The organism is Shigella sp. SIG3 (assembly GCF_053555855.1).
The window spans coordinates 1-43,450 of the sequence record NZ_JBQZXE010000017.1 but is presented as its reverse complement, the minus strand read 5'-3'; the positions used below and the strand labels follow the sequence as shown (position 1 = coordinate 43,450).

The following is a 43,450-nucleotide window of genomic DNA, read 5'->3' as shown; positions in this document are numbered from 1 at the left end:
CGCATTATGTACATTGGTGCGCCGTTGGCGAAAGACAGAGAAACCCTTTTCTTCACTAGCGTACGGGCAGTCCCTTCAACAACGAAGCGGGAAGAGGGAAATACCCTGAAGATTGCCACACAAAGCGTCATCAAACTTTTCTGGCGACCAAAAGGTTTAGCGTATCCCTTAGGCGAGGCTCCGGCGAAACTGCGTTGCACTTCGTCAGCTGACATGGTTACGGTCAGTAACCCAACACCTTATTTCATTACCCTGACAGACCTGAAAATAGGTGGAAAAGTAGTTAAAAATCAAATGATTTCCCCCTTTGATAAATACCAATTCTCTCTGCCAAAGGGGGCCAAAAATAGCAGCGTAACGTATCGAACCATCAATGACTACGGGGCGGAAACGCCGCAACTCAACTGTAAATCGTAAGCCGTCTTCAGTTAAGAGAGCGAGATGTATAGAACTCATCGACAACACAGCCTGTTAAGCTCTGGTGGAGTGCCATCGTTTATTGGTGGGCTGGTGGTGTTTGTGTCGGCAGCGTTCAATGCACAAGCTGAAACCTGGTTCGATCCTGCTTTTTTCAAAGATGATCCCTCAATGGTGGCCGATTTGTCTCGTTTCGAAAAAGGACAAAAAATAACGCCAGGGGTTTATCGTGTCGATATTGTTCTGAATCAGACAATTGTAGATACGCGCAACGTCAATTTTGTTGAGATAACGCCAGAGAAGGGGATTGCCGCCTGTTTGACGACTGAAAGCCTGGATGCAATGGGTGTTAATACTGATGCGTTTCCGGCTTTTAAACAACTGGACAAACAAGCGTGTGTGCCATTGGCGGAGATTATTCCGGATGCCAGCGTAACGTTTAATGTGAATAAACTCCGTCTGGAAATTTCAGTACCGCAAATCGCCATCAAAAGTAATGCCCGTGGTTATGTCCCCCCTGAACGTTGGGATGAAGGGATCAACGCGCTATTACTGGGATATTCGTTTAGCGGGGCTAACAGTATTCATAGCAGCGCAGACAGTGATTCTGGCGACAGCTATTTTCTGAATTTAAACAGTGGCGTTAATTTAGGCCCATGGAGATTGCGCAACAATTCAACATGGAGTCGCAGTAGTGGCCAAACCGCAGAATGGAAGAATCTCAGCAGCTATTTGCAGCGGGCGGTTATTCCACTAAAAGGCGAACTGACCGTAGGTGATGATTATACTGCAGGCGATTTTTTCGATAGTGTCAGCTTTCGTGGTGTGCAGCTGGCGTCAGATGACAACATGCTGCCAGACAGCCTGAAAGGGTTTGCGCCTGTGGTGCGTGGTATCGCCAAAAGCAATGCCCAGATAACGATTAAGCAAAATGGTTACACCATTTACCAAACTTATGTATCGCCTGGTGCTTTTGAAATTAGTGATCTCTATTCCACGTCGTCGAGCGGTGATTTGTTAGTTGAAATCAAAGAAGCGGACGGCAGCGTCAATAGCTACAGCGTACCGTTTTCCAGCGTGCCATTACTCCAGCGTCAGGGGCGAATCAAATACGCGGTGACACTGGCGAAATACAGAACCAATAGTAATGAACAGCAGGAGAGCAAATTTGCCCAGGCCACGTTGCAGTGGGGCGGACCGTGGGGAACGACATGGTATGGTGGTGGACAATATGCTGAATATTACCGTGCCGCCATGTTTGGTCTGGGATTTAACCTTGGTGATTTCGGAGCAATTTCGTTCGATGCGACCCAGGCGAAGAGTACGCTGGCAGAGCAAAGCGAACATAAAGGTCAGTCATATCGTTTTCTGTATGCCAAAACGCTCAACCAATTGGGCACTAATTTTCAATTGATGGGCTATCGCTATTCGACGTCGGGTTTCTACACCCTTTCCGACACCATGTATAAACATATGGATGGCTACGAATTTAATGACGGTGATGATGAAGATACGCCGATGTGGTCGCGTTATTACAATTTGTTTTACACCAAACGTGGCAAACTGCAGGTCAATATCTCCCAGCAATTAGGCGAGTACGGTTCGTTTTATTTAAGTGGTAGCCAGCAAACTTACTGGCATACCGATCAACAGGATCGGCTATTACAGTTTGGCTACAACACGCAAATTAAAGATCTCTCGCTGGGGGTTTCCTGGAACTACAGTAAGTCCCGTGGTCAACCTGATGCTGATCAGGTGTTTGCACTAAATTTTTCCCTGCCGCTCAATCTGTTGCTCCCCAGAAGTAATGATAGCTATACCAGGAAAAAAATTACGCCTGGATGACCTCTAACACCAGTATCGATAACGAAGGGCACATTACACAAAACCTGGGTTTAACGGAGACACTACTCGATGACGGTAACCTGAGCTACAGCGTGCAACAGGGATATAACAGCGAGGGGAAAACGGCTAATGGTAGCGCCAGCATGGACTACAAAGGGGCGTTTGCAGATGCCCGAGTGGGCTACAACTACAGCGATAACGGCAGTCAACAACAACTGAACTACGCTCTTTCAGGCAGTTTAGTTGCCCATTCACAGGGCATTACCCTGGGGCAATCGCTGGGGGAAACTAACGTGCTGATTGTAGCACCAGGCGCAGAGAATACTCGTGTGGCGAACAGCACCGGGCTGAAAACTGACTGGCGCGGATATACCGTTGTCCCCTATGCCACTTCTTATCGGGAAAATCGAATCGCACTTGATGCGGCATCGTTAAAACGTAACGTGGATCTTGAAAATGCAGTAGTCAACGTGGTTCCCACCAAAGGGGCGTTGGTTCTGGCGGAGTTCAATGCCCATGCGGGAGCAAGGGTATTAATGAAAACATCAAAGCAGGGTATACCGCTGCGTTTTGGCGCGATAGCGACGCTGGACGGCATACAGACTAATAGCGGCATTATTGATGATGATGGCTCGCTCTATATGTCCGGTTTGCCCGCTCAGGGAGCGATAACTGTACGCTGGGGCGAAGCTCCCGATCAAATTTGTCATATCAGTTACCAGCTTACCGAACAACAAATTAACTCTGCGATTACGCGAATGGATGCCATATGCAGATAATCTTTGGAGAAAAATGCGTGTTATTACTACGACTATTTTTTGCCGCCGTCTTAATGCTATGGTGCGCTCAAACTGCTGCTTATATCGGGCAGTGTCATACCACTCAGGGGAATCCGTATATTGGCGTCAATTTTGGCGTTAAAACTCTGGATGAAGAAGAAAATACGGCTGGAGTAGTTAAAGACAAATTTTATCAGTGGAACGAATCGAGTGATTATTATGTTTCCTGTGATTGCGATAAAGACAATGTCAGAAGTGGCCGATGGGCATTCGCCGCGGATTCACCGTTAGTCTATTTAGGCGACAACTGGTACAAAATTAATGACTATCTTGCCGCCAAAGTTTTATTGCAGGTTAAAGGCAGTTCTCCTACTGCGGTTCCTTTCGAAAACGTGGGCACAGGGGCAGATACACGATGGCATATTTGCGATCCCGGCGGTCAACGTTTAGGTGGCCAGGGGGCTAGCGGTAATAGCGGTAGCTTTTCCCTGAAAATATTGCAGCCGTTCGTTGGTTCGGTCGTCATTCCTCCTATGGCGCTGGCGCGATTATTTGAATGCTACAACATACCCGCAGGTGATTCCTGCACGACTACTGGTACACCGGTTTTAGTGTATTACCTGTCTGGTACGATCAATTCACTTGGCTCATGTTCCGTCAATGCCGGAGAAACAATCGAGGTTGATCTGGGCGACGTATTTGCGGCTAACTTTCGTGTTGTAGGGCATAAGCCTCTTGGGGCCAGAACGGCAGAACTTGCAATTCCGGTCAGGTGTAACACGGGAAACGCAGGGTTAGTTAACGTCAATCTGAGTCTGACGGCAACCTCAGACCCCAGCTATCCCCAGGTGATTAAGACGTCACGTCCTGGCGTGGGCGTGGTGGTGACCGATAGCCAGAACAACATTATTTCCCCTGCTGGTGGGACACTACCGCTCTCTATTCCTGATGATGCAGACAGTATCGCGCGAATGAATGTCTATCCAGTCAGCACGACAGGCGTACCACCAGAAACCGGGCGATTTGAAGCCACGGCAACGGTGAGAATAAATTTTGATTAACGCGTGAACGTATGAAGAAAAAAACGATATATCAGTGCGTTATTTTGTTCTTTAGCCTTCTTAACATCCATGTCGGGATGGCTGGGCCTGAACAAGTCAGTATGCATATTTATGGGAATGTGGTCGATCAGGGCTGTGATGTCGCCACCAAAAGTGCATTACAAAATATTCATATTGGTGATTTTAATATCAGTGATTTTCAGGCCGCGAATACCGTAAGCACTGCTGCTGATTTGAATATTGATATCACCGGTTGTGCCGCTGGTATTACTGGCGCGGGCGTCCTTTTTAGCGGCGAGGCTGACACCCTTGCGCCGACACTGCTCAAACTAACTGACACAGGCGGAAGCGGTGGTATGGCAACGGGGATTGCCGTGCAAATTCTTGATGCGCAAAGTCAGCAAGAAATCCAGCTCAATCAGGTCCAGCCTCTTACGCCCTTAAAAGCCGGGGATAACACACTCAAATATCAACTTCGTTATAAGTCCACAAAGGCGGGAGCAACGGGCGGTAATGCGACGGCGGTTCTCTATTTTGATCTGGTTTACCAGTGAAGGAGTGATGTTGAAACGGATAATCTGGATTCTGTTCTTACTGGGATTAACGGGGGGCTGTGAGCTATTTGCCCATGATGGCACGGTCAACATTAGCGGATCGTTTCGCCGTAATACATGCGTGCTGGCACAGGATAGCAAGCAAATCAATGTGCAGTTAGGCGATGTCTCGCTGACACGTTTTTTTCATGGGAATTATGGCCCGGAGAAATCTTTCATCATTAATTTGCAGGATTGCGGAACAGATGTCAGCACGGTTGATGTCACCTTTTCAGGAACCCTCGACGGAGTGCAGAGCGAAATGCTGTCCATTGAAAGTGGTACGGATGCAGCCAGTGGGCTGGCAATTGCGATTCTGGATGATGCGAAGATATTGATTCCGCTTAACCAGGCGAGTAAAGACTACAGCCTACATAGCGGTAAGGTGCCATTAACTTTTTATGCGCAATTGCGACCTGTCAATAGCGATGTGCAGTCGGGTAAAGTGAATGCCAGCGCGACATTTGTACTTCATTATGACTAATACGTGGAACAGATTAGCGCTCTTGATTTTCGCCGTTTTATCGCTGCTGGTGGCGGGTGAATTGCAGGCAGGAGTGGTGGTCGGCGGAACGCGATTTATCTTTCCGGCAGACAGAGAATCGATATCTATTTTACTGACTAATACCAGTCAGGAATCTTGGCTTATTAACAGCAAAATCAATCGCCCAACGCGTTGGGCCGGGGGGGAAGCGTCGACAGTGCCAGCACTATTACTGGCCGCTCCGCCACTTATTCTCCTGAAGCCCGGTACTACAGGCACGTTGCGCTTGCTGAGAACGGAAAGCGACATCTTGCCTGTGGATCGCGAAACGCTATTTGAGTTAAGCATTGCCAGCGTGCCATCCGGCAAAGTTGAAAATCAGAGCGTAAAAGTGGCGATGCGCTCGGTATTTAAACTGTTCTGGCGACACGAAGGTTTGCCGGGCGACCCGCTGGAAGCTTATCAACAATTACGCTGGACACGGAATTCGCAGGGTGTACAACTCACTAACCCAACGCCTTACTACATTAACCTGATTCAGGTGAGCGTAAATGGTAAAGCGTTAAGTAATGCGGGAGTCGTGCCGCCTAAAAGCCAGCGTCAGACAAACTGGTGTCAGGTAATAGCACCGTGTCATGTCGCCTGGCGGACGATAAATGATTACGGCGGGTTGAGTGCAAAGAAGGAGCAAAATCTGCCCTGAAACAGGTTCTGAAAACGTTTGCGTTTTTTTTGCCGCAGGTCAATTCCCTTTTGGTCCGAACTCGCACATAATACGCCCCCGGTTTGCACACCGGGAATCCAGGAGAGTTCATGTACTACCCCTTCGTTCGTAAAGCCCTTTTCCAGCTCGATCCAGAGCGCGCTCATGAGTTTACTTTTCAGCAATTACGCCGCATTACCGGAACACCGTTTGAAGCACTGGTGCGGCAGAAAGTGCCTGCGAAACCTGTTAACTGCATGGGCCTGACGTTTAAAAATCCGCTTGGTCTGGCAGCCGGTCTTGATAAAGACGGGGAGTGCATTGATGCGTTAGGCGCGATGGGATTTGGATCGATCGAGATCGGTACCGTCACGCCACGTCCACAGCCTGGTAATGACAAGCCGCGTCTCTTTCGTCTGGTAGATGCCGAAGGTTTGATCAACCGTATGGGCTTTAATAATCTTGGCGTTGATAACCTCGTAGAGAACGTAAAAAAGGCCCATTATGACGGCGTCTTGGGTATTAATATCGGCAAAAATAAAGATACGCCAGTGGAGCAGGGCAAAGATGACTATCTGATTTGTATGGAAAAAATCTATGCCTATGCGGGATATATCGCCATCAATATTTCATCGCCGAATACCCCAGGATTACGCACGCTGCAATATGGTGAAGCGCTGGATGATCTCTTAACCGCGATTAAAAATAAGCAAAATGATTTGCAAGCGATGCACCATAAATATGTGCCGATCGCAGTGAAGATCGCGCCGGATCTTTCTGAAGACGAATTGATCCAGGTTGCCGATAGTTTAGTTCGCCATAATATTGATGGCGTTATTGCAACCAATACCACTCTCGATCGTTCTCTGGTTCAGGGAATGAAAAATTGCGATCAAACCGGTGGCTTAAGTGGTCGTCCGCTTCAGTTAAAAAGCACAGAAATTATTCGCCGCTTGTCACTAGAATTAAACGGTCGCTTACCGATCATCGGTGTTGGCGGCATCGACTCGGTTATCGCTGCGCGTGAAAAGATTGCTGCGGGTGCCTCACTGGTGCAAATTTATTCTGGTTTTATTTTTAAAGGTCCGCCGCTGATTAAAGAAATCGTTACCCATATCTAATTATTTCTTCGAATTCCTCTTTATAAGATAATCAGGGCTTTATTTTCAGCCCTGGTTGTTTTATATTCATCGCTGTTGCTTATTTAGACATTTTGTACTTTTATTGTTGAGGTTATTAAGCGAAGCAACAATGGATTGTGTTGCTGCGGTTTTATAGGGTAGGGGAGAGGCAGATGCGAATTAAACCAGACGATAACTGGCGTTGGTATTACGATGAAGAGCACGATCGAATGATGCTCGATTTAGCCAATGGTATGCTATTTCGCTCACGTTTTGCGCGCAAAATGTTGACTCCAGATGCCTTTTCTCCCGCAGGCTTTTGCGTTGATGATGCCGCGCTCTATTTCTCTTTTGAAGAAAAGTGCCGCGATTTTAATTTATCTAAAGACCAAAAAGCCGAACTGGTGCTGAATGCACTGGTAGCAATTCGTTATCTCAAACCGCAAATGCCGAAAAGCTGGCATTTTGTCTCCCATGGTGAAATGTGGGTGCCCATGCCGGGCGATGCGGCCTGCGTTTGGTTGAGCGATACTCACGAGCAGGTCAATTTGCTGGTCGTTGAATCTGGCGAAAATGCCGCGCTATGCCTGCTGGCACAACCCTGCGTTGTTATTGCGGGTCGCGCGATGCAGTTGGGCGACGCCATTAAAATCATGAACGACAGGCTGAAACCGCAGGTGAATGTTGACAGCTTCAGCCTCGAACAGGCAGTCTAACGCGTCAGCTTAAGGGCAGTCTTCGGTACACAGCTACAGCAAAGAATGGTGCCATCATCGCCCATTGCTGATTTTTTCAGCGGCGTGACTTCGCCTTCTAAAAGCTGAACACGGCAACTTCCACAAATGCCCGCGCGGCAAGAATAAGGGATACGAATTCCCTGATTTTCTAATTGCTCCAGCAACACTTGTTGGTTATTTCCACGAAATGCCTGTCCCTGCCAGTCAATATCTACATTTGCGTCCGGTTGTTGCGTGATGTTGGCGGTATCATCAGCGGCAGCTGCGCCGTAAATTTTTGCCGGAGCCGTTGCCAGAATTTCCACCTCATCGCCAACGCGAATCACGCCGCTATTACGGGCAATTAAATTCTGACCAAAATCGACATCGCCGTTATCCTGGGCAGTGCGGAAAGATTGCAATGTTTTTAATGGTTCGCCTGCCGGATGTTTTTGCCCTTTTTCTGGGCTGACGGTGGTGAAAATACAGCGGCTACAAGGTTTAACCACATCAAACACCACATCACCAATGCGAATCACTTTCCAGCTATCTTCTTCCCAGGCTGACGCGCCGGAAACCACCAGATTGGGGCGGAATTGCTCCATTTTTACACTGGCCGGACAACGTTGTTGGAGATCACGTAACGAGGCTTCGTTAGCAAGAAGGTAAGGATAGCCATCAGCAAATGACAGAGGTACAGTGTTGTGGCGTTTCACGCGCCGGGTCATTTGTGGCCCCACCCAGCGTAATTGCACTTCGCGGGAGAAAAATCCACTTAGCCATTTGTTGATCGCGTCTGGCGCAATTCGCGCGGTAAAATGTGTGCCCCAAACTTCGGTTGGTGCGTCTTGTGTGGCGAAATCAGCAAAACGAACATATGCGCTACTGCCATCTGGTGCGGTGAGATGCAAGCCATCATGCACAGGTGAAGGAGTAAACCGTACCATCTGGGGAAACTGGCGAGCGGTAATAAACGTACCGTCAGGTTCCGTGATCATAAAGATGCGATCGAAGGCCAGACCACTGACATCAGCCAGAGCATGTGTAAGACCAATGCCGCGCATCGATTTAACAGGATGAATAAAAAGCCGGGTTAATGTCGCCACGGTGCGGTCCTCAAATGAAAATAAGCCCTCAACTTTATGACATGACGCGCTTATTAGCTATAATGCGCAACAATTTTCTTAGCGCCTGTCCCGTTAGGCTATTTTATTTGTCAGTTTGGCCCTGGGTTGTGCTCGAAATCCTCACGTACTTGTGTACGCTCCGGTTTCTCCGCGCTCTCCATGTCCAGACTGACTGCAACAATTACGCCTACTGCGGTAGGCTCTTAGAGTAAAAGTGACGATATGAATTCTCTGTTTGCCAGTACGGCCCGTGGGCTGGAAGAGCTGTTAAAAACTGAACTGGAAAATCTGGGGGCCGTTGAATGCCAGGTGGTTCAGGGTGGGGTCCATTTCAAGGGCGACACACGGCTTGTTTACCAGAGCCTGATGTGGAGCCGCCTGGCCTCGCGTATTATGTTGCCGCTGGGCGAGTGTAAGGTTTACAGCGATTTAGACCTCTATCTCGGTGTTCAGGCGATCAACTGGACAGAGATGTTTAATCCTGGCGCGACCTTCGCTGTCCACTTCAGTGGTTTGAATGACACCATCCGCAACAGTCAGTACGGCGCGATGAAAGTGAAAGACGCGATCGTCGATGCTTTCACGCGGAAAAATCTGCCGCGTCCAAATGTTGATCGCGATGCGCCGGATATCCGCGTTAACGTCTGGCTGCATAAAGAAACCGCCAGTATCGCTCTTGATCTGAGTGGTGATGGTTTACATCTGCGTGGCTATCGCGATCGTGCTGGTATTGCGCCGATCAAAGAAACCCTGGCAGCCGCTATTGTGATGCGATCCGGCTGGCAGTCAGGAACACCGCTGCTCGATCCGATGTGTGGTTCCGGTACGTTGCTGATTGAAGCGGCGATGCTGGCGACCGATCGCGCACCAGGCTTGCACCGTGGGCGTTGGGGCTTTAGCGGCTGGGCGCAGCATGATGAAGCTATCTGGCAGGAAGTGAAAGCGGAAGCGCAAACTCGCGCCCGTAAAGGCCTGGCTGAGTATAGCTCTCATTTTTACGGTTCGGACAGCGACGCACGGGTGATTCAACGTGCGCGCACTAACGCCCGTCTTGCGGGGATTGGTGAACTGATCACCTTTGAGGTGAAAGATGTCGCGCAACTGACCAATCCGCTGCCGAAAGGGCCGTACGGTACAGTGTTGAGCAACCCGCCATACGGTGAACGTCTGGACAGCGAACCGGCGCTGATTGCGCTGCATAGTCTGCTGGGCCGAATCATGAAAAACCAGTTCGGTGGCTGGAATCTCTCTTTGTTTAGTGCCTCGCCGGATCTGCTAAGCTGCCTGCAGCTGCGTGCAGACAAACAGTACAAGGCGAAAAACGGCCCGCTGGACTGCGTACAGAAAAATTACCACGTTGCCGAAAGCACACCAGACAGTAAACCGGCAATGGTAGCGGAAGATTACGCCAACCGCCTGCGTAAGAACCTCAAAAAATTCGAGAAGTGGGCACGCCAGGAAGGGATTGAATGTTACCGCCTGTATGACGCCGATCTGCCGGAATATAACGTTGCCGTTGACCGTTATGCCGACTGGGTGGTGGTGCAGGAGTATGCGCCGCCAAAAACTATTGATGCGCACAAAGCGCGTCAGCGTCTGTTCGATATTATCGCTGCAACCATTTCGGTACTGGGGATTGCGCCAAACAAACTGGTGCTGAAAACCCGTGAACGCCAGAAGGGCAAAAACCAGTACCAGAAACTGGGCGAGAAGGGCGAGTTTCTTGAAGTTACCGAATATAACGCTCACTTGTGGGTGAACCTGACGGATTATCTCGATACTGGTCTGTTCCTCGATCACCGTATCGCCCGCCGTATGCTCGGTCAGATGAGCAAAGGCAAAGATTTCCTCAACCTGTTTTCTTATACCGGCAGCGCCACCGTGCATGCGGGATTAGGCGGTGCACGCAGCACCACCACCGTGGATATGTCGCGTACTTATCTGGAATGGGCAGAACGCAACCTGCGTCTGAATGGCCTGACTAGGCGTGCGCATCGCCTGATTCAGGCCGATTGCCTGGCGTGGCTGCGTGAGGCAAATGAACAGTTCGATCTGATCTTTATCGATCCGCCAACCTTCTCTAACTCAAAACGAATGGAAGATGCGTTTGATGTTCAGCGCGATCATCTGGCGCTGATGAAAGATTTGAAACGTCTGCTGCGTGCAGGTGGGACGATCATGTTCTCGAACAACAAACGTGGCTTCCGTATGGATCTCGACGGCCTGGCAAAACTGGGACTGAAAGCACAAGAAATTACGCAAAAAACGCTCTCCCAGGATTTCGCCCGTAACCGCCAGATCCACAACTGCTGGCTGATTACCGCAGCCTGAAAGGAATAGTAATGTCATTAATCAGTATGCATGGCGCATGGCTGTCGTTCAGCGACGCGCCGCTTCTCGATAACGCAGAACTGCATATCGAAGATAACGAACGTGTTTGTCTGGTGGGCCGCAACGGCGCAGGAAAATCGACGTTAATGAAAATCCTCAACCGTGAACAAGGGCTGGATGACGGTCGCATTATTTATGAGCAAGATTTGATTGTAGCTCGTCTGCAACAGGATCCGCCGCGTAACGTTGAGGGTAGCGTTTATGATTTCGTTGCCGAAGGCATTGAAGAACAAGCGGAATATCTGAAACGCTATCACGATATTTCGTGCCTGGTGATGAACGACCCGAGCGAGAAAAATCTCAACGAACTGGCGAAGGTTCAGGAACAGCTGGATCACCACAACCTGTGGCAGCTGGAAAACCGCATCAACGAAGTGCTGGCGCAACTGGGGTTAGATCCTAACGTTGCGCTGTCGTCGCTTTCCGGCGGCTGGTTGCGTAAAGCGGCATTAGGACGCGCGCTGGTGAGCAATCCGCGCGTATTGCTGCTGGACGAACCGACTAACCATCTGGATATCGAAACCATCGACTGGCTGGAGGGGTTCCTTAAAACCTTCAATGGGACGATTATTTTCATCTCCCACGACCGTTCGTTTATCCGCAATATGGCGACGCGCATTGTTGATCTCGATCGCGGCAAGCTGGTGACCTATCCAGGGAATTACGACCAGTACCTGCAGGAAAAAGAAGAAGCCCTGCGCGTGGAAGAACTACAAAATGCCGAGTTCGATCTCAAACTGGCGCAGGAAGAAGTGTGGATTCGCTAGGGGATCAAAGCACGCCGTACCCGTAATGAAGGCCGCGTACGCGCCCTGAAAGCGATGCGTCGCGAACGTGGTGAACGTCGCGAAGTGATGGGTACCGCAAAGATGCAGGTGGAAGAGGCCAGCCGCTCCGGTAAGATCGTTTTCGAAATGGAAGACGTTTGCTACCAGGTTAACGGTAAGCAACTGGTGAAAGATTTTTCTGCCCAGGTTCTACGTGGCGACAAAATTGCCCTGATTGGTCCGAATGGGTGCGGCAAAACCACGCTGCTGAAACTGATGCTCGGTCAGCTTCAAGCGGGCAGCGGGCGTATTCACGTTGGCACCAAACTGGAAGTGGCTTATTTCGATCAGCACCGCGCGGAACTGGATCCCGATAAAACGGTGATGGATAACCTTGCCGAAGGTAAGCAAGAGGTGATGGTTAATGGCAAGCCACGCCACGTATTGGGCTATTTGCAGGACTTTCTGTTCCATCCGAAACGGGCGATGACGCCAGTACGTGCGCTTTCTGGCGGTGAGCGGAACCGCTTGCTGCTGGCGCGTTTGTTCCTCAAACCAAGCAACTTATTGATTCTTGACGAACCGACCAACGATCTTGATGTCGAAACGCTGGAACTGCTGGAAGAACTGATCGACAGCTATCAGGGCACGGTATTGCTGGTTAGCCACGATCGTCAGTTTGTCGATAACACCGTTACAGAATGCTGGATCTTCGAAGGCGGCGGTAAAATTGGTCGTTATGTTGGCGGTTATCATGATGCCCGTGGTCAGCAAGAACAATATGTGGCACTCAAACAGCCTGCGGTGAAAAAAAGCGAAGAAGCCGCCGCGCCAAAAGCAGAAACTGTAAAACGCAGCAGTAGCAAACTAAGCTATAAATTGCAGCGCGAACTGGAGCAGCTACCGCAATTGCTCGAAGATCTGGAGGCGAAGCTGGAAGCCCTACAGACGCAAGTGGCGGATGCTTCCTTCTTCAGTCAGCCGCATGAGCAGACGCAAAAAGTGCTTGCTGATATGGCTGCTGCAGAGCAGGAGCTGGAGCAAGCCTTTGAACGCTGGGAGTATCTTGAAGCGTTAAAAAATGGTGGCTGATCGCAAAATAGTCGATTTAAACAGAGACAGCTGACAACGGTAAAATTGCCTGATGAACTGGGTTTATCAGGCATGAAAACCAACACTTTGTTAGTCATCTGTAAAATAGCGCATCATTAAGGAGTACCAATGTGCGAACATCATCATGCCGCGAAGCACATCCTGTGCTCGCAGTGTGACATGCTGGTGGCGTTACCGCGCCTTGAGCATGGTCAGAAAGCGGCATGTCCCCGGTGTGGCACAACGTTAACCGTGGCGTGGGATGCCCCTCGGCAGCGTCCCACCGCCTATGCGTTGGCTGCACTGTTCATGCTGTTGCTGTCCAACTTGTTTCCTTTTGTGAATATGAACGTTGCAGGAGTTACCAGTGAAATTACATTACTGGAAATTCCCGGCGTGCTTTTTTCTGAGGACTACGCCAGCCTCGGCACCTTTTTCCTGTTGTTTGTGCAACTGGTTCCCGCGTTTTGTCTGATAACCATTCTGTTACTGGTGAATCGCGCGGAATTACCGGTCCGTTTAAAAGAGCAACTGGCACGGGTGCTTTTTCAACTCAAAACCTGGGGAATGGCGGAGATTTTCCTCGCGGGTGTGCTGGTCAGTTTCGTTAAACTGATGGCTTACGGCAGCATTGGGGTAGGCAGCAGCTTTCTCCCCTGGTGTTTATTTTGTGTCCTGCAACTGCGCGCTTTTCAGTGCGTTGATCGTCGCTGGTTATGGGACGACATCGCCCCGATGCCAGAACTGCGCCAGCCGCTAAAACCAGGCGTCACGGGGATACGTCAGGGGCTGCGTTCGTGCTCCTGTTGTACGGCAATCCTTCCTGCTGATGAACCCGTGTGCCCGCGTTGTAGTACCAAAGGGTACGTTCGGCGTAGAAACAGCCTGCAGTGGACACTCGCGCTGCTTGTAACGTCCATCATGCTGTATCTTCCGGCTAATATTTTGCCCATCATGGTGACGGATTTATTAGGCTCGAAGATGCCGTCGACGATTCTCGCTGGGGTCATTCTGTTATGGAGCGAAGGCTCTTATCCCGTCGCTGTGGTGATCTTTCTGGCCAGTATTATGGTGCCAACGTTAAAGATGAGCGCCATCGCGTGGCTGTGTTGGGATGCCAAAGGGCATGGCAAGCGCGACAGTGAAAGAATGCATTTGATTTATGAAGTTGTTGAGTTTGTAGGCCGCTGGTCGATGATTGACGTTTTCGTTATCGCGGTGCTCTCGGCGCTGGTGCGTATGGGAGGTTTAATGAGTATTTATCCGGCAATGGGTGCATTAATGTTTGCTTTAGTCGTCATAATGACAATGTTTTCTGCTATGACGTTTGACCCGCGTTTGTCGTGGGATCGTCAACCTGAATCAGAGCATGAGGAGTCCTGACAGTATGGAATCTAATAATGGGGAAGCCAAAATCCAGAAAGTGAAGAACTGGTCTCCCGTGTGGATATTTCCTATCGTCACGGCGCTCATTGGGGCCTGGGTTCTTTTTTATCATTACAGCCATCAGGGACCGGAAGTGACCCTGATCACCGCGAATGCGGAAGGAATTGAAGGTGGCAAAACCACCATTAAAAGCCGTAGCGTTGACGTCGGCGTGGTTGAAAGCGCCACACTGGCTGATGATTTGACGCACGTTGAAATCAAAGCGCGGCTGAATTCCGGTATGGAAAAATTGCTGCATAAAGACACCGTCTTTTGGGTGGTGAAACCGCAGATTGGTCGCGAAGGGATTAGCGGCCTGGGAACGCTGCTGTCTGGAGTTTATATCGAACTGCAGCCAGGCGCGAAAGGCAGCAAAATGGATAAATACGATTTGCTGGACTCACCACCGTTGGCCCCGCCTGATGCGAAAGGTATCCGTGTGATTCTCGATAGCAAAAAAGCCGGGCAGCTCTCGCCAGGAGATCCGGTGCTGTTCCGTGGCTATCGGGTAGGTTCGGTTGAAACCAGCACCTTCGATACGCAAAAACGCAATATCAGTTATCAACTGTTCATCAATGCACCTTATGACCGACTGGTGACCAGCAATGTTCGCTTCTGGAAAGATAGTGGCATTGCGGTTGATCTGACGTCAGCGGGGATGCGTGTGGAGATGGGCTCATTGACAACGCTGCTTAGTGGCGGTGTTAGCTTTGATGTGCCGGAAGGTCTGGATTTAGGGCAGCCAGTGGCACCGAAAACAGCTTTCGTTTTGTATGATGATCAGAAGAGCATTCAGGATTCGTTGTACACCGATCACATTGATTATCTGATGTTCTTTAAAGATTCGGTACGCGGTCTGCAACCGGGAGCTCCGGTAGAATTCCGGGGTATTCGCCTGGGTACCGTAAGCAAAGTGCCATTCTTTGCGCCGAATATGCGTCAGACATTTAACGATGATTACCGTATTCCGGTACTGATTCGTATCGAGCCAGAGCGGCTGAAAATGCAGCTTGGCGAAAATGCGGATGTTGTTGAGCACCTTGGCGAATTGTTGAAACGTGGTTTACGCGGATCGCTGAAAACCGGAAACCTGGTCACTGGTGCACTGTATGTTGATCTCGATTTCTATCCAAATACGCCTGCAATAACCGGTATTCGTGAATTTAATGGTTATCAGATTATCCCGACTGTTAGCGGCGGCCTGGCGCAAATCCAGCAACGACTGATGGAAGCGTTGGATAAGATCAACAAACTGCCATTGAATCCGATGATTGAACAGGCAACCAGTACGCTTTCTGAAAGTCAGCGCACAATGAAAAACCTGCAAACGACGCTGGATAGCATGAACAAGATCCTCGCCAGCCAGTCGATGCAGCAGTTGCCGACGGATATGCAGTCAACGTTGCGTGAATTGAATCGCAGCATGCAGGGCTTCCAGCCTGGCTCCGCAGCCTACAACAAGATGGTGGCGGATATGCAGCGCCTTGATCAGGTGTTGCGAGAACTGCAACCGGTGCTGAAAACGCTCAATGAGAAGAGTAACGCGCTGGTATTTGAAGCGAAGGACAAAAAAGATCCAGAGCCGAAGAGGGCGAAACAATGAAAAAGTGGCTAGTGACGATTGCAGCACTGTGGCTGGCCGGATGCAGCTCCGGCGAAATTAATAAAAACTATTACCAGTTACCTGTGGTGCAGAGCGGTACACAAAGTACCGCCAGCCAGGGCAATCGTCTGTTATGGGTAGAGCAGGTCACTGTTCCTGACTATCTGGCGGGGAATGGTGTGGTTTATCAAACCAGTGATGTGAAGTATGTGATTGCCAACAACAACTTGTGGGCCAGCCCGTTGGATCAACAGTTGCGCAACACCCTGGTTGCCAACCTGAGTACGCAACTGCCCGGCTGGGTGGTTGCCTCCCAGCCTCTGGGAAGCGCCCAGGACACGCTCAATGTTACCGTAACGGAGTTTAACGGTCGCTATGATGGCAAGGTCATTGTCAGTGGTGAGTGGCTGTTGAACCACCAGGGACAACTGATCAAACGTCCGTTCCGTCTGGAAGGAGTGCAAACTCAGGATGGTTACGATGAGATGGTTAAAGTGCTGGCCGGTGTCTGGAGTCAGGAAGCCGCTTCTATTGCACAAGAGATAAAGCGTCTACCTTAATTATAAAGATTTGTAAATATAACCGTCTCCGGTATGCCGCCTGAGGCGGTTTTTTTGTTTCTAACGTGCGGAAAAATTTGTTCCTCTTCACATTTTTTGTACAACCGACATGCCCGTGTAGCTCACAAATATGACAGTGGCGTGAATTTTGCGCATTGACGGCAGTTATGATTCGCGGTATTGCTTAACTGTGATTGCACATTTAGTAATCACTGTTTTCTTTTCCACCAGAAACCAGTATGAGGGAAACGAGGCATGAAGAGACAAAAACGAGATCGCCTGGAACGGGCACATCAACGTGGTTATCAGGCCGGCATCGCCGGACGCTCAAAAGAAATGTGTCCCTATCAGACGCTGAATCAAAGGTCACAATGGCTGGGAGGCTGGCGAGAAGCCATGGCGGACAGGGTAGTAATGGCCTGATTCTGTCTCTTTAAAAAGAAACCTCCGCATTGCGGAGGTTTCGCCTTTTGATACTCTGTCTGATGATAATCAGAAGGCAGACGTATCCTGGAACAGACCGACTTTCAGGTCGCTGGCGGTATAGATCAGACGACAATCAACCAGCACTTCGCCATCTGCCAGACCCATAATCAGACGACGATTAACAATGCGTTTAAAGTGAATACGGTAGGTCACTTTTTTCGCTGTCGGCAGTACCTGACCAGTGAATTTCACTTCGCCAACGCCCAGCGCGCGGCCTTTACCTTCGCCGCCCAGCCAGCCGAGGTAGAACCCTACCAGCTGCCACATTGCGTCCAGGCCCAGGCATCCCGGCATAACCGGATCGCCAATGAAGTGGCATCCGAAGAACCACAGATCCGGATTGATATCCAGTTCTGCTTCAACATACCCTTTGTCGAAGTTACCACCCGTTTCGGTTATTTTGACCACACGGTCCATCATCAGCATGTTCGGTGCTGGCAATTGCGGGCCTTTAGCGCCAAACAGTTCACCGTGACCAGAGGCAAGAAGGTCTTCTTTTGTATAGGATTCGCGTTTATCTACCATGTTCTCTGTAAGCCTTATTTTATTGAAGCACGCAGGATAGCTAACACGTGTACGCTGAACAAGTCCGATCAGTTCGGAATAAACCAGTTCAGCCAACGTAATGGCCATGGAAAACGGTGACGTCCTTCCTGTTGCGATGCTTGCGCGATACGTTCCTGGATGGTTTGCATCAGCGTCGTTTGGCCTTCGCCATCCCACACCAGATTTAATAATAACGGCAGTGCGTCAGTCACATCGTCTACTGCCCAGATGGTGAATTTGCCTTCTTCTACCGCTTTCACCAGTTCACTGTGAAGACTTAAATGGCGAACGTTAGCAGTGGGGATAATGACACCTTGTTTCCCCGTTAACTCACGTTGCTGGCAAATAGCAAAGAAGCCTTCGATTTTCTCATTTAAACCACCGACCGGCTGGACGCGGCCGAACTGATCGACTGAACCTGTGATAGCGATACTCTGATTCACTGGCACATCAGCGAGGGCGCTTATCAGGGCGCAGAGTTCAGCCATCGAGGCACTATCGCCATCCACTTCACTGTATGACTGCTCAAATGTCAGCGATGCTGAGAAGGGGATCTGTTGCTCAAGCTGTAGTTCCGACATCAGGAACGCCTGCATGATCATCATCCCTTTCGCATGGATATTGCCGCCAAGCTCCGCTTTGCGTTCGATGTCGGTGAATTCACCATCGCCAATATGCACAACGCAGCTAATGCGAGAAGGTTCGCCAAAAGCGCGTGGATGACCCGGAAATTCAATGACCGAAAGGGCGTTAATTTGCCCGATGCGTTCGCCTTCGGTTTCAATCAGGATTTGCTCCTGAAGGATCTCATCCTGCATACGTTCAGCGAGGAAACCTTCGCGCCATTCACGCTGCTGCAGCATTAAATTTAGCTGCTCGCCGGAGAAGGTGTCGCCATCACACAGGGAGGCGACCTCTTTACACTGGCGGAGGATCCAATGCGGGCTAAGCGGAAGTGTTTCTTGTTCACCGGTGTAGCGTGCTGCTTCGCGGATAAGTACCGGCCAAGCATCCGCTCCCGGGGCAGGTAAGTGATTATGTCTGGCGGTAAATGTCACCCAGCGACACCACTGGCTTACTGACTCCGCATCGACAATCTGCAGAGTATCTTCAAATTCGCTATAAATAGCCTGCTCTGAAAGCTCTGGCTCCATCTCCTGGAAATCAGCCAATGATTCGCGTTCGCCTACCAGAATGACTTTCAGCTTCAATGGCATCGAAGGCACAGAGACGGGGAGAGGGCGCGACTCATCAAACGCAACCCAGTCAAAACGCTCGCGGTTAACGATATTTTTCAGCCGCATCCACAGCAGAGGTTGCGCCAGCAGTGTACGCAAAGAGATGATGAGAATACCGCCATTTGCCTGATGCACCAGACCAGGCTGCAGGGTAATGTCGCCATTAAACTGGCGCAGGCAGCCAAAGAGTTGCTCCGCTTCTACCCAGTCGGCAGCGACAACTTGCGTTAAAGTCGCAAAATTATCATCTGCACTCACTGCGTGACGTAAGCGGATGGAGTGGCCGGAAACCTCATAGTGATCGCCCACCAGTTGGCCTGCATCGCTTTGTAGCGTACGCGCGGCATCGGCAATAAGATTCAGATACTCAGACTCTTCCGGGGCCTTAGCCAGCATAAAAGAGGAGGATGCTCGCGTATGCAGCAACTGCTCCAGCGCAAATTGCAGTCGCGGTTGAGTATCACTGAATAAAGGATCGTTTTCGTCAATCAAATGTGGCTGAGCAAATATTTCCTGATAGCTATCGGTATCAGGAACCAGGTCACGCCATGCAAGTTTCGTAATGGTCAAAGTTGATGTTTTTTAGTCTGTTGTCAAAGCCGCGATTATACCGTAACCGGCACTACAGCACACGTAGAAAGCACCGACAATACTCCTGGCTGGGCGTTAAAGCTCACAGGATGGAGATTCTTTTCTTCACTGGCCTAAAAAGCTGATATTCTGTAAAGAGTTACACGGTAACATTGAGATCGCTATGAAATATCAACAACTTGAAAATCTTGAAAGCGGTTGGAAATGGAAGTATCTGGTAAAGAAGCATCGCGAAGGGGAGTTAATTACCCGTTACATAGAAGCCAGTGCCGCCCAGGAAGCCGTCGATGTGTTGCTCTCGCTCGAAAATGAACCCGTGCTGGTAAATGGCTGGATTGACAAGCATATGAATCCGGAACTGGTCAATCGCATGAAGCAGACCATTCGGGCCAGACGGAAGCGCCATTTTAATGCGGAACACCAGCATACGCGCAAAAAATCGATCGATCTGGAATTTATTGTCTGGCAACGTCTGGCTGGTCTTGCACAGCGTCGCGGTAAAACGCTTTCTGAAACGATTGTTCAGCTGATTGAAGATGCGGAAAACAAAGAGAAATACGCGAATAAAATGTCTTCTCTGAAGCAGGATCTGCAGGCATTGCTGGGTAAGGAATAACTGACGAAAGTCAGTTCAATTTACTAAAGGCAAAAAAAACCCCGCAGCAGCGGGGTTTTTCTACCAGACGATAACTTAAGCCTGCGGCTGAGTTACAACGTCTTTGATACCTTTAACTTCGATCTCTACGCGACGATCCGGAGCCAAGCAGTCGATCAGTGCAGCACGCTGTTTCACGTTGTCACAGGTGTTGCCAGTAACCGGGTTGGATTCGCCCATACCACGTGCGGAGATCTTGTCTGCCGGGATACCTTTGGAGATCAGGTAATCAACAACAGACTGAGCACGGCGCTCGGACAGACCCTGGTTGTAAGCGTCAGAACCGATGCGGTCAGTGTAACCCAGAACAACTACGGAACCGTCTTTCGGATCCAGGTTGCTCAGCTGGCTGTACAGCTGATCCAGAGCAGCCTGACCTTCCGGTTTCAGGGTTGCTTTGTTGAAGTTGAACAGAACGTCAGACTTCAGAGTGAAGTGCTTGGTCTGTACTTCCGGTGCCGGAGCTGGAGCAACTACCGGAGCTGCTTCGCCCTGACCGAAACGGTAGGAAACACCCAAGCTCAGCAGACCGTTGTCCGGACGAGTACCGATGGTGTTTGCGTCACCGATGTTGTTGGTCCACTGGTATTCCAGACGGGTAGCGATTTCAGGAGTGATCGCGTACTCAACACCACCTGCGAAAACCGGAGAAACGCCAGTGTCGTGGTCTTTAAAGGATGCGCCACCAGGTACGTTAGCCTTGGTGTCTGCACGCCATACCATACCACCCAGACGAGTGTAGATGTCCAGATCGTCAGTGATTGGGTAACCCAGTTTAGCGGTCAGCTGAACGCCCTGAGCTTTGTATGCGCCGTTGATGTTGTCGCCTTTGTACGGCATACGACCTAACCAGTCGTAACCCATTTCAAAACCAACATACGGGTTAACCTGGTAACCACCAAAAGCACCTGCACCCAGTTGGTTTTCGTGGGTCGGACCATTGTTAGGAATAAAACCAGTGTCATGGTACTGGGACCAGCCCAGTTTAGCACCAGTGTACCAGGTGTTATCTTTCGGAGCGGCCTGCGCTACGGTAGCGAAACCAGCCAGTGCCACTGCAATCGCGATAGCTGTCTTTTTCATTTTTTGCGCCTCGTTATCATCCAAAATACGCCATGAATATCTCCAACGAGATAACACGGTTAAATCCTTCACCGGGGGATCTGCTCAATATTAACTCTACCGATATCTTCGGCTTATGCCGAGCACCCCTGGCGATGTAAAGTCTACAACGTAGTTGAAAACTTACAAGTGTGAACTCCGTCAGGCATATGAAAAAAAAGTCTTGTATAAGGTATGTTTAATCTTTTTGTCAGCGACAATTTACAGAAAAAAAACGCGGAAACCGCTTCAGACAAGCCTTCGCAAGGAAAATTAGTCACGACTGAAAGCATTGGCTGGGCGACAAAAAAAGTTCCAGGATTAATCCTAAATTTACTTAATGATACAAATTAGAGTGAATTTTTAGCCCGGAAAGTTGTCTCGTTGTGTGAGAGGATGCGCTTACCGGACGCATAATAAACCCCATAGCGTTACCTTCATTTGCCGCATCAACAAGTTCAGCATGCTCTTCTTCAGTCAAATCATCTGTCAACCAACCGATCACCACACTGTAATTGCCCGTGCGTAAAGCGCGAACCATTGACTCCACTGTGTGGCAAGGGGAGAGCTGGCTAATCTGCATTACTTTCGTTAAGGGTAGCCCAGATGCCTGAACCCATTCCCGACTCAGTTTTTGTTGCGGTGTTAACCAGAGTTGCCAGCGCGATTGCTGACCGAGTTGCTGTAACAATGGCAACAGTAGAAGTTGCGTCATCATGGGCTGATCTTCGCGATAGACAACTTCACTGATAAGCCCGGCTGTAGTGTTTTCCGTAGAGACACGCGCAATTTTACTTGCTGCGGATGAGAACGACGAAGAACGATGTGCATAGCCTGAAGTGTACATAATCAATCCAGCCCCTGTGAGTTACTGTATGGATGTGCAGTACATCCAGTGACAACAAAGATCAACCCTATTTTCGGAAAGAGCCTCGCAAATTTTGTCGTTGGTGACGGGAAAACATAAATTAATCTTGCCCCTTAAGAATAAGTTGCCTATTTTCGTAGTTAACGGATCCGTTAATGTGAATCATTCTTTTATGTTATGATTTTAAAAGGAATTTTATGAAAAGCCTCTCCTATAAGCGGATCTATAAATCACAAGAATACCTGGCAACGTTGGGCACAATTGAATACCGATCATTGTTTGGCAGTTACAGCCTGACCGTTGACGACACGGTGTTTGCGATGGTTTCTGATGGTGAGTTGTATCTTCGGGCTTGTGAGCAAAGTGCACAGTACTGTGTAAAACATCCGCCTGTCTGGCTGACATATAAAAAGTGTGGCCGATCCGTTACCCTCAATTACTATCGGGTTGATGAAAGTCTATGGCGAAATCAACTGAAGCTGGTGCGTCTGTCGAAATATTCTCTCGATGCAGCGCTGAAAGAGAAAAGCACGCGCAATACCCGGGAAAGACTGAAAGATTTGCCCAATATGTCTTTTCATCTGGAAGCGATTCTCGGGGAGGTGGGGATTAAGGATGTACGGGCGTTACGTATACTTGGGGCAAAAATGTGTTGGTTGCGACTGCGGCAGCAAAACAGTCTGGTGACAGAAAAGATTCTGTTTATGCTTGAAGGTGCCATTATCGGCATTCATGAAGCTGCGCTCCCGGTGGCACGCCGCCAGGAGCTTGCAGAATGGGCTGACTCTCTTACGCCGAAACAGGAGTTTCCTGCGGAGCTTGAGTAATCTGGCGTTGCAGACGACCAATCTCTGGCAGTAATGCAATCAATAACCCAACTTGTTGTACGACCAGAGGTTCTTTGCTATCTGCCCGTGGTTCAAGTTGCTGCATCCGCTGTTTCAGGCCAGCTAATGCCTGATTGACGCGTTCTTCATCAGCAGGTTGATGATGTAACGCGTCATCAACATAGCAAACTGCGTCATCAAGAAACGCCAGAATTTCAGGATTAGTTAACTGCTCCCGGTGAGCACCGAGGGCTGAGATATAGCTGGTAAACGTATGGTTAAGGCACAGCAAGCGAAACGCGGCTTCGCGAATTTGCGGGGTAACGTTCGGTTCGCTGGACATATTTGATACCACAGACGCCAGTTCAGCATCACGGTTGTGTGCATCGCGGCGGGCAATACGATACGCCAGACGGTTATCACGCCCCTGATGGTATTGCTCCAGTATGGCATCGAGATAGCGACAGTTGGCCTCTGTGGCGCGTTCGAGCATTCGCGGCAGATTGCGAAACTTCCAGTCGGGCCAGATGTAGCTCACTGCCGCCCACGCAATGGCACAACCAATCAGCGTATCGATTACGCGAGGTAACGCTACTTCAAAACCTTCACCCAGTAAGTTAAAACACAGTAGCACCAAAAGTGTGATGAACATCGTTGCATGAGCGTATTGCACGTTACGGAAGGCAAAAAAGAGCACGCCGGTAATAACCAGCAGCACCAGCTGCCCTTCCAGTGATGGCACAAACCACAGCACAGGAATGCCAATCGCGATACCTACCAGCGTACCAATAATCCTTAACTTCAGGCGGTGGCGCGTGGCGTTATAGTTTGGCTGGCAGACAAACAAACTTGTCAGCAAGATCCAATACCCGTGATGCATTCCGGTTATTTGAATGATGGCGTAGCCGAAGCACAACACCAGCGACATTCTTACCGCATGACGGAAGAGGGCGGATTCCGGCGTGAAGTGACGGCTAAGACGCAGCCAGATATCACTCAATCCGTGCGGGCTGTCATCAGCGAGCTCATTTTCGTCATTATTACGGGGTAGTGCCTGGGCCTGTTCTGATTCAATTGTTGCCAGTTGGGCATCAATGGCGCGTAAATTGTTCAGCAAAAATCCCAGTGTTTTGAGTAAATCGGCGGGTGCGCCGTTATCGCGTATCCGCTCCAGCGCAGCATCAATATGCGTAAAAGCGCGCTCAAAATGCGGATCATGTTGATAAGACTGACGCAACAAAATACAGCGTGACAGTTGCTGGCACGCCTGGCCCTGCATCGACATCAGCCGCTGAAAACGGAACAGCACGTCGCTGTGGCGAAAATGTTCACGCAATGTTTGATACTGAATATGAGAAGAGCTGGCACGCTCGTGAATATCCTGTGCGACAAAGTAATAATGCAGCGTGCGACGCGTTCCCCGTTGACCACGATCGCCACGTAAGCGGGTCAGCAGCGAGAGTTTCGTCTGATTCAATGTCGCCATCAGCTGACCGTTGGCGAGAGCCAAATCGTACAGCGGTGCCTGGCTTTCATCTTCAATATCAGGATCAAACATGCGCGACTTGAGCTCAAGATAACGCGCCAGTTGTTCATAGCAACGCGCCAGGTTGTCCTGCAGCGGGCGGACCGGGAACAGCAGATGACCAATAAGTGTCAGGACGTTGTACCAGACGGCACCGGCCAGCAGATACATCGGCTGCTGATACCAGTGCTCATACAGTGATGTTCCCAACATAGTGTAAATGGCGATCAGCAATGCACCGAAGGCAATTGTTGCATAGCGTTGACCCAGACCGCCGAGCAAAATGAAGCCGCTGGTAGAGAGCGTTAAGCCAATCGCAAATAGCCAGGGCCAGGGAAACAGCAATTCTACTGAGGCCGAGGCGATAAAAAAGCAGAACAGCGTAATGATGAGGTTACGCAAACGTCCCGCCAGTCGGTCATCGAGATCGGTCAGCGCCGCTGCCACCATCCCCAGCGTTAGCGGAATCGTCAGTTTTACATCACCCAGCCACCACGGAAACGCTGTGGTTCCACAAAGCGCAATAAAAATACGCGCGTAATACAGCCAGGCGCTGTTCCAAGTATAGCGTTTGAGCAAAGGACTTAGCATAAAGGCCATATTAGTGGATTATTCAAAACGACGACGTGCATTGGCTTCACGCGCAGCTTGCGCTGTTTCTACCGATACCACGCGACGACCAACCGGCCATAGTGCAATAGCGGCAATTTTAAAGTTCGCAATGCCGACAGGAATGCCAATGATTGAAATACATTGTGCGATGCCCGTTGCAATGTGCATCAGGCATAACCACCAGCCAAAGAAAATCAGCCAGAAAATATTCAATACCGTACCGCCAGTATTCAGCAACACATTTTTGCCAGCCGGGTTCAGTTCATCGACATGAATAGCTTCATTGCCATAAGGCACCAGAGACAGTTTAGTGATCTCCCAGCAGGATCGTGTCAGCGGTAAGGTAAAAATCAGCACAATACTGACCAGAGTCGCCAACAGCCAGCCCAGAGTGGTGGCAAATCCGCCAAGCACAAAGTTCAGAATGTTCAAAACGGTACGCATAAAACCTCGCTTTACTGTGGTTTTCAGTAATGGGCGGCAATTGTAACGTTTTTTTGGGCTGGAGCACGTTTTCTCTGACGGTTACACTGATAAGAAATAATTTCGTGTGGATCTACAGAGTCATGGAACTGAAAGCGACAACGCTTGGAAAACGTCTGGCACAGCACCCTTACGATCGGGCGGTGATCCTCAATGCCGGGATTAAAGTCTCCGGCGATCGCCACGAATACCTTATTCCTTTCAATCAATTACTGGCGATTCACTGTAAGCGCGGTCTGGTATGGGGCGAGCTGGAATTTGTACTGCCGGACGAAAAAGTGGTGCGTCTGCACGGCACAGAATGGGGCGAGACGCAGCGTTTTTACCATCATCTTGATGCTCACTGGCGGCGGTGGAGTGGCGAGATGAGCGAAATTGCGTCTGGTGTTTTACGCCAGCAACTGGATTTGATTGCCACGCGCACTGGAGAAAATAAATGGCTGACGCGTGAGCAAACCTCTGACGTTCAGCAACAAATCCGCCAGGCTTTGTCGGCGTTGCCGTTGCCGGTTAACCGACTGGAAGAATTCGATAACTGCCGTGAGGCGTGGCGTAAATGTCAGGCTTGGTTGAAAGATATTGAAAGCGCTCGGTTGCAGCATAACCAGGCGTATACCGAAGCCATGCTTACCGAGTATGCGGATTTTTTCCGCCAGGTCGAGTCTTCACCGCTGAATCCGGCGCAGGCCCGGGCAGTCGTTAATGGCGAGCATTCTCTGTTAGTGCTGGCCGGTGCAGGAAGCGGAAAAACGTCGGTGCTGGTGGCCCGTGCAGGCTGGTTGCTGGCGCGTGGTGAAGCGTCCCCTGAGCAAATTTTATTGCTGGCGTTTGGTCGCAAAGCCGCTGAAGAGATGGACGAGCGGATTCGCGAACGGCTACATACCGAAGACATTACCGCACGCACGTTTCATGCGCTGGCGCTGCATATTATTCAGCAGGGCAGCAAAAAAGTTCCGATAGTCAGCAAACTGGAAAATGATACCGCTGCCCGTCATGAACTCTTTATTGCTGAGTGGCGCAAGCAATGCAGCGAAAAGAAAGCGCAGGCGAAGGGCTGGCGGCAATGGCTGACGGAAGAAATGCAGTGGTCAGTGCCAGAAGGTAACTTCTGGGATGATGAAAAATTACAGCGTCGCCTTGCCTCTCGCCTCGATCGCTGGGTAAGTCTGATGCGGATGCACGGTGGTGCACAGGCAGAAATGATTGCCAGTGCACCCGAAGAGATTCGCGATCTGTTCAGTAAACGTATCAAGTTGATGGCCCCGTTATTAAAAGCCTGGAAAGGTGCGCTGAAGGCAGAAAACGCTGTCGATTTTTCGGGCCTTATTCATCAGGCGATTGTGATTCTGGAGAAAGGCCGCTTTATCAGCCCGTGGAAGCATATTCTGGTTGATGAATTTCAGGATATCTCGCCGCAGCGCGCAGCGTTGTTAGCGGCATTACGCAAGCAAAACAGTCAGACGACGTTGTTCGCCGTTGGTGATGACTGGCAGGCGATTTACCGATTCAGCGGTGCGCAAATGTCGCTCACCACCGCTTTCCATGAAAACTTTGGTGAAGGCGATCGCTGTGATTTAGACACGACTTACCGTTTTAACAGTCGTATCGGTGAGGTGGCAAACCGGTTTATTCAGCAGAACCCAGGCCAGCTGAAAAAGCCGCTAAACAGCTTAACCAATGGAGACAAAAAAGCTGTCACGTTATTGGATGAGAGTCAACTTGACGCTTTGCTGGATAAGCTCTCTGGTTATGCCAAACCGGAAGAGCGCATTCTGATCCTGGCGCGTTACCATCACATGAGGCCTGCCAGCCTGGAAAAAGCGGCAACACGCTGGCCGAAGTTGCAAATCGACTTTATGACCATTCATGCCAGCAAAGGGCAACAGGCGGATTACGTCATCATCGTTGGCTTGCAGGAGGGGAGTGATGGTTTTCCGGCTGCGGCGCGGGAGTCGATTATGGAAGAGGCGCTACTGCCACCGGTTGAGGATTTCCCGGACGCTGAAGAACGGCGTTTAATGTACGTGGCGCTGACCCGGGCACGCCATCGGGTATGGGCACTGTTTAACAAAGAGAATCCCTCTCCCTTTGTGGAAATACTGAAAAATCTGGATGTGCCGGTGGCGAGAAAACCGTAAGAAACAGGTGGCGTTTGCCACCTGTGCAATATTACTTCAGACGGTCAGCGAGATAACGCTGATAATCGGGGATAAGAATATCGACCGCGTCGTTGAAATGCGGCGACTGGATAATGAAGTCTGCCGTTGCCACGTTGGTGGCGACCGGAATGTTCCATACCGTCGCCAGACGCAGCAAGGCTTTCACGTCAGGATCGTGCGGCACGGCATTTAGTGGATCCCAGAAGAAAATCAATACATCAATTTTCCCTTCTGAGATCAATGCGCCAACCTGCTGGTCACCCCCCATTGGGCCACTCAACATCGCGTTGACGTTCATGCCGGTCGCGCGGGAAATCAAGTTACCGGTAGTGCCTGTTGCATACAGTACGTGTTGTTCCAGTAACGGTTGATGCCGTTCCACCCAGCTCATCAGCATTTGTTTGCAGTGATCGTGTGCCACCAGCGCAATATGTTTCCGCGCAGGTAAAGTGCGAGTCGTCAGTTCCATAATGTACATCCGTAGTTAACTTTCCTACAGATTACTGTAAGCACTTATCGCTGCAAGATAAAGACCGAAAAAGCCTGCGCACAGGCACAAAAATCTCAGGAAGATGGTTGTTTTTCCGCCCATTGCAGGAAAGTATTTCGCGTTTGTGGGTCAGCCAGTTTAAACCAATACTTCAGCCGTTGTTCTGTGAGCACCTGAGACTGCGGTGGAATAGCATCCAGCTCGGAAACACCCGAAAGCAGCGTACTGTCATCTGCCATCATCGTGGCAAATTGCGGTAGTGAAGCGCGTTTCGCGGATTTGTTATAGCGTTCAACCTCGACCTCATAATCAATCGTTTTTGCCGTTGAGGTAATGGCGAGAATATCCAGCTTTACCGGAATCGGCGTCGCATCGCCATCCAACAATTCAAGGCGCGGCGCGGCATCAAAATGGTTAGCTTCCCGCTCATTCTCCAGGCGAGGCAGGCGAAAATTGACCTGGTTGATGAGCTGGGTATTAAAACTGACCACCAGCGGTGGGGAGATATACAGCCGTTCTTCACTATTGGAAAGATGAATCGTCTTCTCAACGCGAAACACTAACTGATGCGGTCCATTGTCCAGTTCAATGCTGTCCGCACCGCGCAGCAGAGAGCTGGAAACCTTTTTGCCGTCGAGTACCAGAAGATCGACATCGGTTGAAAGCCGCAGCGTGGTGGCAAAAACGGATACCGGCAAACATAATGCAATCAAGGTGGTCACGATGCCGGTTTTCATAGGTAGCTCCTGTCAAAAGACCGCCCGAATAATAATGTGTCAAAATTTTTCTTTAATCATACTTACTAACATATAGACATATTTCCCGCTTTTGCTCTCATTCATTCGTATTAGCTGCATGGTTGGCATGTCGGCTTTGTCGTACACTTTGTTAAACAGTCTGGAGGAAATAATGAAAGAAACCGATATTGCAGGCATTTTAACGTCCACTCACACCATTGCGCTGGTGGGGGCAAGCGACAAACCCGATCGCCCCAGCTATCGCGTGATGAAATATCTACTCGACCAGGGGTATCACGTCATTCCGGTTTCGCCAAAAGTTGCCGGCAAAACGCTGCTGGGCCAGCAGGGGTATGGCACGCTGGCAGACGTTCCGGAAAAGGTCGATATGGTCGATGTTTTCCGTAATTCAGAAGCGGCGTGGGGCGTGGCACAGGAAGCTATTGCCATTGGCGCGAAAACCCTCTGGATGCAACTGGGGGTGATTAATGAGCAAGCGGCAGTACTGGCACGGGATGCCGGGTTAAATGTGGTGATGGATCGCTGCCCGGCTATTGAGATCCCTCGCCTGGGTCTGGCCAAATAAAAAATCCCCGGAAGGCAAAAACCTTCCGGGGATTTGTTCAGGGATTAGTTACGCAGACGCGGGGCCTGGAGTTGTTTGCGGATGGTCTGCGCCAGCTCATCCATGGATGGCTGTTCAGGATGTTCATCCTGCAATTCGCTACTTAGCTGGGCTTCAGCCAGGTAGGTATGAACCGGTAGGCCGTTATCGTCCTCCATCACCACGTGATACCACGGAGCGGCGCGAAGCTCGTCATTCACCGCCAGCTCATCAGGCGACGGTTCAGAGAGCGAATAAACCGGGTCGATATCCACGACCACTCCGAGATAACCTAACAGGGAATGGCGGACCTGCTGGCCGATACCGAATTTGCTGGCAATCATAGTCACCTCCCGGGAAATCTTTACCTTTGATATAAGGGTAAAATTCCACATTTCAAGTTACATGACGCGACAGGCAAACCCTTTCAGATATAGCCCTTCCGGGTAGGTAGCGATCACCGGATGATCGGCTGCCTGACGGAACTGCTCTATAAATTGTACATCACGACCGGCATCAATTGCGGCATCCGCGATGATTTTCTGAAATAAATCGCTGGTCATCAGACCGGAACAGGAGAAAGTCAGGAGAATACCGCCTTCATTCAGCAACTGAATCGCCAGCATGTTGATGTCTTTATAACCACGACACGCGCCCATCAACTGGCTTTTATTCTCAACAAACTTCGGCGGGTCCATCACGATAACGTCAAATTTTTCACCGCGATCGCGATAAGTACGCAGCAATTTAAAGACATCATCACGGACAAACTCAGCCTTGCTCAGATCCAGTTTGTTCAGCTCAACGTTCTGCCGTGCAATATCCAGCGCTTCCTGGGAGGTATCAACGCTGACAACCTGGCTGCAACCGCCCATCAGTGCCGATACGGCGAAACCACCGGTATAGGAGAAACAGTTCAGCACACGTTTATTTTCAACGTAGCGGCGGGTAGCCAGGCGGCTGTCTCGCTGGTCCAGATAGTAGCCCGTTTTGTGTCCGTGCTGAATATCCACCAGCAGCTTCATGCCGTGTTCTTCAATCGGCAGCAGGGCAGGCGGCAACTCGCCGGTGACGAGGCCCTGGGTCAGCTCCATCCCTTCTTTTTTACGTACCGCAACATCGCTGCGATCGTAAATCGCACATTCCGGGTACAGCGTTTGCAGGGCACTAATTAATGCCGCGCGCTGATATTCTGCGCCAGCACTCAGCAGTTGCAGCACCAGAAAATTACCGAAACGATCGATAGTAATACCCGGCAGGCCATCAGATTCTCCGGCGATTAAACGATAGCTGTCGAGGCCATCTTTTTGCGCCAGCCAGTCACGCCATTTTTGTGCTTGTTGCAAACGGCGGGAAAAAAAAGCAATGTCGATAGACTCAGACGGGTCAAACGTCCAGACGCGCGCCCGGATTTGCGAAGCTGGCGAATAAGCGCCGCGTGCTAACCATTTTCCCTGATGATCAACAATATCGATGGTTTCACCGAGGCTGGCTTTACCTTCCATGCGGGCAACGGCCCCGGAAAAGACCCACGGATGGCGACGAAGTAATGATTTTTCGCGCCCTTTGGCTAACACTAAACGTACACTCATAATTTACTTTTCTGTCGATGCAAAGAAATGGGCGTCATTGTCCGGAGTTTTCCATGGATTTGCAACGCGTCCATTAAGGATAAGGAGAGCAGCAATGTCGAAAGTCTGCATAATTGCCTGGATTTACGGGCGAGTTCAGGGCGTAGGATTTCGCTACACCACACAGTACGAAGCGAAAAGACTGGGCTTAACCGGGTACGCCAAAAATCTTGACGATGGCAGCGTGGAAGTGGTTGCCTGCGGTGAAGAAGGGCAGGTAGAAAAATTAATGCAGTGGTTAAAGAGTGGCGGCCCGCGTTCTGCGCGTGTAGAACGGGTGCTCAGCGAGCCGCATCATCCCTCGGGGGAATTAACCGATTTTCGTATCCGTTAAATACATTTTACCGGTTTTGGCAGGCCAGCAATTTTGGTGGCTTGCTTAGCCGGGCCTTTCGGGAACAGTCGGTATAAATAGCGGCTGTTACCTTTTTCTTCACCAAATTTATTCGCCATCGCTTTTACCAGCATACGAATCGCCGGAGACGTATTAAATTCCAGGTAGAAGTCACGTACAAAACGCACCACTTCCCAGTGTTCTGGCGACAGCGAAATCCCTTCGTTCTCTGCAATCACCACTGCCAGCGGTTCACTCCACTGGCTGCTTTCTTTGAGATAGCCTTCGGTATCCGTTTCTATCTCTTTACCTTCGAAGATCAGCATAATTATTACTACCTTAATCAGACTGGCGGCAGTGTAACAAAAAACAAAGCCCCGCATAAAGCGAGGCTATGAAAGTGTTAGCGGGTGAGATTAATCGCGGCTGGCGAAGCCCAGAATGCTCAGCAGGCTGACGAAGATGTTGTACAGCGAAACATACAGGCTAACCGTGGCACGAATATAGTTCGTTTCACCGCCATGAATGATGTTGCTGGTTTCAAACAAGATAGCGCCAGAGGAGATCAGAATGAAGACCGCGCTGATCGCCAGATGCAGAGCAGGCAGTTGCAGGAAGATATTAGCAACCATACCAATCAGTACCACCACAATACCCGCCATCAGCATACCGCCGAGGAACGACATATCTTTGCGGGTGGTCAGCACATATGCAGAGCAGCAGAAGAACACTAACGCCGTTCCGCCCAGTGCCATAGCGATTACGTCACCCATTCCGGCAGACAGATAGGTGTTCAGAATTGGTCCGAGGATATAACCCAGAAAACCGGTAAAGGCGAATGCGGAGATAATCCCGGTCGGCTTATTCGCCGTTTTATAGGTCAGGAACATCAAACCATACATACCCACCAGCGTCAGAATCAGACCCGGAGATGGCAGCATCAGCACCGTACTGGCAGTTGCGGTAATCGCCGAAAAGGCCAGCGTCAGGCTCAGCAGAAAATAGGTATTACGCAGCACCTTATGGGTGCTAAGCAGTGATGTACGGTCATGTGAAGAACTAACAATACGATCCATTGAGTCACTCTCTATGACAGATGTAATTAATTAAGCAGCATAATGATAATGCGTAAGGGCACCCAGAAGTTTTACCCATCTTTACGCATTTGATCTGGAACAGGTTTAACAGCGGATTATCAGGTCATTAAGCAAATATAACGCCCTGAGAATTCCGACAGGCAAAAGAAAAAGGGGTTAGCATTTAGCTAACCCCTTATCTTATTTGGCGGAAGCGCAGAGATTCGAACTCTGGAACCCTTTCGGGTCGCCGGTTTTCAAGACCGGTGCCTTCAACCGCTCGGCCACACTTCCGGAATGACGCGCACTATAAACATCCCGATGCGGCGTGTAAACCCCTAATTTGTTTGTTTGCCTGAAAAACAGCCAAAAGTGCATTGATAGCGTGAAATAACAGCAGATTGATCATTTCATCACCATGAATTCCTTCTCTTTTACTCGTTTAGCAACCGGCTAAACATCCCCATCGCCCGGCTAAAGAAAAATAGGTCCATTTTTATCGCTAAAAGATAAATCCACACAGTTTGTGTTGTTTTGTGCAAAAGTTTCACTACGCTTTATTAACAATACTTTCTGGCGACGTGTGCCAGTGCAGAAGGATGAGCTTTCGTTTTCAGCATCTCACGTGAAGCGATGGTTTGCCTTGCTACAGGGACGTCGCTTGCCGACCATAAGCGCCCGGTGTCCTGCCGGTGTTGCTAGGAGAAGAGACGTGCGATATGAATAACGAGGAAACATTTTACCAGGCCATGCGGCGTCAGGGCGTTACCCGGCGCAGCTTTCTCAAATATTGTAGTCTGGCTGCCACGTCGCTGGGATTAGGCGCGGGAATGGCACCAAAGATTGCCTGGGCGCTGGAGAACAAACCGCGCATTCCGGTGGTATGGATCCACGGTCTGGAATGTACCTGCTGTACCGAATCTTTTATCCGCTCCGCTCACCCACTGACGAAGGACGTCATCCTTTCCCTGATTTCCCTCTATTACGACGATACCCTGATGGCTGCCGCCGGAACCCAGGCGGAAGAAGTCTTTGAAGACATCATCACGCAATATAATGGCAAATATATCCTCGCAGTAGAAGGTAATCCGCCGCTGGGCGAGCAGGGGATGTTCTGTATCAGCAGCGGTCGACCGTTTATTGAGAAACTCAAACGTGCCGCTGCCGGAGCCAGCGCGATTATCGCCTGGGGAACCTGCGCGTCCTGGGGCTGCGTGCAGGCCGCGCGACCTAATCCGACACAGGCAACGCCTATCGACAAAGTCATCACCGACAAACCCATTATCAAAGTACCTAGCTGCCCGCCGATCCCGGATGTGATGAGCGCCATCATTACTTACATGGTGACCTTTGATCGCTTGCCAGATGTCGACAGAATGGGTCGTCCACTGATGTTTTATGGTCAGCGTATCCACGATAAATGCTATCGCCGCGCTCACTTCGACGCCGGAGAGTTCGTCCAGAGTTGGGATGATGACGCTGCCCGCAAAGGTTATTGCCTGTACAAAATGGGCTGCAAAGGGCCTACCACCTATAACGCCTGTTCCTCCACACGCTGGAATGATGGCGTTTCTTTCCCAATCCAGTCTGGTCACGGCTGCCTGGGCTGTGCGGAAAATGGTTTCTGGGATCGCGGTTCGTTCTACAGCCGCGTGGTCGATATTCCGCAAATGGGTACTCATTCCACCGCCGATACCGTCGGTTTAACCGCGCTTGGCGTGGTGGCAGCAGCTGTTGGTGTGCACGCAGTTGCCAGCGCCGTTGACCAACGCAGACGTCATAACCAGCAACCTACAGAAACCGAACATCAGCCAGGCAATGAGGATAAACAGGCATGAGCACTCAGTACGAAACTCAGGGATACACCATCAATAATGCCGGACGCCGCCTGGTGGTCGACCCGATTACGCGCATCGAAGGCCACATGCGCTGCGAAGTGAATATTAACGATCAGAATGTGATCACCAATGCCGTCTCCTGCGGCACCATGTTTCGCGGGCTGGAGATCATCCTGCAAGGGCGCGACCCGCGCGATGCGTGGGCGTTCGTTGAACGTATCTGCGGCGTCTGTACTGGCGTACACGCCCTGGCTTCGGTTTACGCCATCGAAGATGCCATCGGTATTAAAGTGCCGGACAACGCCAATATCATCCGCAACATTATGCTGACAACGCTCTGGTGCCACGATCATCTGGTGCACTTCTATCAGCTTGCCGGGATGGACTGGATCGACGTGTTAGATGCGCTGAAAGCCGACCCGCGAAAAACCTCCGAACTGGCGCAAAGTCTCTCCTCTTGGCCGAAATCATCCCCTAGCTATTTCTTCGACGTACAAAATCGCCTGAAGAAATTCGTTGAAGGCGGGCAGTTGGGGATCTTCCGCAATGGCTACTGGGGGCACCCGCAGTACAAATTGCCGCTAGAAGCCAACCTGATGGGCTTTGCCCACTATCTCGAAGCTCTCGATTTCCAACGTGAAATTGTCAAAATTCACGCGGTCTTTGGCGGTAAAAACCCGCATCCAAACTGGATTGTCGGCGGGATGCCTTGCGCCATTAACATTGACGAAAGCGGCGCGGTCGGGGCGGTCAATATGGAACGCCTGAACCTGGTGCAGTCGATTATCACCCGCACGGCAGACTTCATTAACAACGTGATGATCCCCGACGCCTTAGCCATCGGTCAGTTCAACAAACCGTGGAGCGAAATCGGCACGGGTCTTTCTGATAAATGTGTCCTCAGCTACGGCGCATTCCCGGATATTGCCAACGACTTTGGTGAGAAAAGTCTGCTGATGCCTGGCGGCGCGGTGATTAACGGCGACTTCAACAATGTGCTGCCAGTGGATTTGGTTGATCCGCAGCAGGTGCAGGAGTTTGTCGATCACGCCTGGTATCGTTATCCCAACGATCAGGTCGGGCGTCATCCATTCGATGGCATTACCGACCCGTGGTACAACCCCGGCGATGTCAAAGGCAGCGATACCAACATTCAGCAGCTGAATGAACAGGAACGCTACTCGTGGATCAAAGCGCCACGCTGGCGCGGTAACGCGATGGAAGTGGGGCCGCTGGCACGCACGTTAATCGCTTATCACAAAGGCGATGCTGCGACCGTTGAGTCGGTCGATCGCATGATGTCGGCGTTGAACCTGCCGCTTTCCGGTATCCAGTCAACGTTGGGCCGCAGGTAAGTTGCAGTATTTCTTCGACAAGCTGATGACCAACCTGAAAAATGGCAATCTCGCCACTGCTTCCACTGAAAAATGGGAACCTGCAACCTGGCCGACAGAGTGCCGTGGCGTCGGCTTTACCGAAGCGCCGCGCGGAGCGTTAGGCCACTGGGCCGCCATTCGCGATGGCAAGATTGATCTCTACCAGTGCGTGGTGCCGACCACCTGGAACGCCAGCCCGCGCGATCCCAAAGGGCAGATTGGCGCTTATGAAGCGGCGCTGATGAACACCAAAATGGCGATCCCCGAGCAACCGCTGGAGATCCTGCGTACTCTGCACAGCTTTGATCCGTGCCTCGCCTGTTCAACTCATGTGCTGGGCGACGACGGTAGCGAGCTGATCTCCGTGCAGGTGCGTTAACAGCGAAGGAGAATCATCATGCAACAGAAAAGCGACAACATTGTCAGCCACTATGTCTTTGAAGCACCAGTTCGTATCTGGCACTGGCTGACGGTGTTATGCATGGCGGTGTTGATGGTCACCGGTTACTTTATCGGCAAGCCGCTACCTTCCGTCAGTGGCGAGGCGACGTATCTGTTCTATATGGGTTACATCAGGTTAATTCACTTCAGCGCCGGGATGATTTTTACCGTGGTCTTGCTGATGCGGATCTACTGGGCTTTTGTTGGCAATCGTTACTCCCGCGAGCTGTTTATCGTGCCGGTATGGCGTAAAAGCTGGTGGCAGGGCGTGTGGTATGAAATCCGCTGGTATCTGTTTCTGGCAAAACGTCCGAGTGCCGATATAGGCCATAACCCCATCGCCCAGGCGGCGATGTTCGGCTATTTCCTGATGTCGGTCTTTATGATCATCACCGGTTTTGCGCTGTACAGCGAACACAGCCAGTACGCTATTTTTGCGCCGTTCCGTTATGTGGTGGAATTTTTCTACTGGACGGGTGGCAACTCAATGGACATTCACAGCTGGCATCGGCTGGGGATGTGGCTGATTGGGGCGTTTGTGATCGGTCATGTCTACATGGCGCTGCGTGAAGACATCATGTCCGACGACACGGTGATCTCCACCATGGTCAACGGCTACCGTAGCCACAAATTTGGCAAAATAAGTAACAAGGAGCGTTCATGAGCGAGCAACGCGTGGTGGTCATGGGGCTGGGCAACCTGCTGTGGGCCGATGAAGGCTTCGGCGTGCGGGTGGCGGAACGGCTGTATGCCCATTACCACTGGCCCGAGTATGTGGAGATTGTCGATGGCGGTACTCAGGGACTGAACTTGCTGGGGTATGTCGAAAGCGCCAGCCATCTGTTGATTCTCGATGCCATTGACTACGGGCTGGAACCTGGAAGGCTGCGAACCTATGCCGGAGAACGCATTCCGGCCTATCTCAGCGCGAAGAAAATGAGCCTGCATCAGAACAGTTTCTCCGAAGTGCTGGCGCTGGCAGATATCCGCGGACATCTGCCAGCACATATTGCCCTCGTCGGGCTGCAACCCGCGATGCTCGACGACTACGGCGGCAGCCTGAGCGAACTGGCACGGGAGCAACTGCCCGCTGCGGAACAATCGGCGCTGGCGCAGTTGGCTGCGTGGGGAAGTGTGCCGCAACCGGCTAATGAATCGCGTTGTCTCAATTATGACTGTCTGTCGATGGAAAATTACGAAGGCGTTCGCTTGCGCCAGTACCGGATGACACAGGAGGAGCAGGGATGAGCAACGACACGCCATTTGATGCGTTGTGGCAACGAATGCTGGCGCGCGGCTGGACGCCGGTCAGTGAATCCCGTCTTGACGACTGGCTTACGCAAGCGCCAGACGGCGTGGTGTTATTAAGCAGTGACCCGAAACGCACGCCAGAGGTCAGCGATAATCCGGTAATGATTGGCGAATTACTGCACGAGTTTCCCGACTATACATGGCAGGTGGCGATTGCTGACCTTGAGCAGAGCGAAGCCATCGGCGATCGCTTTGGCGCCTTTCGCTTTCCTGCCACTTTAGTGTTTACCGGCGGAAACTATCGCGGCGTGCTGAATGGTATTCACCCGTGGGCGGAACTGATAAACCTGATGCGCGGGCTTGTCGAACCGCAGCAGGAGCGTGCCTCATGAGCGAAACTTTTTTCCATCTGCTGGGGCCAGGAACGCAACCGAACGATGACAGTTTCAGCATGAATCCACTGCCGATCACCTGTCAGGTGAATGATGAACCGAGTATGGCGGCCTTGGAGCAATGTGCTCACAGCCCGCAGGTGATTGCGCTGTTAAACGAGTTACAACATCAACTAAGCGAACGCCAGCCGCCGTTGGGCGAGGTGCTGGCAGTCGATCTGTTAAATCTCAACGCCGACGATCGTCACTTTATCAATACGCTTCTCGGGGAAGGGGAAGTGTCAGTGCGCATTCAGCAGGCTGACGACAGTAAAAGTGAAATACAGGAGGCGATCTTCTGCGGATTATGGCGGGTGCGCAGACGTCGCGGCGAAAAGTTGCTGGAGGACAAACTGGAGGCTGGCTGCGCGCCGCTGGCGTTGTGGCAGGCGGCAACGCAAAATCTCTTGCCGACAGATTCGCTGTTACCGCCGCCCATTGATGGCCTGATGAATGGCCTACCGTTGGCGCATGAGTTACTGGCACATGTACGTAACCCCGACGCGCAGCCGCACAGCATTAATCTGACGCAATTACCCATCAGCGAGGCTGATCGGCTTTTTCTCTCACGTCTCTGTGGGCCGGGAAATATTCAGATTCGTACCATTGGCTATGGCGAGAGCTATATCAACTCCACGGGGTTACGCCATGTCTGGCATTTACGCTGTACGGACACCTTAAAAGGCCCGTTACTGGAAAGTTATGAAATCTGCCCAATACCGGAAGTGGTGCTGGCAGCGCCAGAAGATTTGGTCGACTCTGCGCAGCGGCTTAGCGAGGTATGTCAGTGGCTGGCGGAAGCTGCACCGACGTAAAAAGACGGTAAGTATCGCTTTCAGTCTTATGAATATCGCAATCGGCGAATACCTCTGGTCGTAGAGTTTCAGGATAAAGAGGGAGATCTAACATTATCGGGTTATTTTTCTCTCTTCGCCTACAGGAGTGCGCATGTGGGATGTCATTGATTTATCGCGCTGGCAGTTTGCTCTGACCGCGCTGTATCACTTTTTATTTGTACCCCTTACCCTGGGGCTGATTTTTTTGCTGGCTATCATGGAAACCATTTACGTGGTCACCGGCAAAACAATCTACCGCGATATGACGCGCTTCTGGGGTAAGCTCTTCGGTATCAATTTTGCTCTTGGCGTGGCTACCGGCCTGACCATGGAGTTTCAGTTTGGTACTAACTGGTCATTCTATTCCAACTATGTGGGCGATATTTTTGGCGCACCACTGGCGATGGAAGCATTAATGGCCTTCTTCCTCGAATCCACCTTTGTCGGGCTGTTCTTCTTCGGCTGGCAACGGCTGAATAAATACCAGCACCTGCTGGTGACGTGGCTGGTGGCGTTCGGTTCAAATCTCTCTGCATTGTGGATATTGAATGCCAACGGTTGGATGCAATACCCGACCGGTGCGCATTTTGATATCGACACCCTGCGTATGGAGATGACCAGCTTCAGCGAGCTGGTCTTTAACCCGGTCAGCCAGGTGAAATTTGTGCACACCGTCATGGCGGGCTACGTGACCGGGGCCATGTTTATTATGGCGATCAGCGCCTGGTATTTACTGCGCGGACGGGAGCGCGATGTCGCATTACGCTCGTTTGCCATCGGTTCCGTCTTCGGTACTCTGGCGATTATCGGTACCCTGCAACTCGGAGACAGTTCTGCGTATGAAGTCGCGCAAGTACAACCGGTAAAACTGGCGGCGATGGAAGGGGAGTGGCAAACGGAACCTGCTCCTGCACCGTTCCATGTGGTTGCCTGGCCGGAACAGGATCAAGAGCGTAACGCCTTTGCCATCAAAATTCCCGCGCTGCTAGGGATCCTCGCCACTCACTCATTAGATAAACCCGTGCCGGGTCTGAAGAATTTGATGGCTGAAACCTACCCACGCTTGCAACGCGGACGTATGGCCTGGCTGTTAATGCAGGAAATATCTCAAGGCAATCGTGAGCCGCATGTGTTGCAGGCATTCCGGGAGCTGGAAGGCGACCTTGGTTACGGCATGTTGCTCTCCCGCTATGCGCCGGATATGAATCATGTCACAGCCGCACAGTACCAGGCGGCGATGCGTGGCGCGATACCTCAGGTTGCGCCGGTATTCTGGAGTTTCCGCATCATGGTGGGCTGTGGTTCCCTGCTGCTACTGGTGATGCTGATTGCGCTTGTCCAGACGCTGCGTGGCAAAATCGACCAGCATCGCTGGGTGCTGAAAATGGCGCTCTGGAGTTTGCCGTTGCCGTGGATTGCGATTGAAGCCGGGTGGTTTATGACCGAGTTTGGTCGTCAGCCGTGGGCGATACAGGACATCTTACCGACATACTCCGCGCACTCCGCTTTAACCACAGGACAACTGGCTTTCTCACTGATCATGATCGTAGGTCTTTACACCCTGTTCTTAATCGCCGAAGTCTACCTGATGCAGAAATATGCCCGTCTGGGGCCGAGCGCGATGCAGAGTGAACAACCGACGCAGCAACAGGGGTAAAGGAGAAAATCATGTTTGATTATGAAACATTGCGCTTCATCTGGTGGCTGCTGATTGGCGTGATCCTGGTGGTCTTTATGATCTCCGACGGATTTGACATGGGGATCGGCTGTTTGCTGCCGCTGGTGGCGCGTAATGATGATGAACGCCGGATAGTGATTAATAGCGTTGGTGCGCACTGGGAAGGCAATCAGGTCTGGTTGATCCTCGCAGGTGGGGCATTATTTGCCGCCTGGCCCAGAGTGTATGCAGCGGCGTTTTCCGGCTTTTATGTGGCGATGATCCTGGTGCTGTGCTCGCTGTTCTTCCGTCCGCTGGCCTTTGATTATCGCGGAAAAATTGCCGATGCACGCTGGCGTAAAATGTGGGATGCCGGTCTGGTCATCGGCAGTCTGGTGCCGCCGGTAGTCTTCGGTATCGCCTTCGGCAACTTGTTGCTCGGCGTGCCGTTTGCCTTCACACCGCAATTACGCGTGGAGTATCTCGGCAGCTTCTGGCAACTGCTGACGCCATTCCCTTTATTGTGTGGTTTGCTCAGCCTTGGGATGGTGATTTTGCAAGGTGGCGTCTGGTTACAACTGAAAACTGTTGGTGTGATTCATCTGCGTTCACAGCTGGCGACTAAACGCGCTGCACTGTTGGTGATGCTGTGCTTTTTGCTGGCAGGTTACTGGCTGTGGGTCGGTATTGATGGCTTTGTACTGCTCGCCCAGGATGCTAACGGTCCTTCCAATCCGTTAATGAAACTGGTGGCAGTGCTACCTGGTGCCTGGATGAATAATTTCGTCGAATCGCCCGTTTTGTGGATCTTCCCGCTGCTGGGGTTCTTCTGCCCATTGCTGACGGTGATGGCGATTTATCGTGGTCGCCCGGGTTGGGGATTTTTGATGGCATCATTGATGCAATTTGGCGTGATTTTCACGGCAGGCATCACGCTGTTCCCCTTTGTCATGCCGTCAAGTGTGAGTCCAATCTCCAGCCTGACGTTGTGGGACAGCACTTCCAGTCAGCTGACGCTGAGCATTATGTTGGTAATCGTGCTGATATTTTTGCCCATTGTGTTGCTCTACACTCTCTGGAGCTACTACAAAATGTGGGGACGCATGACAACAGAAACTCTCCGCCGTAACGAAAACGAGTTGTACTAAGGAGCAGGAACATGTGGTATTTACTTTGGTTCGTCGGCATTTTGTTGATGTGTTCGCTCTCCACCCTTGTGTTGGTATGGCTGGACCTGCGTCTGAAAAGTTAACGAACGTAGGCCTGATGCGGCGCATTAGCATCGCATCAGGCAATCAATAATGTTAGATATGAAAAGCGGAAACATATCGATGAAAGCGATCTTAATCCCATTTTTATCTCTTCTGATTCCGTTAACCCCGCAATCTGCATTCGCTCAGAGTGAGCCGGAGCTGAAGCTGGAAAGTATGGTGATTGTCAGTCGTCATGGTGTGCGTGCTCCAACCAAGGCCACGCAACTGATGCAGGATGTCACCCCAGACGCATGGCCAACTTGGCCGGTAAAACTGGGTTGGCTGACACCGCGCGGTGGTGAGCTAATCGCCTATCTCGGACATTACCAACGCCAGCGTCTGGTAGCCGACGGATTGCTGGCGAAAAAGGGCTGCCCGCAGTCTGCTCAGGTCGCGATTATTGCTGATGTCGACGAGCGTACCCGTAAAACAGGCGAAGCCTTCGCCGCCGGGCTGGCACCTGACTGTGCAATAACCGTACATACCCAGGCAGATACGTCCAGTCCCGATCCGTTATTTAATCCTCTAAAAACTGGCGTTTGCCAACTGGATAACGCGAACGTGACTGACGCGATCCTTTGCAGGGCAGGAGGGTCAATTGCTGACTTTACCGGGCATCGGCAAACGGCGTTTCGCGAACTGGAACGGGTGCTTAATTTCCCGCAATCAAACTTGTGCCTTAACCGTGAGAAACAGGACGAAAGCTGTTCATTAACGCAGGCATTACCATCGGAACTCAAGGTGAGCGCCGACAATGTCTCATTAACCGGTGCGGTAAGCCTCGCATCAATGCTGACGGAGATATTTCTCCTGCAACAGGCACAAGGAATGCCGGAGCCGGGGTGGGGAAGGATCACCGATTCACACCAGTGGAACACCTTGCTAAGTTTGCATAACGCGCAATTTTATTTACTACAACGCACGCCGGAGGTTGCCCGCAGTCGCGCCACCCCGTTATTGGATTTGATCATGGCAGCGTTGACGCCCCATCCACCGCAAAAACAGGCGTATGGTGTGACATTACCCACTTCAGTGCTGTTTATTGCCGGACACGATACTAATCTGGCAAATCTCGGCGGCGCACTGGAGCTCAACTGGACGCTTCCAGGTCAGCCGGATAACACGCCGCCAGGTGGTGAACTGGTGTTTGAACGCTGGCGTCGGCTAAGCGATAACAGCCAGTGGATTCAGGTTTCGCTGGTCTTCCAGACTTTACAGCAGATGCGTGATAAAACGCCGCTGTCATTAAATACGCCGCCCGGAGAGGTGAAACTGACCCTGGCAGGATGTGAAGAGCGAAATGCGCAGGGCATGTGTTCGTTGGCAGGTTTTACGCAAATCGTGAATGAAGCACGCATACCGGCGTGCAGTTTGTAATGCATAAAAAAGAGCATTCAGTTACCTGAATGCTCTGAGGCTGATGACAAACGAAGAACTGTCTAATGCGTAGACCGGAAAAGGCGTTCACGCCGCATCCGGTCACTTTCAGTTTTACTCTTTCTCGGAGTAACTATAACCGTAATAGTTATAGCCGTAACTGTAAGCGGTGCTGGCGCGTTTAATCACACCATTGAGGATTGCGCCTTTAATATTAACGCCAGCCTGTTCCAGACGCTGCATTGACAAGCTCACCTCTTTGGCGGTGTTCAAGCCAAAACGCGCAACCAGCAGGCTGGTGCCGACAGAGCGTCCCACGACCGCAGCATCGCTCACCGCCAGC

Annotated in this window: 39 protein-coding genes, 1 tRNA gene and 4 pseudogenes; 29 read left to right on the top strand and 15 right to left on the bottom strand. The window is 51.0% G+C overall.

Annotated features, from left to right (window positions below):
• The 8 genes and pseudogenes from ACUU1I_RS05850 to zapC form a co-directional block, all read left to right on the top strand.
• Positions 1-417 (top strand): fimbrial biogenesis chaperone (locus tag ACUU1I_RS05850; RefSeq protein ID WP_449144814.1); only part of this gene is annotated, 417 nt, incomplete at its 5' end.
• Positions 418-441: 24 nt separating this feature from the next.
• Positions 442-3,041: pseudogene (locus ACUU1I_RS05845) on the top strand (fimbrial biogenesis usher protein).
• Positions 3,032-4,102, top strand: coding sequence for a fimbrial protein (locus ACUU1I_RS05840; RefSeq protein ID WP_001165647.1), 1,071 nt, complete (start codon positions 3,032-3,034; stop codon positions 4,100-4,102). Before ACUU1I_RS05845 ends, ACUU1I_RS05840 begins: the two are co-directional and overlap by 10 nt.
• An 11-nt stretch (positions 4,103-4,113) precedes the next feature.
• Positions 4,114-4,656, top strand: a complete 543-nt coding sequence (locus ACUU1I_RS05835) for a fimbrial protein (RefSeq protein WP_000730632.1) — start codon at positions 4,114-4,116, stop codon at positions 4,654-4,656.
• Positions 4,657-4,663: 7 nt separating this feature from the next.
• Entirely contained in the window at positions 4,664-5,179 is a 516-nt protein-coding gene (locus ACUU1I_RS05830) for a fimbrial protein (protein WP_000919486.1), read from the top strand.
• Positions 5,145-5,882, top strand: coding sequence for a fimbrial chaperone (locus ACUU1I_RS05825; RefSeq protein WP_001111451.1), 738 nt, complete (start codon positions 5,145-5,147; stop codon positions 5,880-5,882). Before ACUU1I_RS05830 ends, ACUU1I_RS05825 begins: the two co-directional genes overlap by 35 nt.
• A 110-nt stretch (positions 5,883-5,992) precedes the next feature.
• Positions 5,993-7,003: a quinone-dependent dihydroorotate dehydrogenase gene (gene pyrD / locus ACUU1I_RS05820; protein WP_001370288.1), complete on the top strand. Its 1,011-nt coding sequence runs from the start codon at positions 5,993-5,995 to the stop codon at positions 7,001-7,003.
• A gap of 173 nt (positions 7,004-7,176) precedes the next feature.
• On the top strand, positions 7,177-7,719 hold the full coding sequence (gene zapC / locus ACUU1I_RS05815; protein WP_004991542.1) for a cell division protein ZapC: 543 nt from the start codon (positions 7,177-7,179) through the stop codon (positions 7,717-7,719).
• Here the strand turns inward: zapC and ycbX are convergent.
• On the bottom strand, positions 7,716-8,825 hold the full coding sequence (gene ycbX, locus ACUU1I_RS05810) for a 6-N-hydroxylaminopurine resistance protein YcbX (RefSeq protein ID WP_000224274.1): 1,110 nt from the start codon (positions 8,823-8,825) through the stop codon (positions 7,716-7,718). The genes zapC and ycbX overlap by 4 nt on opposite strands.
• Positions 8,826-9,068: 243 nt before the next feature.
• On the opposite strand from ycbX, the gene rlmKL reads away from it, so the two are divergent.
• The 6 genes and pseudogenes from rlmKL to rmf all read left to right on the top strand — a co-directional run bounded on the left by rlmKL (position 9,069) and on the right by rmf (position 17,107).
• A complete protein-coding gene (gene rlmKL / locus ACUU1I_RS05805) occupies positions 9,069-11,177 on the top strand; it encodes a bifunctional 23S rRNA (guanine(2069)-N(7))-methyltransferase RlmK/23S rRNA (guanine(2445)-N(2))-methyltransferase RlmL (RefSeq protein WP_001086555.1) in 2,109 nt (702 codons plus the stop codon).
• An 11-nt stretch (positions 11,178-11,188) separates the two neighbouring features.
• Positions 11,189-13,096 (top strand): annotated as a pseudogene (locus tag ACUU1I_RS05800) (ABC transporter ATP-binding protein).
• Positions 13,097-13,225: 129 nt separating this feature from the next.
• A complete protein-coding gene (gene pqiA, locus ACUU1I_RS05795; RefSeq protein ID WP_000333178.1) occupies positions 13,226-14,479 on the top strand; it encodes a membrane integrity-associated transporter subunit PqiA in 1,254 nt (417 codons plus the stop codon).
• 4 nt (positions 14,480-14,483) lie between these two features.
• Complete coding sequence (pqiB, locus tag ACUU1I_RS05790) at positions 14,484-16,124, top strand: intermembrane transport protein PqiB (protein ID WP_000445541.1); 1,641 nt, start codon at positions 14,484-14,486, stop codon at positions 16,122-16,124.
• A complete protein-coding gene (gene pqiC, locus ACUU1I_RS05785; RefSeq protein ID WP_000759120.1) occupies positions 16,121-16,684 on the top strand; it encodes a membrane integrity-associated transporter subunit PqiC in 564 nt (187 codons plus the stop codon). Before pqiB ends, pqiC begins: the two co-directional genes overlap by 4 nt.
• 255 nt (positions 16,685-16,939) lie before the next feature.
• On the top strand, positions 16,940-17,107 hold the full coding sequence (gene rmf / locus ACUU1I_RS05780; protein WP_000828648.1) for a ribosome modulation factor: 168 nt from the start codon (positions 16,940-16,942) through the stop codon (positions 17,105-17,107).
• Between the two features lie 69 nt (positions 17,108-17,176).
• On the opposite strand, the gene fabA is transcribed toward rmf, so the two are convergent.
• Positions 17,177-17,695 (bottom strand): bifunctional 3-hydroxydecanoyl-ACP dehydratase/trans-2-decenoyl-ACP isomerase, encoded by a 519-nt coding sequence (gene fabA, locus ACUU1I_RS05775; protein ID WP_005069575.1) that lies wholly within the window; start codon positions 17,693-17,695, stop codon positions 17,177-17,179.
• A gap of 68 nt (positions 17,696-17,763) precedes the next feature.
• The gene (locus ACUU1I_RS05770; RefSeq protein WP_000156487.1) at positions 17,764-19,524 is read right to left on the bottom strand and encodes an AAA family ATPase; all 1,761 of its coding nucleotides are present in this window, start codon (positions 19,522-19,524) and stop codon (positions 17,764-17,766) included.
• A 184-nt stretch (positions 19,525-19,708) separates the two neighbouring features.
• Between ACUU1I_RS05770 and matP the strand changes: the two genes are divergently transcribed.
• On the top strand, positions 19,709-20,161 hold the full coding sequence (matP, locus tag ACUU1I_RS05765) for a macrodomain Ter protein MatP (protein ID WP_000877161.1): 453 nt from the start codon (positions 19,709-19,711) through the stop codon (positions 20,159-20,161).
• A 75-nt stretch (positions 20,162-20,236) separates the two neighbouring features.
• On the opposite strand, the gene ompA is transcribed toward matP, so the two are convergent.
• Positions 20,237-21,283, bottom strand: coding sequence for a porin OmpA (ompA, locus tag ACUU1I_RS05760; protein ID WP_005047463.1), 1,047 nt, complete (start codon positions 21,281-21,283; stop codon positions 20,237-20,239).
• 355 nt (positions 21,284-21,638) lie between these two features.
• Positions 21,639-22,148, bottom strand: a complete 510-nt coding sequence (gene sulA, locus ACUU1I_RS05755) for an SOS-induced cell division inhibitor SulA (RefSeq protein WP_000288715.1) — start codon at positions 22,146-22,148, stop codon at positions 21,639-21,641.
• A 218-nt stretch (positions 22,149-22,366) separates the two neighbouring features.
• Here sulA and sxy point away from each other — a divergent pair, with 218 nt between their 5' ends.
• Entirely contained in the window at positions 22,367-22,996 is a 630-nt protein-coding gene (gene sxy, locus ACUU1I_RS05750; RefSeq protein ID WP_000839153.1) for a CRP-S regulon transcriptional coactivator Sxy, read from the top strand.
• Here sxy and yccS read toward each other — a convergent pair.
• Entirely contained in the window at positions 22,959-25,121 is a 2,163-nt protein-coding gene (gene yccS, locus ACUU1I_RS05745) for a YccS family putative transporter (protein WP_000875052.1), read from the bottom strand. The two genes, sxy and yccS, sit on opposite strands and share 38 nt — an antisense overlap.
• Before the next feature lie 9 nt (positions 25,122-25,130).
• Positions 25,131-25,577: a YccF domain-containing protein gene (locus ACUU1I_RS05740; protein WP_001261235.1), complete on the bottom strand. Its 447-nt coding sequence runs from the start codon at positions 25,575-25,577 to the stop codon at positions 25,131-25,133.
• A gap of 122 nt (positions 25,578-25,699) precedes the next feature.
• Here ACUU1I_RS05740 and helD point away from each other — a divergent pair, with 122 nt between their 5' ends.
• Complete coding sequence (helD, locus tag ACUU1I_RS05735; RefSeq protein ID WP_005069564.1) at positions 25,700-27,754, top strand: DNA helicase IV; 2,055 nt, start codon at positions 25,700-25,702, stop codon at positions 27,752-27,754.
• Positions 27,755-27,785: 31 nt separating this feature from the next.
• Here the strand turns inward: helD and mgsA are convergent, their stop codons facing one another.
• Together mgsA and ACUU1I_RS05725 are read right to left on the bottom strand one after the other, a co-directional pair.
• Positions 27,786-28,244 carry a methylglyoxal synthase gene (gene mgsA, locus ACUU1I_RS05730; RefSeq protein WP_000424181.1) on the bottom strand — a complete coding sequence of 153 codons (459 nt, stop codon included), beginning with the start codon at positions 28,242-28,244 and terminating at the stop codon, positions 27,786-27,788.
• A 95-nt stretch (positions 28,245-28,339) separates the two neighbouring features.
• Complete coding sequence (locus tag ACUU1I_RS05725) at positions 28,340-29,002, bottom strand: DUF2057 family protein (protein ID WP_000847791.1); 663 nt, start codon at positions 29,000-29,002, stop codon at positions 28,340-28,342.
• A gap of 172 nt (positions 29,003-29,174) precedes the next feature.
• Between ACUU1I_RS05725 and ACUU1I_RS05720 the strand changes: the two genes are divergently transcribed.
• Positions 29,175-29,588, top strand: a complete 414-nt coding sequence (locus ACUU1I_RS05720; protein ID WP_000665217.1) for a CoA-binding protein — start codon at positions 29,175-29,177, stop codon at positions 29,586-29,588.
• Positions 29,589-29,632: 44 nt separating this feature from the next.
• Here the strand turns inward: ACUU1I_RS05720 and hspQ are convergent, their stop codons facing one another.
• Together hspQ and rlmI are read right to left on the bottom strand one after the other, a co-directional pair.
• Entirely contained in the window at positions 29,633-29,950 is a 318-nt protein-coding gene (gene hspQ / locus ACUU1I_RS05715) for a heat shock protein HspQ (protein ID WP_001295356.1), read from the bottom strand.
• A 57-nt stretch (positions 29,951-30,007) separates the two neighbouring features.
• The gene (gene rlmI / locus ACUU1I_RS05710) at positions 30,008-31,198 is read right to left on the bottom strand and encodes a 23S rRNA (cytosine(1962)-C(5))-methyltransferase RlmI (protein WP_000116288.1); all 1,191 of its coding nucleotides are present in this window, start codon (positions 31,196-31,198) and stop codon (positions 30,008-30,010) included.
• 94 nt (positions 31,199-31,292) lie between these two features.
• Here rlmI and yccX point away from each other — a divergent pair, with 94 nt between their 5' ends.
• Entirely contained in the window at positions 31,293-31,571 is a 279-nt protein-coding gene (yccX, locus tag ACUU1I_RS05705; protein ID WP_000048219.1) for an acylphosphatase, read from the top strand.
• Here the strand turns inward: yccX and tusE are convergent.
• The 3 genes from tusE to ACUU1I_RS05690 all read right to left on the bottom strand — a co-directional run bounded on the left by tusE (position 31,568) and on the right by ACUU1I_RS05690 (position 32,941).
• Positions 31,568-31,897, bottom strand: coding sequence for a sulfurtransferase TusE (tusE, locus tag ACUU1I_RS05700; protein WP_000904442.1), 330 nt, complete (start codon positions 31,895-31,897; stop codon positions 31,568-31,570). The genes yccX and tusE overlap by 4 nt on opposite strands.
• Before the next feature lie 90 nt (positions 31,898-31,987).
• On the bottom strand, positions 31,988-32,647 hold the full coding sequence (yccA, locus tag ACUU1I_RS05695; protein WP_000375136.1) for an FtsH protease modulator YccA: 660 nt from the start codon (positions 32,645-32,647) through the stop codon (positions 31,988-31,990).
• 206 nt (positions 32,648-32,853) lie between these two features.
• Positions 32,854-32,941, bottom strand: a tRNA-Ser gene (locus tag ACUU1I_RS05690).
• Between the two features lie 425 nt (positions 32,942-33,366).
• Between ACUU1I_RS05690 and hyaA the strand changes: the two genes are divergently transcribed.
• From hyaA to appA, 10 genes and pseudogenes are all read left to right on the top strand, one after another.
• On the top strand, positions 33,367-34,485 hold the full coding sequence (hyaA, locus tag ACUU1I_RS05685) for a hydrogenase 1 small subunit (protein ID WP_001058326.1): 1,119 nt from the start codon (positions 33,367-33,369) through the stop codon (positions 34,483-34,485).
• Positions 34,482-36,240 (top strand): annotated as a pseudogene (hyaB, locus tag ACUU1I_RS05680) (Ni/Fe-hydrogenase large subunit). Before hyaA ends, hyaB begins: the two are co-directional and overlap by 4 nt.
• Before the next feature lie 18 nt (positions 36,241-36,258).
• Positions 36,259-36,966 carry a Ni/Fe-hydrogenase b-type cytochrome subunit gene (gene hyaC, locus ACUU1I_RS05675; protein WP_001186405.1) on the top strand — a complete coding sequence of 236 codons (708 nt, stop codon included), beginning with the start codon at positions 36,259-36,261 and terminating at the stop codon, positions 36,964-36,966.
• The gene (gene hyaD / locus ACUU1I_RS05670; RefSeq protein ID WP_000003657.1) at positions 36,963-37,550 is read left to right on the top strand and encodes a hydrogenase 1 maturation protease; all 588 of its coding nucleotides are present in this window, start codon (positions 36,963-36,965) and stop codon (positions 37,548-37,550) included. The genes hyaC and hyaD overlap by 4 nt, the downstream gene beginning before the upstream one ends.
• Positions 37,547-37,945 (top strand): hydrogenase-1 operon protein HyaE, encoded by a 399-nt coding sequence (gene hyaE, locus ACUU1I_RS05665; protein ID WP_000063973.1) that lies wholly within the window; start codon positions 37,547-37,549, stop codon positions 37,943-37,945. The genes hyaD and hyaE overlap by 4 nt, the downstream gene beginning before the upstream one ends.
• Positions 37,942-38,799 (top strand): hydrogenase expression/formation protein, encoded by an 858-nt coding sequence (locus ACUU1I_RS05660; protein WP_000004911.1) that lies wholly within the window; start codon positions 37,942-37,944, stop codon positions 38,797-38,799. Before hyaE ends, ACUU1I_RS05660 begins: the two co-directional genes overlap by 4 nt.
• Before the next feature lie 133 nt (positions 38,800-38,932).
• Entirely contained in the window at positions 38,933-40,477 is a 1,545-nt protein-coding gene (gene appC, locus ACUU1I_RS05655) for a cytochrome bd-II oxidase subunit 1 (protein ID WP_000263563.1), read from the top strand.
• An 11-nt stretch (positions 40,478-40,488) separates the two neighbouring features.
• Positions 40,489-41,625, top strand: a complete 1,137-nt coding sequence (appB, locus tag ACUU1I_RS05650; RefSeq protein ID WP_000460803.1) for a cytochrome d ubiquinol oxidase subunit II — start codon at positions 40,489-40,491, stop codon at positions 41,623-41,625.
• 11 nt (positions 41,626-41,636) lie between these two features.
• A complete protein-coding gene (gene cbdX, locus ACUU1I_RS05645) occupies positions 41,637-41,729 on the top strand; it encodes a cytochrome bd-II oxidase subunit CbdX (protein ID WP_000270304.1) in 93 nt (30 codons plus the stop codon).
• A gap of 79 nt (positions 41,730-41,808) precedes the next feature.
• Positions 41,809-43,107, top strand: a complete 1,299-nt coding sequence (gene appA / locus ACUU1I_RS05640) for a bifunctional acid phosphatase/4-phytase (RefSeq protein WP_005061766.1) — start codon at positions 41,809-41,811, stop codon at positions 43,105-43,107.
• A 114-nt stretch (positions 43,108-43,221) separates the two neighbouring features.
• On the opposite strand, the pseudogene ACUU1I_RS05635 reads toward appA, so the two are convergent.
• Positions 43,222-43,450 (bottom strand): annotated as a pseudogene (locus tag ACUU1I_RS05635) (protein-tyrosine kinase); the annotation flags it as partial.

Bases quoted from the DNA above. Each gene is read 5' to 3' on its own strand.
- ACUU1I_RS05840 (WP_001165647.1), top strand. From the start codon at position 3,032: ATGCAGATAATCTTTGGAGAAAAATGCGTGTTATTACTACGACTATTT.
- ACUU1I_RS05835 (WP_000730632.1), top strand. From the start codon at position 4,114: ATGAAGAAAAAAACGATATATCAGTGCGTTATTTTGTTCTTTAGCCTT.
- ACUU1I_RS05830 (WP_000919486.1), top strand. From the start codon at position 4,664: ATGTTGAAACGGATAATCTGGATTCTGTTCTTACTGGGATTAACGGGG.
- ACUU1I_RS05825 (WP_001111451.1), top strand. From the start codon at position 5,145: ATGCCAGCGCGACATTTGTACTTCATTATGACTAATACGTGGAACAGA.
- pyrD (WP_001370288.1), top strand. From the start codon at position 5,993: ATGTACTACCCCTTCGTTCGTAAAGCCCTTTTCCAGCTCGATCCAGAG.
- zapC (WP_004991542.1), top strand. From the start codon at position 7,177: ATGCGAATTAAACCAGACGATAACTGGCGTTGGTATTACGATGAAGAG.
- rlmKL (WP_001086555.1), top strand. From the start codon at position 9,069: ATGAATTCTCTGTTTGCCAGTACGGCCCGTGGGCTGGAAGAGCTGTTA.
- pqiA (WP_000333178.1), top strand. From the start codon at position 13,226: ATGTGCGAACATCATCATGCCGCGAAGCACATCCTGTGCTCGCAGTGT.
- pqiB (WP_000445541.1), top strand. From the start codon at position 14,484: ATGGAATCTAATAATGGGGAAGCCAAAATCCAGAAAGTGAAGAACTGG.
- pqiC (WP_000759120.1), top strand. From the start codon at position 16,121: ATGAAAAAGTGGCTAGTGACGATTGCAGCACTGTGGCTGGCCGGATGC.
- rmf (WP_000828648.1), top strand. From the start codon at position 16,940: ATGAAGAGACAAAAACGAGATCGCCTGGAACGGGCACATCAACGTGGT.
- fabA (WP_005069575.1), bottom strand. From the start codon at position 17,695: ATGGTAGATAAACGCGAATCCTATACAAAAGAAGACCTTCTTGCCTCT.
- matP (WP_000877161.1), top strand. From the start codon at position 19,709: ATGAAATATCAACAACTTGAAAATCTTGAAAGCGGTTGGAAATGGAAG.
- ompA (WP_005047463.1), bottom strand. From the start codon at position 21,283: ATGAAAAAGACAGCTATCGCGATTGCAGTGGCACTGGCTGGTTTCGCT.
- sulA (WP_000288715.1), bottom strand. From the start codon at position 22,148: ATGTACACTTCAGGCTATGCACATCGTTCTTCGTCGTTCTCATCCGCA.
- sxy (WP_000839153.1), top strand. From the start codon at position 22,367: ATGAAAAGCCTCTCCTATAAGCGGATCTATAAATCACAAGAATACCTG.
- yccS (WP_000875052.1), bottom strand. From the start codon at position 25,121: ATGGCCTTTATGCTAAGTCCTTTGCTCAAACGCTATACTTGGAACAGC.
- ACUU1I_RS05740 (WP_001261235.1), bottom strand. From the start codon at position 25,577: ATGCGTACCGTTTTGAACATTCTGAACTTTGTGCTTGGCGGATTTGCC.
- helD (WP_005069564.1), top strand. From the start codon at position 25,700: ATGGAACTGAAAGCGACAACGCTTGGAAAACGTCTGGCACAGCACCCT.
- mgsA (WP_000424181.1), bottom strand. From the start codon at position 28,244: ATGGAACTGACGACTCGCACTTTACCTGCGCGGAAACATATTGCGCTG.
- ACUU1I_RS05725 (WP_000847791.1), bottom strand. From the start codon at position 29,002: ATGAAAACCGGCATCGTGACCACCTTGATTGCATTATGTTTGCCGGTA.
- ACUU1I_RS05720 (WP_000665217.1), top strand. From the start codon at position 29,175: ATGAAAGAAACCGATATTGCAGGCATTTTAACGTCCACTCACACCATT.
- hspQ (WP_001295356.1), bottom strand. From the start codon at position 29,950: ATGATTGCCAGCAAATTCGGTATCGGCCAGCAGGTCCGCCATTCCCTG.
- rlmI (WP_000116288.1), bottom strand. From the start codon at position 31,198: ATGAGTGTACGTTTAGTGTTAGCCAAAGGGCGCGAAAAATCATTACTT.
- yccX (WP_000048219.1), top strand. From the start codon at position 31,293: ATGTCGAAAGTCTGCATAATTGCCTGGATTTACGGGCGAGTTCAGGGC.
- tusE (WP_000904442.1), bottom strand. From the start codon at position 31,897: ATGCTGATCTTCGAAGGTAAAGAGATAGAAACGGATACCGAAGGCTAT.
- yccA (WP_000375136.1), bottom strand. From the start codon at position 32,647: ATGGATCGTATTGTTAGTTCTTCACATGACCGTACATCACTGCTTAGC.
- hyaA (WP_001058326.1), top strand. From the start codon at position 33,367: ATGAATAACGAGGAAACATTTTACCAGGCCATGCGGCGTCAGGGCGTT.
- hyaC (WP_001186405.1), top strand. From the start codon at position 36,259: ATGCAACAGAAAAGCGACAACATTGTCAGCCACTATGTCTTTGAAGCA.
- hyaD (WP_000003657.1), top strand. From the start codon at position 36,963: ATGAGCGAGCAACGCGTGGTGGTCATGGGGCTGGGCAACCTGCTGTGG.
- hyaE (WP_000063973.1), top strand. From the start codon at position 37,547: ATGAGCAACGACACGCCATTTGATGCGTTGTGGCAACGAATGCTGGCG.
- ACUU1I_RS05660 (WP_000004911.1), top strand. From the start codon at position 37,942: ATGAGCGAAACTTTTTTCCATCTGCTGGGGCCAGGAACGCAACCGAAC.
- appC (WP_000263563.1), top strand. From the start codon at position 38,933: ATGTGGGATGTCATTGATTTATCGCGCTGGCAGTTTGCTCTGACCGCG.
- appB (WP_000460803.1), top strand. From the start codon at position 40,489: ATGTTTGATTATGAAACATTGCGCTTCATCTGGTGGCTGCTGATTGGC.
- cbdX (WP_000270304.1), top strand. From the start codon at position 41,637: ATGTGGTATTTACTTTGGTTCGTCGGCATTTTGTTGATGTGTTCGCTC.
- appA (WP_005061766.1), top strand. From the start codon at position 41,809: ATGAAAGCGATCTTAATCCCATTTTTATCTCTTCTGATTCCGTTAACC.